The organism is Pseudomonas sp. B392_1p (assembly GCF_052245235.1).
Lineage (GTDB): Bacteria > Pseudomonadota > Gammaproteobacteria > Pseudomonadales > Pseudomonadaceae > Serpens > Serpens gallinarum.
In genome coordinates this window covers 166,638-222,292 of record NZ_JBQPXM010000006.1, presented here as the reverse complement: position 1 = coordinate 222,292, position 55,655 = coordinate 166,638, and the positions used below count along the sequence as shown (strand labels likewise).

General features: G+C 61.8%; 56 protein-coding genes. 45 read left to right on the top strand and 11 right to left on the bottom strand.

The features are described from left to right. Window positions 1-174: 174 nt before the first annotated feature. From secD to ACTV8E_RS11215, 3 genes are all read left to right on the top strand, one after another. Window positions 175-2,037, top strand: coding sequence for a protein translocase subunit SecD (gene secD, locus ACTV8E_RS11225; RefSeq protein WP_443199552.1), 1,863 nt, complete (start codon window positions 175-177; stop codon window positions 2,035-2,037). 12 nt (window positions 2,038-2,049) lie between these two features. Continuing rightward, window positions 2,050-2,961, top strand: coding sequence for a protein translocase subunit SecF (gene secF / locus ACTV8E_RS11220; RefSeq protein WP_443199582.1), 912 nt, complete (start codon window positions 2,050-2,052; stop codon window positions 2,959-2,961). 230 nt (window positions 2,962-3,191) lie between these two features. Next, the gene (locus ACTV8E_RS11215) at window positions 3,192-3,731 is read left to right on the top strand and encodes a glycine zipper 2TM domain-containing protein (protein ID WP_443199551.1); all 540 of its coding nucleotides are present in this window, start codon (window positions 3,192-3,194) and stop codon (window positions 3,729-3,731) included. Between the two features lie 90 nt (window positions 3,732-3,821). Here ACTV8E_RS11215 and suhB read toward each other — a convergent pair whose 3' ends face one another. Next, a complete protein-coding gene (gene suhB, locus ACTV8E_RS11210) occupies window positions 3,822-4,637 on the bottom strand; it encodes a type III secretion system regulator SuhB (protein ID WP_251835201.1) in 816 nt (271 codons plus the stop codon). Window positions 4,638-4,783: 146 nt separating this feature from the next. Between suhB and trmJ the strand changes: the two genes are divergently transcribed. The 20 genes from trmJ (at window position 4,784) to ACTV8E_RS11110 (ending at window position 22,551) form a co-directional block, all read left to right on the top strand. Further along, a complete protein-coding gene (gene trmJ, locus ACTV8E_RS11205) occupies window positions 4,784-5,557 on the top strand; it encodes a tRNA (cytosine(32)/uridine(32)-2'-O)-methyltransferase TrmJ (RefSeq protein ID WP_443199550.1) in 774 nt (257 codons plus the stop codon). Then, on the top strand, window positions 5,557-6,336 hold the full coding sequence (gene cysE, locus ACTV8E_RS11200; RefSeq protein ID WP_251835202.1) for a serine O-acetyltransferase: 780 nt from the start codon (window positions 5,557-5,559) through the stop codon (window positions 6,334-6,336). The genes trmJ and cysE overlap by 1 nt, the downstream gene beginning before the upstream one ends. Window positions 6,337-6,481: 145 nt before the next feature. Continuing rightward, entirely contained in the window at window positions 6,482-6,973 is a 492-nt protein-coding gene (gene iscR / locus ACTV8E_RS11195) for a Fe-S cluster assembly transcriptional regulator IscR (protein ID WP_251835203.1), read from the top strand. A 30-nt stretch (window positions 6,974-7,003) separates the two neighbouring features. Next, entirely contained in the window at window positions 7,004-8,218 is a 1,215-nt protein-coding gene (locus ACTV8E_RS11190; protein ID WP_251835204.1) for an IscS subfamily cysteine desulfurase, read from the top strand. Between the two features lie 45 nt (window positions 8,219-8,263). Next, window positions 8,264-8,650, top strand: coding sequence for a Fe-S cluster assembly scaffold IscU (gene iscU / locus ACTV8E_RS11185; protein WP_251835205.1), 387 nt, complete (start codon window positions 8,264-8,266; stop codon window positions 8,648-8,650). 10 nt (window positions 8,651-8,660) lie between these two features. After that, window positions 8,661-8,984 (top strand): iron-sulfur cluster assembly protein IscA, encoded by a 324-nt coding sequence (gene iscA, locus ACTV8E_RS11180; protein ID WP_251835206.1) that lies wholly within the window; start codon window positions 8,661-8,663, stop codon window positions 8,982-8,984. 8 nt (window positions 8,985-8,992) lie between these two features. Continuing rightward, the gene (gene hscB, locus ACTV8E_RS11175; RefSeq protein WP_251835207.1) at window positions 8,993-9,514 is read left to right on the top strand and encodes a co-chaperone HscB; all 522 of its coding nucleotides are present in this window, start codon (window positions 8,993-8,995) and stop codon (window positions 9,512-9,514) included. Window positions 9,515-9,553: 39 nt separating this feature from the next. After that, window positions 9,554-11,413, top strand: a complete 1,860-nt coding sequence (hscA, locus tag ACTV8E_RS11170; RefSeq protein ID WP_443199549.1) for a Fe-S protein assembly chaperone HscA — start codon at window positions 9,554-9,556, stop codon at window positions 11,411-11,413. A 5-nt stretch (window positions 11,414-11,418) separates the two neighbouring features. Beyond that, window positions 11,419-11,757, top strand: a complete 339-nt coding sequence (gene fdx / locus ACTV8E_RS11165; RefSeq protein ID WP_251835209.1) for an ISC system 2Fe-2S type ferredoxin — start codon at window positions 11,419-11,421, stop codon at window positions 11,755-11,757. A gap of 7 nt (window positions 11,758-11,764) precedes the next feature. Next, window positions 11,765-11,965: a Fe-S cluster assembly protein IscX gene (iscX, locus tag ACTV8E_RS11160; RefSeq protein ID WP_251835210.1), complete on the top strand. Its 201-nt coding sequence runs from the start codon at window positions 11,765-11,767 to the stop codon at window positions 11,963-11,965. A gap of 173 nt (window positions 11,966-12,138) precedes the next feature. After that, entirely contained in the window at window positions 12,139-12,570 is a 432-nt protein-coding gene (gene ndk / locus ACTV8E_RS11155; protein ID WP_251835211.1) for a nucleoside-diphosphate kinase, read from the top strand. 24 nt (window positions 12,571-12,594) lie between these two features. After that, the gene (gene rlmN, locus ACTV8E_RS11150; protein WP_443199548.1) at window positions 12,595-13,746 is read left to right on the top strand and encodes a 23S rRNA (adenine(2503)-C(2))-methyltransferase RlmN; all 1,152 of its coding nucleotides are present in this window, start codon (window positions 12,595-12,597) and stop codon (window positions 13,744-13,746) included. Window positions 13,747-13,758: 12 nt separating this feature from the next. Then, entirely contained in the window at window positions 13,759-14,517 is a 759-nt protein-coding gene (gene pilW / locus ACTV8E_RS11145) for a type IV pilus biogenesis/stability protein PilW (RefSeq protein ID WP_251835213.1), read from the top strand. Further along, window positions 14,517-15,398, top strand: coding sequence for a RodZ domain-containing protein (locus ACTV8E_RS11140; RefSeq protein ID WP_443199547.1), 882 nt, complete (start codon window positions 14,517-14,519; stop codon window positions 15,396-15,398). Before pilW ends, ACTV8E_RS11140 begins: the two co-directional genes overlap by 1 nt. A 12-nt stretch (window positions 15,399-15,410) precedes the next feature. Continuing rightward, window positions 15,411-16,520, top strand: a complete 1,110-nt coding sequence (gene ispG, locus ACTV8E_RS11135; RefSeq protein ID WP_251835215.1) for a flavodoxin-dependent (E)-4-hydroxy-3-methylbut-2-enyl-diphosphate synthase — start codon at window positions 15,411-15,413, stop codon at window positions 16,518-16,520. A gap of 14 nt (window positions 16,521-16,534) precedes the next feature. Next, the gene (gene hisS / locus ACTV8E_RS11130; RefSeq protein ID WP_443199546.1) at window positions 16,535-17,830 is read left to right on the top strand and encodes a histidine--tRNA ligase; all 1,296 of its coding nucleotides are present in this window, start codon (window positions 16,535-16,537) and stop codon (window positions 17,828-17,830) included. Window positions 17,831-17,854: 24 nt separating this feature from the next. Then, on the top strand, window positions 17,855-18,490 hold the full coding sequence (locus tag ACTV8E_RS11125; protein WP_443199581.1) for a YfgM family protein: 636 nt from the start codon (window positions 17,855-17,857) through the stop codon (window positions 18,488-18,490). Window positions 18,491-18,492: 2 nt separating this feature from the next. After that, entirely contained in the window at window positions 18,493-19,635 is a 1,143-nt protein-coding gene (gene bamB / locus ACTV8E_RS11120) for an outer membrane protein assembly factor BamB (protein WP_443199545.1), read from the top strand. A 129-nt stretch (window positions 19,636-19,764) separates the two neighbouring features. Then, a complete protein-coding gene (der, locus tag ACTV8E_RS11115; RefSeq protein WP_251835218.1) occupies window positions 19,765-21,234 on the top strand; it encodes a ribosome biogenesis GTPase Der in 1,470 nt (489 codons plus the stop codon). A 165-nt stretch (window positions 21,235-21,399) separates the two neighbouring features. Next, window positions 21,400-22,551, top strand: coding sequence for a pyridoxal phosphate-dependent aminotransferase (locus ACTV8E_RS11110; protein ID WP_443199544.1), 1,152 nt, complete (start codon window positions 21,400-21,402; stop codon window positions 22,549-22,551). A 7-nt stretch (window positions 22,552-22,558) separates the two neighbouring features. Here the strand turns inward: ACTV8E_RS11110 and ACTV8E_RS11105 are convergent, their stop codons facing one another. Then, window positions 22,559-23,191 (bottom strand): 2'-5' RNA ligase family protein, encoded by a 633-nt coding sequence (locus ACTV8E_RS11105; protein WP_443199543.1) that lies wholly within the window; start codon window positions 23,189-23,191, stop codon window positions 22,559-22,561. Window positions 23,192-23,354: 163 nt separating this feature from the next. Here ACTV8E_RS11105 and ACTV8E_RS11100 point away from each other — a divergent pair, with 163 nt between their 5' ends. The 3 genes from ACTV8E_RS11100 (at window position 23,355) to recJ (ending at window position 26,126) form a co-directional block, all read left to right on the top strand. Then, complete coding sequence (locus ACTV8E_RS11100) at window positions 23,355-23,636, top strand: DUF3509 domain-containing protein (protein WP_251835221.1); 282 nt, start codon at window positions 23,355-23,357, stop codon at window positions 23,634-23,636. A gap of 157 nt (window positions 23,637-23,793) precedes the next feature. After that, window positions 23,794-24,333 carry a YaeQ family protein gene (locus tag ACTV8E_RS11095; RefSeq protein ID WP_273537181.1) on the top strand — a complete coding sequence of 180 codons (540 nt, stop codon included), beginning with the start codon at window positions 23,794-23,796 and terminating at the stop codon, window positions 24,331-24,333. A gap of 62 nt (window positions 24,334-24,395) precedes the next feature. Next, on the top strand, window positions 24,396-26,126 hold the full coding sequence (recJ, locus tag ACTV8E_RS11090; RefSeq protein WP_443199542.1) for a single-stranded-DNA-specific exonuclease RecJ: 1,731 nt from the start codon (window positions 24,396-24,398) through the stop codon (window positions 26,124-26,126). A gap of 26 nt (window positions 26,127-26,152) precedes the next feature. On the opposite strand, the gene ACTV8E_RS11085 is transcribed toward recJ, so the two are convergent. Beyond that, window positions 26,153-26,629: an ester cyclase gene (locus ACTV8E_RS11085; protein ID WP_443199541.1), complete on the bottom strand. Its 477-nt coding sequence runs from the start codon at window positions 26,627-26,629 to the stop codon at window positions 26,153-26,155. A 315-nt stretch (window positions 26,630-26,944) separates the two neighbouring features. On the opposite strand from ACTV8E_RS11085, the gene ACTV8E_RS11080 reads away from it, so the two are divergent. Continuing rightward, complete coding sequence (locus tag ACTV8E_RS11080) at window positions 26,945-28,036, top strand: NADH:flavin oxidoreductase/NADH oxidase (RefSeq protein ID WP_443199540.1); 1,092 nt, start codon at window positions 26,945-26,947, stop codon at window positions 28,034-28,036. A gap of 45 nt (window positions 28,037-28,081) precedes the next feature. Here ACTV8E_RS11080 and ACTV8E_RS11075 read toward each other — a convergent pair whose 3' ends face one another. From ACTV8E_RS11075 to ydcS, 5 genes are all read right to left on the bottom strand, one after another. After that, a complete protein-coding gene (locus ACTV8E_RS11075) occupies window positions 28,082-29,506 on the bottom strand; it encodes a gamma-aminobutyraldehyde dehydrogenase (RefSeq protein ID WP_443199539.1) in 1,425 nt (474 codons plus the stop codon). Between the two features lie 72 nt (window positions 29,507-29,578). Then, entirely contained in the window at window positions 29,579-30,385 is an 807-nt protein-coding gene (locus ACTV8E_RS11070) for an ABC transporter permease (protein WP_443199538.1), read from the bottom strand. After that, a complete protein-coding gene (locus ACTV8E_RS11065) occupies window positions 30,375-31,325 on the bottom strand; it encodes an ABC transporter permease (protein ID WP_443199537.1) in 951 nt (316 codons plus the stop codon). The genes ACTV8E_RS11070 and ACTV8E_RS11065 overlap by 11 nt, the downstream gene beginning before the upstream one ends. Then, window positions 31,322-32,353: an ABC transporter ATP-binding protein gene (locus ACTV8E_RS11060; RefSeq protein WP_443199536.1), complete on the bottom strand. Its 1,032-nt coding sequence runs from the start codon at window positions 32,351-32,353 to the stop codon at window positions 31,322-31,324. Before ACTV8E_RS11060 ends, ACTV8E_RS11065 begins: the two co-directional genes overlap by 4 nt. 154 nt (window positions 32,354-32,507) lie before the next feature. Then, a complete protein-coding gene (ydcS, locus tag ACTV8E_RS11055) occupies window positions 32,508-33,659 on the bottom strand; it encodes a putative ABC transporter substrate-binding protein YdcS (protein WP_443199535.1) in 1,152 nt (383 codons plus the stop codon). A 236-nt stretch (window positions 33,660-33,895) separates the two neighbouring features. Between ydcS and ACTV8E_RS11050 the strand changes: the two genes are divergently transcribed. From ACTV8E_RS11050 to ACTV8E_RS11025, 6 genes are all read left to right on the top strand, one after another. Then, complete coding sequence (locus tag ACTV8E_RS11050; RefSeq protein WP_443199534.1) at window positions 33,896-34,621, top strand: tellurite resistance TerB family protein; 726 nt, start codon at window positions 33,896-33,898, stop codon at window positions 34,619-34,621. A gap of 168 nt (window positions 34,622-34,789) precedes the next feature. Then, a protein-coding gene (gene prfB / locus ACTV8E_RS11045) for a peptide chain release factor 2 (protein ID WP_443199533.1) occupies window positions 34,790-35,885 on the top strand; the annotation gives its coding sequence in 2 pieces (ribosomal slippage) (window positions 34,790-34,861 and window positions 34,863-35,885; 1,095 coding nt in all). Between the two features lie 128 nt (window positions 35,886-36,013). Beyond that, window positions 36,014-37,516, top strand: a complete 1,503-nt coding sequence (gene lysS / locus ACTV8E_RS11040) for a lysine--tRNA ligase (protein ID WP_443199532.1) — start codon at window positions 36,014-36,016, stop codon at window positions 37,514-37,516. A gap of 173 nt (window positions 37,517-37,689) precedes the next feature. Continuing rightward, window positions 37,690-38,241 (top strand): hypothetical protein, encoded by a 552-nt coding sequence (locus ACTV8E_RS11035; RefSeq protein ID WP_251835233.1) that lies wholly within the window; start codon window positions 37,690-37,692, stop codon window positions 38,239-38,241. A gap of 7 nt (window positions 38,242-38,248) precedes the next feature. Then, complete coding sequence (locus ACTV8E_RS11030; RefSeq protein ID WP_251835234.1) at window positions 38,249-39,544, top strand: flavohemoglobin expression-modulating QEGLA motif protein; 1,296 nt, start codon at window positions 38,249-38,251, stop codon at window positions 39,542-39,544. Window positions 39,545-39,633: 89 nt separating this feature from the next. After that, a complete protein-coding gene (locus ACTV8E_RS11025; protein WP_251835235.1) occupies window positions 39,634-39,957 on the top strand; it encodes a hypothetical protein in 324 nt (107 codons plus the stop codon). Between the two features lie 42 nt (window positions 39,958-39,999). Here the strand turns inward: ACTV8E_RS11025 and ACTV8E_RS11020 are convergent, their stop codons facing one another. Continuing rightward, the gene (locus ACTV8E_RS11020; protein WP_251835236.1) at window positions 40,000-40,338 is read right to left on the bottom strand and encodes a pilin assembly protein; all 339 of its coding nucleotides are present in this window, start codon (window positions 40,336-40,338) and stop codon (window positions 40,000-40,002) included. 105 nt (window positions 40,339-40,443) lie between these two features. On the opposite strand from ACTV8E_RS11020, the gene ppc reads away from it, so the two are divergent. The 10 genes from ppc to ACTV8E_RS10970 all read left to right on the top strand — a co-directional run bounded on the left by ppc (window position 40,444) and on the right by ACTV8E_RS10970 (window position 49,974). Further along, entirely contained in the window at window positions 40,444-43,080 is a 2,637-nt protein-coding gene (ppc, locus tag ACTV8E_RS11015; RefSeq protein ID WP_443199531.1) for a phosphoenolpyruvate carboxylase, read from the top strand. 163 nt (window positions 43,081-43,243) lie between these two features. Further along, the gene (gene adk, locus ACTV8E_RS11010) at window positions 43,244-43,891 is read left to right on the top strand and encodes an adenylate kinase (RefSeq protein WP_251835238.1); all 648 of its coding nucleotides are present in this window, start codon (window positions 43,244-43,246) and stop codon (window positions 43,889-43,891) included. A 139-nt stretch (window positions 43,892-44,030) separates the two neighbouring features. Further along, window positions 44,031-44,702 carry a tRNA (adenosine(37)-N6)-threonylcarbamoyltransferase complex dimerization subunit type 1 TsaB gene (tsaB, locus tag ACTV8E_RS11005; protein ID WP_443199530.1) on the top strand — a complete coding sequence of 224 codons (672 nt, stop codon included), beginning with the start codon at window positions 44,031-44,033 and terminating at the stop codon, window positions 44,700-44,702. 146 nt (window positions 44,703-44,848) lie between these two features. Beyond that, window positions 44,849-45,136, top strand: coding sequence for a hypothetical protein (locus tag ACTV8E_RS11000; protein WP_443199529.1), 288 nt, complete (start codon window positions 44,849-44,851; stop codon window positions 45,134-45,136). A 93-nt stretch (window positions 45,137-45,229) separates the two neighbouring features. Further along, window positions 45,230-46,090: a DUF72 domain-containing protein gene (locus tag ACTV8E_RS10995; protein WP_443199528.1), complete on the top strand. Its 861-nt coding sequence runs from the start codon at window positions 45,230-45,232 to the stop codon at window positions 46,088-46,090. Between the two features lie 68 nt (window positions 46,091-46,158). After that, a complete protein-coding gene (locus ACTV8E_RS10990) occupies window positions 46,159-46,989 on the top strand; it encodes an isocitrate lyase/PEP mutase family protein (protein ID WP_443199527.1) in 831 nt (276 codons plus the stop codon). Between the two features lie 3 nt (window positions 46,990-46,992). After that, complete coding sequence (locus tag ACTV8E_RS10985; protein ID WP_443199526.1) at window positions 46,993-47,679, top strand: extensin-like domain-containing protein; 687 nt, start codon at window positions 46,993-46,995, stop codon at window positions 47,677-47,679. Window positions 47,680-47,777: 98 nt separating this feature from the next. Further along, window positions 47,778-48,563: a class I SAM-dependent methyltransferase gene (locus ACTV8E_RS10980; protein ID WP_443199525.1), complete on the top strand. Its 786-nt coding sequence runs from the start codon at window positions 47,778-47,780 to the stop codon at window positions 48,561-48,563. Window positions 48,564-48,654: 91 nt separating this feature from the next. Continuing rightward, a complete protein-coding gene (locus ACTV8E_RS10975) occupies window positions 48,655-49,296 on the top strand; it encodes a hypothetical protein (RefSeq protein ID WP_443199524.1) in 642 nt (213 codons plus the stop codon). Window positions 49,297-49,347: 51 nt separating this feature from the next. Beyond that, window positions 49,348-49,974, top strand: a complete 627-nt coding sequence (locus tag ACTV8E_RS10970) for a helix-turn-helix transcriptional regulator (RefSeq protein ID WP_443199523.1) — start codon at window positions 49,348-49,350, stop codon at window positions 49,972-49,974. Window positions 49,975-50,023: 49 nt separating this feature from the next. Here ACTV8E_RS10970 and ACTV8E_RS10965 read toward each other — a convergent pair whose 3' ends face one another. Then, window positions 50,024-50,659 (bottom strand): TetR/AcrR family transcriptional regulator, encoded by a 636-nt coding sequence (locus ACTV8E_RS10965; protein WP_443199522.1) that lies wholly within the window; start codon window positions 50,657-50,659, stop codon window positions 50,024-50,026. Between the two features lie 91 nt (window positions 50,660-50,750). On the opposite strand from ACTV8E_RS10965, the gene ACTV8E_RS10960 reads away from it, so the two are divergent. Then, a complete protein-coding gene (locus ACTV8E_RS10960; protein WP_443199521.1) occupies window positions 50,751-51,854 on the top strand; it encodes an efflux RND transporter periplasmic adaptor subunit in 1,104 nt (367 codons plus the stop codon). 6 nt (window positions 51,855-51,860) lie between these two features. After that, entirely contained in the window at window positions 51,861-54,938 is a 3,078-nt protein-coding gene (locus ACTV8E_RS10955) for an efflux RND transporter permease subunit (protein ID WP_443199520.1), read from the top strand. Window positions 54,939-54,968: 30 nt separating this feature from the next. Here the strand turns inward: ACTV8E_RS10955 and ACTV8E_RS10950 are convergent, their stop codons facing one another. After that, a complete protein-coding gene (locus ACTV8E_RS10950) occupies window positions 54,969-55,529 on the bottom strand; it encodes a TetR/AcrR family transcriptional regulator (protein ID WP_443199519.1) in 561 nt (186 codons plus the stop codon). Between the last annotated feature and the right edge of the window lie 126 nt (window positions 55,530-55,655).

Sequence of the window (55,655 nt, the reverse complement as noted above, 5' to 3'; positions counted from 1 at the left end):
ATGCTGGACTCGAGTTGGCTGCGAAATGCTGCTTACAGCTTGTAAACTCCACTTCTCGGCTGATTCCGCCTGGCCCATCCTGGCGATGGCGAGTCGTGAGCTGATTATCTCGACGAGTTCTTCTTTTCTTACGGGGCGCTTTTCAGCGCCCCGCTTTTCTAAGCGGGCGGCGTCATGCTGAACAAATATCCCCTGTGGAAATACTTGCTGATTCTTGCGGTACTGGCCCTGGGGCTGGTGTATTCCGCTCCTAACCTGTATCCCGATGATCCGTCGATTCAGATTACCGGTGCCAGTACGGCACTGAGGATTGATGAGGCGGTTCTCGATAAAGCCAGCCGGGCTCTGACCGCGGCGGGCATTCCCGTCAAGGCGGCAGAGGTCAGTGAGCGTGGCGGCCTGTTGCGACTGACTGGGCTGGGCGATCAGCTGCCGGCCAAGGATGTGGTGCGCAAAGCCCTTGGTGATGAATATGTGGTCGCCCTGAATTTGGCGCCGACCACTCCGCCGTGGCTGCGCAGTCTGGGCGCTAGCCCAATGAAACTGGGACTGGACCTGTCTGGAGGTGTGCACTTTCTACTGGAAGTGGACATGGACAAGGCTGTGGATGCCCGGTTGAAAGTGTACGAAGGCGAAGTGAAAAGCCTGCTGCGCAAGGAGCGCATGCGCTACCGGTCGCTGGCCGGGGGCGAGAATGCCTTCCAGCTCGGCTTCTCCGATGCGGAGGCCCTGGCCAAGGCACAAAGCCTGATTCGCAAGAGTTTCACTGATTTCGAAATGACCACCAGCGTGCGCAATCAGCTGCAGGTGCTTAACCTGGCGTTGTCGCCGGCCAAGCTGGCGGAAATTCGCGAGTATTCGATCAAGCAGAACCTGACCACGGTGCGTAACCGCGTCAACGAGTTGGGTGTTGCCGAGCCGCTGGTGCAGCGTCAGGGTGCCAACCGTATTGTGGTTGAACTGCCAGGTGTGCAGGACACCGCAGAAGCGAAGCGTATCCTGGGGAAAACGGCCAGCCTCGAATTCCGTCTGGCGGCTGACCTGGAAACGCCGCGTTCCGCCACGGAGAACTTCGAGTTCCGCGAGGCGGGGCGTGCGCCTGTGGCGCTGGAGCGCAGCGTGATCATTACCGGCGATCAGGTAACTGACGCTTCGGCAAGCTACGATGAAAATGGTCGTCCGCAAGTCAACATCCGTCTCGACGGACATGGCGGCGAGCTGATGAATCGCGCTACCCGCAACAGCGTTGGACGCAGCATGGCGGTGATCTTCATCGAGCAGAAGCCGGTGACGCGCTACGTCAAGCAAACGGTCGACGGTGTTGAGCAGGAGGTTGCTGTTCAGTCGTTCAAGGAAGAGAAGCAAATCATTTCACTGGCCACTATCCAGTCGACCCTGGGCAGCCAGTTCCGCATTACCGGCCTGAATGGTCAGGGCGAATCGTCCGAGCTGGCATTGCTGCTGCGTGCCGGTGGCCTGGCAGCACCGATGTACTTTGCGGAAGAGCGCACCATCGGCCCAAGCCTGGGTGCGGAAAACATCACCAAGGGCATCGAGTCCACCTGGTGGGCGTTGGTCTTCGTCTCGTTGTTCGTCATCGCTATCTACAAGTTCTTCGGCGTTCTGGCGACCATCGCCTTGGCGTTCAACTTGGTGCTGTTGATGGGTCTGATGTCGGTGATCGGTGCCACGTTGACCCTGCCAGGCATCGCCGGCATTGTGCTGACCCTGGGTATGGCGGTAGACGCCAACGTACTGATCTACTCGCGTATTCGCGAAGAGCTGAAGAGTGGCCTATCAGTGCAGCGGGCCATACACGAAGGTTTTGACCGTGCCTACACGGCGATCATCGACAGTAACCTGACGACCCTGCTGGTAGGTGGCATCCTCTTCGCCTTGGGTACCGGGCCGATCAAGGGCTTCGCTGTCACCTTGTCGCTGGGCATTCTCACCTCGATGTTCACTGCGATCCTGTTTACCCGTGCTCAGGTCAACCTGATCTTCGGTGGTCGCAACGTCAAGAAACTGTGGATCTGAGGAATGGCCATGATCAAGAAAACCATACCGTTCATGGCGATCCGCAATATTGCGTTCGCCATTACCCTGGTATTGACCTTCATCGGTCTGGGCGCGCTGATTACCAAAGGTTTGAACTTTGGGCTCGATTTTACCGGCGGCACCCTGATCGAGTTGCAGTATGAAGAAGCAGCGGATCTGGAGCTGATCAAGCGTGAGCTGAGTCAGGCCGGTTATACCGATGCGGTGGTGCAAAGCTTCGGTGCTGTCACCGATGTGCTGGTGCGCATGGCCGGAGATGATCCGCAGCTGGGTGCGCAAGTAGCTGAGGCGCTGCGCAAGATCGATCCGGATGTCCGTTTCCAGGTCAAGCGCGTCGAGTTCGTCGGCCCGCAAGTGGGTGAGGAGTTGCGCGATCAGGGTGGCCTGGCGATGCTCCTGGCTCTGGGTGGCATCCTCCTGTACCTGGCTTTTCGCTTCCAGTGGAAGTTCGGTGTAGGTGCGATCGCTTCCCTGGCTCACGACACCATCCTGACTCTGGGTATCCTGGCGTTTTTCGAGATCCCCTTCGACCTCACTGTTCTGGCTGCGGTGCTGGCAATGATCGGTTACTCGCTGAACGACACCATTATCATTTATGACCGTATCCGCGAAAACTTCCGGGTGCTGCGAAAGGCCAGCCTGGTTGAGAACATTGATACCTCGGTAACCCAGACACTGCTGCGTACCATGGCAACCTCGTTCTCTACAGCTCTGGCGCTAATTGCGCTCTTGATGTTCGGTGGTGATGTGCTGGCCGGGTTTGCGTTGGCACTGCTGATCGGTGTGGTCGTGGGGACCTACTCCTCGGTCTACATCGGCGCTACGGTGCTGGTCTGGCTGAAGCTGACAACCGAAGATTTGATTCCGCCGGTGAGCGAAGAAGTGGTCGACGAATTACCCTAGGCTTTACTGTCCAGAAACGCCGCGCTAGCGGCGTTTTTTTTTGAGCCAAAAAATCTGGCACGCGACGTTAGGTCTGTCTCATGCTTCTCAAGAGCGCTATTAAAGATAAAGAGCGGCGTTCATCGGTTTTGCTCTTCAGAAACCCGTGATAGCGAACACAACATCAAATCGTCTGTCTCAGGCCAGGTATTTAGGGAGGTAGTCCCTGCCCAAGGTATTTTGGAGAGCAAATGAACAAGTCAATGGTAGTGGGCGCAGTGCTGGGTGCGGTGGTGGTCACCGCCGGTGGTGCCGTGGCAACGTACAACATGATGGGCGACAAGGGGCCACAATTTGCACGGGTTACGGATGTTACGCCAATCAAGGAAACCATTCGCACGCCGCGTCAGGTCTGTAAGGATGTGGCGATTACGCATCAGAAGCCGGTGCAGGATCAGCATCAGGTCGCCGGTACGGCGCTGGGGGCAGTGGTTGGCGGTCTGATAGGCAATCAGGTGGGGGGCGGCAGTGGCAAGAAGATCGCCACCGTGGCGGGTGCGGTTGGCGGTGGCTATGCCGGCAACAAGGTGCAAGAACGTATGCAGGCCAATGATACCTATACCACCACGGAAACCCGCTGCAATACCGTGACGGATACCAGTGAGAAGGTCGTCGGGTATACGGTCAAGTACGAGTTGGAAGGGCGGGTTGGCCAAGTGCGTATGGATCGTGATCCGGGTCAGCAGATTCCGGTGCGCGATGGCCAGTTGGTGCTGGCGGAACAGCAGTAAGCCTGGCTGAGCATGCCGCAAGTGCGACAGGCTCCAGACATGAAAAAAGCGCCCTGGGGCGCTTTTTTCATGTCTTTTGCGGTGGCCCGCTTATCGCTTCAGAGCGGTCGACAAGTGCGGTTGGATGGCGGTCAGTACCGCCTTGAAGCACTTGGTGTTCCCGGCAACGATATGGCCTTTCTCCAGAAAAGCGTGGCCGCCATTGAAGTCGCTGACTAGGCCGCCTGCTTCCTGGATTAGAAGGGCGCCCGCGGCCATGTCCCACTCGGACAAGCCGAATTCCCAAAAGGCGTCGTAACGGCCAGCTGCCACATAGGCCAGGTCGAGACTGGCCGAGCCTGCGCGGCGGATACCGGCGGTTTGGCCCACCAGGCTGCGGAACATGCCCAGGTAGCTGTCTAAATGGTCCAGCTGACTGTCGCGGAATGGGAAGCCGGTGCCCAGCAGGGCGCCTTCAAGGCTGCGGCGCGGGCTGACCCGCAGGCGACGACCGTTGAGCGCAGCGCCGCGGCCACGGCTGGCGGTAAACTCTTCTTGGCGAACCGGATCGAGGACAACGGCGTGTTCCAGGCGGCCCTTGTATTTGCAGGCGATGCTAACCGCAAAGTGGGGTACGCCGCGCAGAAAGTTGGTGGTCCCATCCAGAGGATCGATAACCCAGAGATAGTCGCTACCCTCGCCGCTGCCGGGAGTCAGGCCGCTTTCCTCGCCCATGAAGCCGTGATTTGGATAAGCCTTGCGCAGGGCATTGATGATGCATTGTTCTGCGGCAAGATCGACTTCGCTAACATAATCCTTGGCATCTTTCTCGTTTACCGAGATGGCATCCAGGCGTTCGATAGAGCGGAAAATCAGTTCACCGGCGCTGCGCGCAGCGCGCAGCGCGATATTCAGCATGGGCTGCATGGAGAGGGTCACCTGGGCTGGTAAAGAAAGCCGATTATTCTAGCAGAAAAGCAGTTTGGGTGTTGAAAACCTGCGTTCATCTTGCGTGCGTTCAGCAAGCTGCATCGTTTAAGATTCGTCCCCTTTGTATTCAGCGGGAGCAGGCAGTGCTAGAAAACATTCGCGTGGTGCTGGTCAATACCAGTCATCCAGGCAATATCGGTGGGGCTGCTCGCGCCATGAAGAATATGGGGCTGTCCCGTCTGGTGCTCGTCGATCCTGAAGAATTTCCCAGCGGTAAGGCCGTGGCGCGGGCCTCGGGGGCGACGGATATTCTCGACGGCGCTCAGGTCGTAGCCACGCTGGAAGAAGCACTGATCGGTTGTAGCCTGGTGCTCGGCACTAGTGCGCGAGACCGGCGGATTCCCTGGCCGCTGCTTGATCCGCGCGAAAGCGGTACGGTTTGTGTGGAGCAAATACAGCTGGGTGGCGAGGTCGCGCTGGTCTTTGGGCGTGAGTACGCCGGGCTGACCAATGATGAGCTGCAGCGCTGTCAGTTTCATGTGCATATTCCTTCCGATCCGGAGTTCAGCTCATTGAACCTGGCAGCTGCGGTGCAGGTGCTGACCTATGAGGTCCGTATGGCCTGGCTGGCGGCTCAGGGGCGTCCGAGCAAAGTGGAAAAGCTGGAAGTTACTGCCATGCATGACACTCAGCCGGTGACCGCGGATGAGATGGAGCTGTACTACCGGCACTTGGAAGAGACTTTGGTGCAGATCGGTTTTCTTGACCCCGCCAAGCCGCGCCACCTGATGGCTCGCTTGCGACGTCTGTACGGCCGTATCGCGGTCAGCAAGCTGGAAATGAATATTTTGCGCGGCATTTTGACCGAAACTCAAAAGACCGCGCGAGGCGAGCCACACAAGCGGAGAGATCAGTGATGTTCGCACGTATGCGAGAAGATATTCAAAGCGTATTTAGTCGCGACCCGGCAGCCCGTAATGCCTTCGAGATCGTCACCTGCTATCCGGGGCTGCATGCCATCTGGCTGCATCGAGTGGCCCATTGGTTGTGGGGGTATGACTGGAAGTGGTGCGCGCGCATGGTCTCCAATTTCAATCGCTGGTTGACCGGGATCGAGATACATCCTGGGGCCAAGGTCGGCCGGCGTTTTTTTATTGACCATGGCATGGGTATTGTTATCGGCGAGACGGCCGAGATTGGCGATGACGTAACGCTTTACCAGGGGGTGACCCTGGGAGGCACAAGTTGGAACAAGGGTAAGCGCCACCCAACATTGGAAGATGGTGTGGTGGTCGGTGCGGGTGCAAAGGTCCTGGGGCCGTTTACGGTTGGTGCCGGGGCCAAGATCGGCTCCAATGCGGTGGTGACCAAGCCGGTTCCGGCTGGTGCTACGGCGGTGGGCATTCCGGGTCGGGTGATCGTCAAGCCGAATGGTGAGCAAGAGGCCAAGCGCAAGGCAATGGCCGAGAAGTTCGGCTTCGATGCGTACGGTCTCGGTCAGGACATGCCCGATCCTGTGGCGCGCTCGATTGGCCAGCTGCTTGATCATTTACAAGTGGTTGATGCGCGCCTGGAAGGGATGTGCAAGGCATTGCAGGACCTGGGTAGCGACTACTGCGCGAAAGACATGCCAACACTGCGCGACGAGGATTTTGCCGCGGTCAAGGAGGCGGACGACGGTGAGGTTAGGTCTTAGGTTGGATGCCTGAGGGGTTGGCAGCCTGTTAACATGGCGACCGTTGCCGCAGGTAAACCCGAGTGTTTTGATTGGTCTTATAGTTGACTCAATTACTCGGATATTGGATACTTGCGCCAAACCAGTGATCCTGCGGTGCTTCGTCATGCGACTCACAACCAAAGGCCGTTATGCCGTCACAGCCATGCTTGATTTGGCTTTGCATGCCCAGCAAGGGCCGGTTTCGCTTGCGGATATTTCCGAGCGACAAGGCATCTCCCTGTCTTACCTGGAACAGCTGTTCGCCAAGCTGCGCCGCAACGAACTGGTAACCAGCGTGCGTGGCCCCGGCGGCGGCTACCACCTGGCTCGTGAAATGCGCGCCATTCAGGTTGCGCAGGTGATCGATGCGGTCAACGAGTCTGTAGATGCCACCCGTTGTCAGGGGGTGGGGGATTGCCATGATGGCGGTACCTGCCTGACGCACCACTTGTGGTGCGACCTGAGCGATCAGATCCATACCTTCCTCAGTGGCATAAGCCTGGCTGACTTGGTGAGCCGGCGCGAGGTGCAGGAAGTCGCCCGGCGCCAGGATAGGCTCCGCAGTCACGGCGGAACGCCGGAATTCGAAAAGATTAAAGCGTCCGCCATTCAATGACGATGCGCGCTGCCTGATAGGAGATACTCGATGAGATTGCCGATTTACCTCGATTATTCTGCCACGACCCCGGTGGATCCCCGTGTGGCGAAATTGATGTGCGACTGCCTGACCATGGAAGGCAACTTCGGTAACCCGGCTTCGCGCTCCCACGTCTTTGGCTGGAAATCCGAAGAAGCCGTGGAAAACGCTCGCCGTCAGGTCGCCGACCTGGTCAATGCCGATCCGCGCGAAATCGTCTGGACCTCCGGGGCCACCGAGTCGGACAACCTGGCCATCAAGGGTGTGGCGCACTTCTACGCCAGCAAGGGTAAGCACATCATTACCTCGAAGATCGAGCACAAGGCAGTGCTGGACAGCACGCGCCAATTGGAGCGCGAAGGTTTTGAGGTCACGTACCTTGAGCCAGGTGAAGATGGCATCGTAACCCCGGCCATGGTTGAGGCCGCCCTGCGTGAAGACACCATTCTGGTCTCGATCATGCACGTCAATAACGAAATCGGTACCGTCAACGACATCGCCGCCATTGGCGAGCTGACCCGTTCGCGTGGCGTGCTGTTCCACGTCGATGCCGCGCAATCCACCGGCAAGGTGGAGATCGACCTGGAAAAGATGAAGGTCGATCTGATGAGCTTCTCCGCCCACAAGACCTACGGCCCCAAAGGCATTGGTGCGCTGTACGTACGCCGTAAACCGCGCGTACGCCTGGAAGCGCAGATGCATGGCGGCGGTCACGAACGTGGCATGCGTTCCGGTACGCTGGCGACTCACCAGATCGTCGGCATGGGGGAGGCCTTCCGTATCGCCAAGGAAGACATGCAGCAAGACCGCGCCCACGTACTGGCGCTGCGCGAGCGTTTCATGCGGCAGGTCGAAGACATGGAAGAGCTTTATGTCAACGGCAGTATGACCCAGCGTGTGCCGCACAACCTGAACCTGAGCTTCAACTACGTCGAAGGCGAGTCGCTGATCATGGCCCTCAAGGACCTGGCGGTGTCGTCCGGTTCGGCCTGTACCTCGGCTTCCCTGGAGCCGTCCTACGTGCTGCGTGCCCTGGGCCGTAACGATGAGCTGGCGCATAGCTCGATTCGCTTTACCTTTGGCCGCTTCACCACCGAAGAAGATATCGATTACGCCGCACAGAAGGTTCGCGAAGCGGTGGTCAAGCTGCGTGAATTGTCGCCGCTGTGGGATATGTACAAAGAGGGCGTCGACCTCAGTAAGGTTGAATGGCAAGCGCACTAAGACGCTATCCCAGACGCCCGCCCGTGAACAGAGAGGAATTGCACCATGGCTTACAGTGAAAAGGTCATCGACCACTACGAAAACCCGCGCAACGTTGGCAAGTTTGATGCCGAAGATCCGAATATCGGCACCGGCATGGTCGGCGCTCCGGCCTGTGGTGACGTGATGCGCCTGCAGATCAAGGTCAACGACGCAGGCGTCATCGAAGACGCCAAGTTCAAGACCTACGGTTGCGGCTCGGCGATTGCCTCGAGCTCGCTGGCCACCGAGTGGATGAAGGGCAAAACCCTGGATGAAGCTGCTGCGCTGAAAAACACCATGATCGCTGAAGAGCTTGCCCTGCCGCCGGTGAAAATTCACTGCTCGGTACTCGCCGAGGACGCCATCAAGGCGGCCGTGCGCGACTACAAGCACAAGAAGGGTCTGCTCTGAGGAGGGCGTCATGGCAATCAGCATGACTGAAGCGGCTGCACAACACGTGCGCCGCTCCCTGGAAGGTCGCGGCAAGGGCGAAGGTGTTCGTCTGGGCGTGCGTACCACTGGCTGTTCCGGTCTGGCCTATGTGCTGGAGTTTGTCGACGAGCTGAAGCCTGAGGATCAAGTGTTCGAGAGCCATGGCGTCCGCGTCATCATTGACCCGAAGAGCCTGGTTTACCTCGATGGCACCGAGCTGGATTTCACCCGCGAAGGGCTCAACGAGGGCTTCAAGTTCAACAACCCCAACGTGCGTGGCGAGTGTGGCTGCGGCGAGAGCTTCAATATCTGAGGTTGTTCGTGGTCAAGCCTTGTCACTTCGCCCTGTTCGATCTGCAGCCGGACTTTCGCATTGATCTTTCGGCGCTGGCTGTGCGTTATCGCGAGCTGGCCCGAAGCATGCACCCCGATCGCTTCGCCAATGCGACTGCCGCGGAGCAGCGCCAGGCGCTGGAGCGCTCGGCAAGCCTCAATGAAGCCTATCAGGTACTCAGGAGCGCGCCGCAACGGGCGCGTTATCTCCTGGGTATCGGAGGTCATGAGCTGGCGCTGGAAGTGACGGTGCAAGACCCGGAGTTCCTCATGCAGCAGATTCAGTTGCGTGAGGAGTTGGAGGACTTGCAAGACAGCGCCGATCTGGGCGGTGTGGCGGCCTTCAAGAAACGCTTGAAAGCAGCCCAGGAACAGCTCGAAGACAGCTTTGCCAGCTGCTGGCGCGAGTCCGCCCAGCGCGAGCAGGCTGAGCGACTGGTGCGCCGCATGCAGTTTCTCGACAAGCTCACCCATGAGGTGCGTCAGCTCGAAGAGCGCCTCGACGATTAATTCCCGCGCTGTGGCGCGGCATCCGACACGCAGGCAAGCATGGTTTTACTGCAGATCGCCGAACCCGGACAAGCTCCCCAACCCCACCAGCGCCGTCTGGCCGTGGGTATCGACCTGGGTACCACCAACTCGCTGGTCGCTGCATTGCGCAGCGGCAGTGCCGTGCCGCTGCCCGACGCTGATGGGAAATTCCTGTTGCCGTCGGCCGTGCGCTACCACGCCGATCGCGTTGAGGTCGGTCATGGTGCCAAGGCGGCGGCTGCCAGCGATCCATTGAATACCGTGGTTTCGGTCAAGCGCTTCATGGGGCGTGGGCTGGCCGACATCAAGCAATTAGGTGAGCAGTTGCCCTACCGCTTCAGTGAGGGCGAGTCGCACATGCCCTTCATCGATACGGTGCAGGGGCCGAAAAGCCCGGTTGAAGTTTCCGCTGAGATTTTGCGCACCTTGCGCCAGCGTGCCGAACAAACCCTCGGTGGCGACTTGGTTGGCGCCGTGATCACGGTGCCGGCTTACTTCGATGATGCCCAGCGTCAGGCCACCAAGGATGCCGCGCGTCTGGCCGGGCTCAATGTGCTGCGCTTGCTCAACGAGCCGACTGCCGCCGCCGTGGCTTATGGTCTGGACAAGCAGGCCGAAGGGCTGATCGCGATCTACGACCTGGGCGGTGGTACGTTCGATATTTCCATCCTGCGGCTTTCCAAGGGCGTCTTCGAAGTGCTGGCTACCGGTGGTGATAGTGCGCTGGGTGGCGACGACTTCGACCATGCGATTGCCGGCTGGATCATCGAGCAGGCGGATCTGTCGACTAACCTCGATCCCGGCACCCAGCGGCGCTTGCTGCAGATCGCCTGTGCGGCCAAAGAGGCCTTGACCGAGCGTGACAGTGTCACTGTCGAGTACGCCGATTGGTCAGGCGAGCTGAGTCATAGCCAGTTTCATGCGCTGATCGATCCGCTGATCGCTCGCAGCCTGAAAGCCTGCCGGCGCGCTGTGCGTGATGCTGAGTTGGAGATCGAAGACGTGACCGCGGTGGTCATGGTTGGTGGTTCGACCCGTGTGCCGCGTGTGCGCGAAGTGGTGGGCGAGCTGTTCGGCCACCCCCCGTTGGCGGACATCGATCCGGACCAAGTCGTGGCCATTGGCGCGGCGATTCAGGCCGATACCCTGGCCGGCAATCGAAGTGGCGACGAGCTGCTGCTGTTGGATGTGATCCCCTTGTCGCTCGGCCTGGAAACCATGGGCGGGCTGATGGAGAAGGTCATTCCGCGCAATACCACCATTCCGGCAGCCCGCGCCCAGGACTTCACCACCTATAAAGATGGCCAGACGGCCATGGTGATTCAGGTGCTGCAGGGCGAGCGTGAGCTGGTCAAGGATTGTCGCTCACTGGCGCGCTTCGAGCTGCGCGGCATCCCGCCGATGGTGGCCGGTGCGGCAAAGATCCGCGTGACCTTCCAGGTGGATGCCGACGGTCTGCTCAGTGTTGCGGCGCGGGAGCTGAGTTCCGGTGTTGAGGCGAGTATCCAGGTCAAGCCGTCCTACGGGCTGACCGATGGAGAAATTGCGCGCATGCTGCAGGACTCCTTTCAACATGCGGGTGACGACAAGGTTGCCCGCGCCTTGGCCGAGCATCAGGTTGATGCGCAGCGCCTGCTCGAGGCTGTGGAGGCGGCTCTGCAGGCCGATGGCGAGCGTCTGCTGGACCCCGAGGAGCGTCAGGCCATTGATGCCGAGATGGATGCGCTACGTGCGCTGCAAGACAGCGATGATGGCGTGGCCATCGAGCAGCAGACCCAGCGCCTGACCCAGATTACCGACGCCTTTGCCGCTCGCCGGCTGGATGCCACCGTCAAGGCCGCACTGGCCGGACGGCAGCTCAACGATATCGAGGAATAAGCACTATGCCGCAGATCATTATTCTGCCCCATGCTGAGCAATGCCCGGAAGGCGCCGTTATCGAGGCGCAAGTTGGTGAGACCGTGCTGGATGCCGCTCTGCGTCACGGCATCGAAATCGAACATGCTTGCGAAAAGTCCTGCGCCTGCACCACCTGTCACGTCGTGATTCGTGAAGGATTCGACTCGCTGGAAGAGTCCGATGAGCTGGAAGACGACATGCTGGACAAAGCGTGGGGGCTTGAGCCTCAGTCGCGCCTGTCCTGCCAGGCTGTTGTGGCTGATAGGGATCTGGTCGTGGAAATTCCCAAGTACACCATTAACCAGGTATCTGAAGGGCATTGAGGCGATTATGAGTCTGAAGTGGGTAGATGTATTGGAAATTGCCATTCAGTTGGCTGAGAGCAAACCTGAAATCGATCCGCGTCAGGTCAACTTCGTCAACCTGCATCGTTGGGTAACCGAGCTGCCCGAGTTCAGCGACGACCCTCAGCGCGGCGGCGAAAAAGTGCTGGAAGCGATCCAGGCCGCCTGGATCGAAGAGCTGGAATAGCAGTCGCAGGTATAACGCTGCGCATCTCGATGTCGGGTTTGGTTCGCCAACCCGACATTGTGTTTTCAGGCCGTCGTCGATCATGTGCCGCTTATGGCTAGAGCCTGCGGTTGTGCGTATAATCCGCCGGTTCAATTTTCCGCATCAATCCATCCCGCCTCTTGGAGTTTCCCATGGCTGTTCAACGCACTTTCTCCATCATCAAGCCCGACGCCGTCGCCAAAAACGTCATCGGTGAAATCACTACTCGTTTTGAAAAGGCCGGTCTGCGCGTTGTCGCTTCCAAGATGGTTCAGCTGTCCGAGCGCGAAGCTGCCGGTTTCTACGCCGAGCACAGCGAGCGCGGCTTCTTCAAGGATCTGGTTGCTTTCATGACCTCCGGCCCGGTTATCGTTCAGGTTCTGGAAGGCGAAAACGCCGTCCTGAAAAACCGCGAACTGATGGGCGCCACTAACCCGAAGGAAGCGGCTGCCGGTACCATTCGCGCTGATTTCGCTGTCTCCATCGACGAAAACGCCGTTCACGGTTCCGACTCCGAAGAGTCCGCAGCGCGTGAAATCTCCTACTTCTTCGCCGCTACCGAGCTGTGCAACCGCATTCGCTGATCACGATAGCGAGAGGGTGAAGCCATGACCATTACCACTGCCGGCAAAGTCAACCTGCTGGGTCTGACCCAGCCGCAACTGGAACAGTTCTTCGAGTCGATTGGCGAGAAGCGCTTCCGTGCCGGTCAGGTGATGAAATGGATTCACCACTTTGGCGTCGATGATTTCGATGCCATGAGCAATCTCGGCAAGGCCTTGCGCGAAACGCTCAAGGCCCGCGCCGAGATTCGCGGTCCCGAAGTAGTCAGCCAGGACATTTCCAGCGACGGCACTCGCAAATGGGTGGTGCGCGTGGCGTCCGGCAGCTGTGTCGAGACTGTCTATATCCCCGCCAATGGGCGCGGCACCCTGTGTGTCTCTTCCCAGGCTGGCTGCGCGCTGGATTGCAGTTTCTGCTCCACCGGTAAGCAAGGATTCAACAGCGACCTGACCGCTGCCGAAATCATCGGCCAAGTCTGGGTCGCCAACAAGTCGTTCGGCACCGTGCCGGCGAAGATCGACCGTGCCATCACCAACGTGGTGATGATGGGCATGGGCGAGCCGCTCCTCAACTTCGACAACGTGGTCGCCTCCATGAACATCATGATGGACGACCTCGGTTACGGCATTTCCAAACGCAAGGTGACGCTGTCTACCTCTGGCGTGGCGCCGATGATCGACAAGCTCGGCGAAGTGACTGACGTAGCGCTGGCCCTGTCGCTGCATGCGCCCAACGATGAGTTGCGCAACCAGCTGGTGCCGATCAACAAGAAGTATCCACTGGCAGTCGTACTCAAGGCTTGCCAGAACTACATTGCCCGTCTGGGTGACAAGCGTTACCTGACGATCGAGTACACCCTGCTCAAGGATGTGAACGATCAGCCTGAGCATGCTGGGCAGATGATCGCATTGCTCAAGGATATTCCTTGCAAAATCAACCTGATCCCGTTTAATCCCTTCCCGTATTCCGGGTATGAGCGGCCGAGCAACAATGCCATCCGCCGCTTCCAGGACCAACTGCAGCAGGCTGGACACAATGTCACGGTGCGCACCACGCGCGGAGACGACATTGATGCGGCGTGCGGTCAGTTGGTCGGCAAAGTGCAGGATCGCACCCGGCGCAGCGAGCGATATATCGCCGTGCGCGAACTGAGCGTTGACGCCAGCGAGCAGCGCGGCACCACCAGTCGTCCCTGAGGGAGTGAGTGCATGTTCCCGCGCATTGCGCTGCTTGTTTTGTTTGCCGGGCTGTTGGCCGGATGTATGACCGGTGGCAGTCACAATCCGATGAGCACCAGCCAGGGGCGCGATGAAGCCCGCGATGCCTATATCCAGTTGGGCATCGGCTACCTGCAGCAAGGCGCCAGCGAGCGCGCCAAGGCGCCGTTGAGCAAGGCGTTGGAGCTGGACCCCAACAGTGCCGATGCCCATGCCGCACTGGCCCTGCTGTTTCAAACGCAGATGGAACCGCAGCTGGCCGACCAACATTACCGCAAGGCGCTGACCGGTCGGTCCGGCGATGCGCGGATCCTCAACAATTACGGGACCTTCCTGTTCGAGCGTGGCCACTATGCACAGGCCTATGAACGCTTTCGTCAGGCCAGCCAGGACACGCTGTATGGCGAGCGGTCGCGGGTGTTCGAAAACCTTGGCATGACGGCCCGTGCCATGGGCAAGCCGGCTCAGGCCGAAGAGCATTTTCAGCGTGCTTTGCGCCTGAATGCGAGGCAGCCGCGCGCCTTGCTCGAAATGGCCGTCATTTCGTACGAAAAACGCGAATACATACCAGCCCGCAATTATTACGAGCGTTTCACTACCTTGTCGGAGCAAAATGCCCGTAGCCTGTTGTTGGGCATCCGCCTGGCCAAAGTCTTCGCTGACCCAGACAAGGCGGCCAGCTATGGTCTTCAGCTCAAGCGCTTGTATCCTGCCTCGCAGGAATATCGGCTATTTCTGACGGAGCAATGATGAACACGTCGTATCCTGAATCCGAAGCGACTTCCCCGGGACATCCTGGCGAGGCTTTGCGTGCAGCCCGTGAAGGCCGTAACTGGCTGAAGTCGGATGTGGCCATGCAGCTTCACCTGAGCACGGATGCCCTGACCTATCTGGAGACTGGTCAATTCGACAAGCTGCCTGGCCTGACCTTTGCGCGTGGATATGTCCGCGCCTATGCCAAGCTGCTGGACTTGGACCAGAATCAGTTGGTGCATGATTTCGACGTGATAACGGGCTCCACTCCCGTGGCCAGCAATTTGCACAGCTTGGGCCGTATCGAAGAGCCCTCGCGCCTGTCGCGAACCATGCTGCGTGCCGGAGTGGTGGTGTTGCTGTTGATCATGATTGGTGCTGGTGCGCTGTGGTGGCAAGAGCGTTATGCCGCGACCCCGCAGGAACAAGCCGCCAGGCCGATTGAGCATGTGGAAGTGGAAAGCGCAGATGGCAGCACGCAGATTCATCCGCTGGATGAATTGGAAGATCAGGCCGTGGAAGCGGCCCAGGTGCCTATCGACCTGTTAGCGGGTGAGCCGGCTCCCTTGGCCTCGGTTGAGGCTGAGCCGATCGAGGAAGCGCCGGTAGAAGAAGCGCCCGTGGCCGTTGCCGATGATCAGGGCACGCTGGTGCTGCAATTTACCGAAGAATGCTGGACTCGCGTTGCCGATGCAGATGGCAAGGTGCTTGCGAGCGCACTCAAGCGTCCCGGCGAAACGCTGGAGGTCCGCGGCAAGGCGCCGCTGGAAGTTCGCCTGGGCTACGCGCGCGGCGTGCAAGTCAGTTACAACGGTGAGAACGTCAATGTGGTCCCCTTCATGCGTGGCCAAACCGCGACATTGAAGCTGGGCCAATAGAGCTGGACAATCATGCATAGCAAATCCCCCATCAAACGTCGCCTGTCCCGCAAAATCTGGGTGGGCGCGGTGCCGGTTGGCGGCGATGCGCCGATTGCGGTGCAGAGCATGACCAATAGCGACACCCATGATGTGCCGGCTACGGTGGCGCAGATCCAGCGCCTGGAAGCCGCGGGTGCCGACATCGTGCGCGTCTCGGTACCGGACATGGACGCCGCCGAGGCGTTTGGTCGCATCAAGCAGCAGGTCAAGGTGCCGCTGGTGGCCGATATTCATTTCGACTACCAGATTGCCCTGCGTGTGGCCGAACTGGGTGTCGATTGCCTGCGTATCAACCCGGGCAACATCGGTCGCGAAGACCGGGTGCGCGCCGTGGTCGAAGCCGCCCGTGATCGAGGCATCCCGATCCGCATTGGCGTCAATGCGGGCTCTCTGGAAAAGGATTTGCAGAAGAAATACGGCGAGCCGACGCCCGAAGCGTTGGTTGAATCCGCGCTGCGTCATGTCGAGCACCTGGATCGGCTGAATTTCCCCGACTTCAAGGTCAGTGTGAAGGCGTCCGATGTGTTCATGGCCGTTGAAGCCTACCGACTGCTGGCTCGCCAGATCGAGCAGCCGCTGCACCTGGGCATCACCGAAGCCGGTGGCTTGCGCTCGGGTACGGTGAAGTCCGCCGTCGGCCTGGGCATGCTGCTCGCTGAGGGCATTGGCGACACCATCCGGATCTCGCTGGCAGCCGATCCGGTGGAAGAGATCAAGGTCGGTTTCGATATTCTCAAGTCGCTACGCCTGCGCTCGCGGGGCATCAATTTCATTGCCTGTCCCAGTTGCTCACGGCAGAACTTCGACGTGGTCAAGACCATGAACGAGCTGGAACAGCGGGTCGAAGACCTGCTGGTGCCGATGGATGTGGCGGTGATCGGCTGTGTGGTCAACGGCCCCGGCGAAGCCAAGGAGGCGCATATCGGCCTGACCGGCGGCTCGCCCAACCTCGTCTATATCGACGGTAAACCCGCACACAAGATGGTTAATGACAATCTGGTGGATGAGCTTGAGCGCTTGATCCGCCGCAAAGCCGCCGAAAAGCTGGAAGCCGATGCTTCGCTGATCGTCCGCAGCTGATTTAAGGAACGAACTTGAGCAAGACCCTGCAAGCCATTCGTGGCATGAATGACATCCTGCCGGCACAAACACCGGTATGGCGCTATCTGGAGAGTACCTTTGCCGAGCTGCTGGACAGCTACGGCTACAGCGAGATCCGCTTGCCGATCGTTGAATACACCGAACTGTTCGCCCGCGGCATTGGCGAAGGGACTGATGTGGTCGACAAGGAAATGTACACCTTCCTGGACCGCAACGAAGAGTCCCTGACCCTGCGTCCCGAAGGCACCGCCGGTTGCGTGCGTGCCGTGCTGGAGCATGGTCTTTCGGGTGGCGGCCAGGTGCAGAAACTCTGGTATCTCGGCCCGATGTTCCGCTATGAAAAGCCGCAGAAAGGCCGTTATCGGCAGTTTCACCAGATTGGCGTGGAAGTGTTCAATCAGCCGGGTCCTGACATCGACGCCGAGCTGATCGTGCTCACGGCGCGGCTGTGGAAGAAACTCGGCATCGCCGACGCGGTGACCCTGCAACTCAACAGCCTGGGCTCCAGCGAGGCCCGTGCGGCCTACCGCGATGCGTTGGTGGTTTACCTGCAACAGCGCTTCGACCAGCTCGACGAAGACAGCCAGCGCCGCTTGACCACCAATCCGCTGCGTATCCTGGACAGCAAGAATGCCCAGACCCAGTCTCTGCTGGCTGATGCGCCGACCTTGCTCGAGTATCTCGATGAAGATTCGCGCAGCCACTTCGAGGGCCTCAAGTCGCGCCTGGATGTGCTGGGCATAGCTTACGAAATCAACCCGAAACTGGTGCGTGGCCTGGATTATTACGGCCGCACCGTGTTCGAGTGGGTCACTGACAAGCTGGGTTCCCAGGGCACCGTGTGTGCCGGTGGTCGCTACGACGGGCTGATCAGCCAGTTCGGTGGCAAGCCGACCCCGGGCGTGGGTTTTGCCATGGGTGTGGAGCGCCTGGTACTGCTGGTGGAAACGCTGCAGCAGATTCCTGCGGAACTGTCGCGTCCGGCACATGCCTATATCTGCGCCTTCGGCGAGCCGGCCGAGCTGGCCGCCCTGGCGTTGTCCGAGCAGCTGCGTGATACGCTTCCGGGCTTGCGCGTGCTGGTCAACGCCGGTGCCGGCAGCTTCAAGAGTCAATTCAAGAAAGCCGACAAGAGTGGCGCGCAATTTGCCCTTATCCTTGGTGAGGATGAGCTGGCCAAGCGCGTGGTGGGCTGCAAGCCGCTGCGTGATGACAGCGAACAACAAAGCATTGCCTGGGATGCGCTGGCCGGCCATCTGGCGGGTCTGGTGCAAGACCGCGGCCGATAACGAAAAAGGAGAAGTTGGGTGAGCATGACCGAAGACGAGCAGATTGCGCAGTTGAAGGACTGGTGGCAGCGCAACGGCAAACCCTTGTTGACCGGCGGCATTCTGGCTCTGGCCCTGGTGTTTGGCTGGCAGGCGTGGCAGAAGCATCAGGTCAATCAGGCCAATGGAGCATCCATGCTCTATCAGCAACTGCTGGATACCGTACTGAATCCGAACGCACCGGTGGATACCGCACGTGTCGCTGAGTTGGCGGCCCAGTTGAAAAATGATTTCGGCAGCACTCACTACGCCCAGTACGGCAGCCTGTTCGTGGCCAAGGTGGCCGTCGAAGCCGGCAAGCTGGACGATGCGGTGAATGAGTTGCGCCCTGTGCTGGATGATCCGGTCGATGCGGAAGTGGGCGAGCTGGCACGCCAGCGCCTGGCTCGAATCCTGGCGGCCCAAGGCAAGGCAGAGGAAGGCTTGGCCTTGCTGGATGGCAATGTCAGTGCAGCGTTCCAGGCAGGCCGTGAGGAAGTCAAAGGCGATCTGCTGGTCCAGCTGGGCCGTGCGGAGGATGCCCGTACCGCCTATAACAAGGCCAAGGCGGTGCTGCGTGACAATGCAGCGGCCGGCGAGCTGCAACTCAAGCTGGACGATCTCGCTGACGGAGGCGTCTGACTGTGAAAGCCTTGACCTACGCTGTGCTGCTGTCCGTGACCGTTCTGGTCGCCGGCTGTGGTAGCTCGAGCAAGAAGGAATTACCGCCGGCCGAGTTGCCGAAGTTCGAAGCGGAGATTCAGCTGCGCAAGGTATGGAGCCGCTCCATCGGCAGTGGTCAGGGCGACAACTACAGCATGCTGACGCCAGCAGTGGACGGTGAGCTGATTTTCGCTGCCGATGTCAAAGGTCGTGTGGTGGCCATGGATCGCACCACCGGCAAGGTGCAGTGGAAGAAGGACCTCAAAGTGCCGGTGTCCGGTGGCGTCGGTGCCGGCAATGGTCTGGTGCTGGTCGGCACGCTCAAGGGTGAGGTGATTGCCCTGGACAGCGGCAGTGGCGAGCGCAGATGGCGTGCGCAGGTGACCAGTGAGGTGCTTTCCGCACCGGCCACCAATGGCGATGTAGTCGTCGTACAAACTCAGGACGATCGGCTGATCGCCCTGGAGGCAAGCGACGGCACACAGCGCTGGATTTACGACAACACCCCGGCGGTGCTGACGTTGCGCGGTACCGGTGCCCCGCTGGTCACCAACCAGTTGGCCTTTGCAGGCCTGTCCACTGGCAAGGTGATTGCCGTGGATACCCGTCGAGGCATGCCGGTCTGGGAGCAGCGCATCGCGGTGCCGCAGGGCCGTTCCGAGCTGGAACGGGTGGTGGATATCGACGGCGGCTTGCTGCTGTCGGGCGGTAATCTGTACGTGGTGACCTATCAAGGCCGTGTCGCCGCTCTGGAGCAGAACAGTGGTCGTATCCTCTGGCAGCGCGAGGCGTCCAGTTACGTCGGTGTCGCCCAGGGCTTCGGCAGCGTTTATGTGAGCCAGGCCGATGGCACCGTGGAAGGTATCGACGAGCGTTCGACCTCGGCATTGTGGAGTAATGATGGCTTGGCGCGTCGTCAGCTGTCGGCGCCGGAAGTGTTTTCCAGCTACGTCGCAGTGGGCGATCTGGAAGGCTATCTGCACCTGATCAGCCAGGTGGATGGTCGCTTCGTGGCCCGCACCCGTATCGACAGCGACGGCCTGCGCGCCCGACCGCTGGTGGTGGGCGGCTGGCTGTATGCCTATGGCAACAGTGGAAAACTGGTGGGCTTGACCATCAAGTAAGCCGAGCGCCGGCCTGGATTCATCCGGGCTGTGCGGAACGGCCGTCTGCTTCGGCAGGCTTTTAAAATTGCTGGCCGCTGCCCTTGCAGCGGCCTTTGTGTTTTCTGAATTATCGCAGTGGAGAGCCGTATGGTTCCCGTAATCGCCTTGGTTGGCCGTCCCAATGTGGGCAAATCGACCCTGTTCAACCGCCTGACCAAAACCCGTAACGCCATCGTGGCTGAATTCGCAGGGCTGACCCGCGACCGCCAATATGGCGAGGCCAAATGGCAGGGTAAAACCTACCTCGTCATCGATACCGGGGGTATCTCCGGCGACGAGGAGGGCATTGATGCCAAGATGGCCGAGCAATCGCTGCAGGCCATCGAAGAAGCCGATGCCGTGCTGTTCATGGTCGACTCGCGCGCCGGCCTGACCGCTGCGGATCAGATGATCGCCGAGCATCTGCGCAAGCGAAACAAGCGCTGTTTTCTGGTTGCCAACAAGGTCGACACCGTCGATCCGGACCTGGCGCGCGCCGAGTTCAGCCCGCTGGGCCTGGGTGATGCGCTGCCAATCGCCGCCGCTCATGGGCGCGGGATCAGTCACATGCTGGATGCCGCGCTGGGGATCTTTGCCAGCGATGAAGCGGAGGCTGAAGACGAAGAGGCTGAAATCGTCGCCCCGGGCCAGGAAGCCAAGCGCATTCCGGGACCCAGCGAGAAAGACGGCATCAAGATCGCCATCATCGGCCGACCCAACGTGGGCAAGTCGACGCTGGTCAACCGCATGCTGGGCGAGGAGCGGGTCATCGTCTATGACCAGGCCGGCACCACCCGCGACAGCATCTACATTCCCTTCGAGCGCGGCGATGAGAAATACACGCTGATCGACACCGCCGGTGTGCGCCGGCGCGGCAAGATCTTCGAAGCGGTGGAAAAGTTCTCCGTGGTCAAGACCCTGCAGGCGATCCAGGACGCCAACGTGGTGATCTTCGTCATGGACGCGCGTGAAGGGGTGGTCGAACACGACCTTAATCTGCTTGGCTTCGTGCTGGAAACCGGCCGTGCGCTGGTCATCGCGCTGAACAAGTGGGATGGCATGGACCCCAAGGAACGCGATTATGTGAAGACCGAGCTGGAGCGCCGGTTGTTCTTCGTCGACTTCGCCGATATTCACTTCATCTCGGCATTGCACGGCACGGGGGTGGGCAATCTGTACAAGTCGGTGCAGGCCTCGTTCACCTCGGCGGTGACCCGCTGGCCGACCAATCGCCTGACGCAGATCCTGGAAGACGCCGTGCAAGAGCACCAACCGCCGATGGTCAACGGCCGGCGCATCAAGCTGCGCTACGCTCACCTGGGTGGCGCCAACCCGCCGCTGATCGTGATCCATGGCAACCAGGTCGACGCGGTGCCCAAGTCCTACTCTCGCTACCTGGAAAACACCTTCCGGCGGGTACTCAAATTGGTCGGCACGCCGATTCGCATCGAGTACAAGGGCGGTGAAAACCCCTACGAGAAAAACAAGAACACCCTCACCGACCGCCAGGTGAACAAGAAACGCCGGCTGATGAGCCACCACAAGAAAGCCGAGAAAAAGCGTCGCGACAAGAAGTAACCATTACTAGCGATGTACAGAGAGGGGTGAAGTCCTGCGATGGGCTTCACCTCTTTGCGTTCTAAGCTTCGGTCGATATTTCATAGCTGGTAGCGCTGCGCCGGGGAGGGCGGATCGGCTATCCTCGACGCTCGTTACCGTCTTCGGTTGTTGAAGTCCAAGGCCATGATCCAGAGTAAACTGCCCCACGTTGGCACCACCATCTTCACCACCATGTCGCAGCTCGCGGCGCAGACCGGCGCGCTCAACCTGTCCCAGGGTTTCCCTGACTTTGATGGCCCGCAAGCGCTGCGCGAAGCGGTGGGTCGACATGTCATGGCCGGACACAACCAGTACGCTCCTATGACCGGGTTGCCTGCCTTGCGTGAGCAGGTGGCCGCCAAGATCAGCCGTCTGTATGGCCGGCAGGTGAGTGCCGACACGGACATCACCATTACCCCCGGTGCCACCCAGGGTCTGTTCTGCGCCATCCAGGCGCTGGTGCGTGCAGGCGATGAAGTCATCGTCTTCGACCCCTGCTATGACAGTTACGAGCCGGCGGTGGAGTTGGCCGGCGGCCGCTGCGTCCACCTGCGCCTGAGCCCGCCGACGTTCAGCATCGACTGGCAGCGCCTGGCCGATGCCATCACCCCGCGCACGCGGATGATCGTGCTCAACACGCCGCACAACCCCAGTGGTGCTTTGCTCGAGCATGCCGATCTGGATCGGCTCGCCGCGTTGCTGCGCGGACGCGAGGATATTTACCTGCTCAGTGACGAGGTCTATGAGCATCTGGTCTACGACGGCCGCGAGCATGCTAGTGTGCTGCGCCATGACGAGCTGTACGCACGCGCACTGGTGGTGAGCTCATTCGGCAAGACCTACCACGTCACCGGCTGGAAAACCGGCTACGTGGTGGCGCCACCGACACTGAGTGCCGAACTGCGCAAGGTTCACCAGTACGTCAGTTTTACCGGCGTCACGCCCCTGCAATTTGCGCTGGCCGAGTTCATGGCCGCACACCCTGAGCATGTCACTGAGCTGCCGGCGTTCTATCAAGCCAAGCGTGACCTGTTCTGCGAGCTGCTGGCCGGCTCGCGCTTTGGTTTTACGCCGACGCCGGGCACGTATTTCCAGATTGCCGATTATTCGATGATCCGCCCGGATCTCAACGACATTGAGATGGCTCAATGGCTGACGCGTGAGCATGGCGTGGCGAGCATTCCGGTGTCGGTGTTCTACCAGAGTCCGCCAGCAGACCTGCGCCTGGTACGTTTTTGCTTCGCCAAGCGTGAGGATACCTTGCGCCAAGCAGCGGAAAGGCTCTGCGCGGTTTGACACTGCTTTAGCCCAGCGGAATGCGTCGCTGAGTGTCCAGGGGGCCAAATAAGTCGCGGCTCTCATAGGTGGCGTAGTGAAGCTCCTCAATGTTGAGCTGTGAATTAGCCGGTACTGGCAATTGTGCCAGGCGCTGACGCAGCTCATCGGCACCGATCCGCCGCTTGTACAAACCCAGCGTGATATGCGGCACATAGGCGGACTGCCGCACTTCTCGGCAGCTCTGCCCCAAGACTGTCCGCCAGCACTGTAGATGTCCCCCGTCATCGAAAACCGGCAGAAACGCGGCGCTGGCGAAGCTGTCCGGTGGGCCGATCTCCAAGGTGCAGGGCGGACTTTGCACCTGGCCGAGGCCTTCCATTTGCTGTCGCAGCTGCGCGGGCGTGAAGTCGTCGTCAGCCACGGCCTGAGTCTGCTCGAAGCCGCACACAAACAGGGTCAGGTGCGCCTGGCGACGGGTGGCATGCAGCAGATCGCTCAACTGCGTTTGCAGAGTGTGGATGTGCGAGAGTAGGGCCGGACAGTTGATTGGCACTATCCAGACGGCATAGCGCAGGCGGCCCTGATGCCATTCAGGGTAATCCCGAATATCAGTGACGAGGGTGGCGTCGGGCGCCTGGGTAGGATGGGACAACAGCATGAGGCTACGCTTAGCGTTGAAAGAGGTGTGAGTGTGACCTGATGCGCTGTTGGGCTCCAGAGTGGAAGTGCTGCATTGATGGCGCGTTCTCTGGATGGAGAACTTAACAACCTCTGCAGGGTCAAAAAATCGCAGTTTTTCAATGAGTTATGAGGAGTAACAAATGGACAGCACAGGACAGGCGTTAATCGCCGGATTGGCTCCCTACAATGTTTCCCTGGGACCACAGCGTCCCGATGGCGGGCGCGTGCTGATGTTGATGGACGATGCGGGCGAGCTGTTGATCCAGCGGGTCCTGAATACCCAGCAGCTCACCCAACCGGAATTATTGGCTGATGTGCTCGATGGCGTGCGTCGCGACTTGCTGGTCGCAGGCGGTTGCACGGCGCCGGAAGTGCTCGCCTCCCTGCGCCACAGCGACCGGGTCAAGCCTTACGCGGCGTGAGTCTGGTGCGTCATGTGCCCCCGGGCCGGAATCCGCCTACGTAATGATTCCGGCCACTGCGGGTGCGCACGGCAATTGACCGTGTCATCGCTTGGCGTCCTGCCCGGTGCGCTTTCGGAGTAGACTTGCCGGCTTTCTGATAGCCAAGAGCCCGCCCATGGCCCTGCAAGCCACTCCGTACAAGATCGAAATGAACCTGACCGACATGGACAGGAACGTCTACGAAAACCTGCGTTTCACCGTCGCCCGCCACCCCTCCGAAACTGAGGTGCGCATGAGCGCGCGGCTGATTGCCTATGCCTTGTGGTACAGCGAACAGCTGGCCTTCGGCCGCGGCCTGTCGGATGTCGACGAGCCGGCCCTTTGGGAAAAGAGCCTGGATGATCGCGTGCTGCACTGGATCGAAGTCGGCCAGCCGGATGCGGAACGCATGACCTGGTGCTCGCGACGCACCGAGCGCGTCAGCCTGGTCGCCTATGGCAATCTGCGTGTTTGGCAGGGCAAAGAGTTGGATGCCGTCAGCAACCTGAAGAACCTTAGCGTGGTAGCGGTGCAGCCGGAGGCCCTGGAAAACCTGGCTCGCGACCTGCCACGTTCGCTGAATTGGAGCGTGATGATCAGCGACGGTGAACTGTTCATCACCGACGAGCGCGGCCAGCATGAAATTCCCCTTGAGTGGCTGGTCGGCGAACGCTGATTTCCATCCGCTGGATGCCTGCGCACTGTCCACTCCATACCTGACGAATCCCTGAGTTATCCATGCGTATCGATCCCCGTCCGTTGCCCGACATCCTGCCCGATCTGGGCGAGCTGCCTCCTTTGCTGACCCGCCTGTATGCCGCCCGTGGCGTGCAATCGGCCGCCGAGCTGGACAAGGCACTGGCGCGGTTGATTCCGTATCAACAACTGGCCGGCATCGACGTGGCTGTCGCCTTGCTGGTGGAGGCATTGGAGCGGCGCCAGCGCATCCTCATCGTGGGCGACTTCGACGCCGACGGCGCCACCGCCAGCTGCGTCGGTGTGCTCGGCTTGCGCCTGCTCGGGGTCGCCCATGTCGATTACCTGGTGCCCAATCGTTTCGACTACGGCTATGGCCTGACGCCGGAAATCGTCGCGGTGGCCCTGCAACGCCAGCCCGATCTGCTGATCACCGTGGACAACGGCATTTCCAGCGTGGATGGCGTGGCAGCGGCCAAGGCGGCCGGCCTCAAGGTGCTGATCACCGACCACCACCTGCCTGGCGCGGAGTTGCCGGCGGCGGACGCCATCGTCAACCCCAACCAGCCGGGCTGCGGCTTCCCGAGCAAGGCGATGGCCGGGGTCGGGGTGATCTTCTATGTCTTGCTCGCCTTGCGGGCGCGCTTGCGCGAGCTGGGCTGGTTCGCCCGCACCGGGCGCTCCGAGCCACGTCTGGCCGAGCCGAACCTGGCTGAGCTGCTTGATCTGGTGGCGCTGGGCAGTGTCGCCGACGTGGTGCCGCTGGATGCCAACAATCGCATCTTGGTTCACCAGGGACTGGCGCGTATCCGCGCTGGCCGGGCGCGACCGGGCTTGAAGGCAATCCTTGAGGTGGCCGGCAAGCAGGCGGAGCGCATTACCTCGACGGATCTGGGCTTCATCATTGGCCCACGCCTGAATGCGGCCGGCCGGCTGGACGACATGAGCCTGGGCATCGAATGCCTGCTCTGCGAAGACGCAAACCTGGCCCGCGACATGGCGGTGCAACTCGATCAGCTCAACCAGGACCGCAAGGCCATCGAGCAGGGCATGCAGCGCGAAGCCCTGGCTCAGTTGAAGGACCTGCCGCTGGACGAGATGCCATTCGGCCTGTGCCTGTTCGAGCCGGAATGGCACCAGGGGGTCATCGGCATCCTCGCCTCGCGGATGAAGGAGCGTTATCACCGCCCGACGATTGCCTTTGCCGACGCCGGGGAAGGCATGCTCAAGGGCTCGGCCCGCTCGGTGCCGGGCTTTCATATCCGCGATGCGCTGGACGCTGTGGCCGCTCGGCATCCGGGCTTGATCAGCAAATTCGGCGGCCATGCGATGGCGGCCGGGCTCTCCCTGCCCGAGGAAAACTTCGGCGCGTTCGCCGCCGCGTTCGATGCCGAAGTGCGGCGCCAGTTGCATGAGGACGATCTGACCGGCCGACTATTGTCCGACGGCCAGCTCTCGGCCACTGAGTTTCACTTGGAACTGGCCCGCGCGCTGCGCCATGCTGGCCCTTGGGGGCAGCACTTTCCCGAGCCGTTGTTCCATGGCGTATTCCAGCTGGAGCAGCAGCGCCTGGTGGGTGAAAAACACCTGAAGATGGTGGTGCGCACGGAGTGCGGTTCGCTGAGCCTGGACGGCATCGCCTTCAACATCGACCGCGAGCAATGGCCCAACCCCACCGTGCGCTGGGTCGAGCTGGCCTACAAACTGGACGTCAACGAGTTCCGTGGGCGGGAAAGCGTGCAATTGCTGGTATCACATATCGCGCCGCGCTGATTCGCGCAGGTTTAGCCGCCAGGTCTCTACCAGCCCAGCTGTTTGTTGAAGCCCAGCGCATCGTAATAGTCGCCCTGGTAGGTGATCTGACCGTTCTCGATGCGGATGAAGCTGACGCCCTCGAAGGAAAGGGGCTTGCCGGTGGCAGGCGTGTCCGCGCTCCAGGGGCCGCTGTTGGTGCCGCTGAACCGCCACTGGAAGGCGATGCCATGGGGAGCCACGAGGGGCGCGCTGGTCATCTCCCATTTCAGATCGGGCACAGCCGTGATGAACACCGCAATCACGTTGTCGCGAGCGGCGGCTCGGCCATTCTGCGGCGTGCCGACCGTGGCGTCGAAATACACCGCATCCTCGGCTAGGTAGGCGGCGGCTTTCTGTGCGTCATGGGCGTTCCAGGCGGTCATGTAACCGTCAATCACGGCGCGCACGTCGTCGGCGGCCTGGGCCAGGCCGCTAAGCAGAAGCAGGGTGAGGAAAGTGATGCGGCTGAGGCAGATGTTCATGGGCAGGCTCCAGGCACGGTGGCGGATGCCGTGTCTCGCAGTTGGCTGCAGGCCGGCATGCGTAGAGTGTTGACCGGCCGAAATCACCCCGCCGGTGGGGCTGACCAGCGGTGTCGCGGCGACGCGGCGGGTTGCTCAATCTTGCCGCAGAGGGGACTATCCCCGGCATTGCTTCGCCCATGCTCGCACCCGCAGCATGGCGAAATTGCCCCACTCATGAACTGCTCAGGTATGCACCGGCAGTTCGGCCACTGACCCGAAGCGGTCTTTAATTGGAGGATGTCTGTCATCTTCCGCCAGCCGACGAGGCCCGCCATGTCACTACTTTTTCAGCCCCTCACCTTGCGCCAGTTGACCCTGCCCAATCGCATCGTCGTGTCGCCCATGTGCCAGTACTCCGCCGAGGTAGACGGCCTGGCCACCGATTGGCACTTGGTACATCTGGGCAGCCGCGCGGTGGGCGGTGCCGGGCTGGTGATTTTTGAAGCGACAGCGGTACGCCCGGAAGGGCGCATTTCCGCCCGTGATCTGGGCCTGTGGAACGATGAGCAGATCGAACCGCTGCGCCGCATCACCGCGTTTATCGAGTCCCAGGGTTCAGTAGCCGGCATTCAGCTGGCCCATGCCGGGCGCAAGGCCGGCACCTGGTGGCCCTGGAGCGGCAAGCATGGCAGCGTGCCGGTGGCCGAAGGCGGCTGGACACCAGTCGGGCCGTCGGCGATCGCCTTCGATCCCCAGTATATGGCGCCCACGGCGCTGGATGAAGCAGGTGTGGCCGAGATCATCCAGGCCTTCGTGCAAGGCGCTGAACGGGCGCTGGCCGCTGGATTCAAGGTCGTCGAGCTGCATGCCGCCCACGGCTACCTGTTGCACCAATTCCTGTCGCCACTTTCCAACCGCCGGCAGGACCAGTACGGCGGTTCGTTCGAGAATCGCATCCGCCTGTTGCTTGAAGTGACCCAGGCGGTGCGTCAGGTATGGCCCGACGAGTTGCCGGTGTTCGTGCGCCTGTCGGCCACCGACTGGGTGGAGGATGGCTGGAACCCGGACGAGACGGTGGAGCTGGCCTGTCGGCTGAAGGCCTTGGGCGTCGATCTGATCGACGTGTCCTCGGGCGGCACCTCGGCGAATGCGGAAATTCCCATCGGGCCCGGCTATCAGACCCAGTTCGCCGAACGGGTACGCCGCGAAGCCGGAATCGCCACGGGCGCGGTGGGCATGATCACCGAGGCGGCCCAGGCCGAGCATGTGCTGCGCACCGGCCAGGCCGACTTGATCCTGCTGGCCCGCGAGCTGCTGCGCGATCCCTACTGGCCGTTGCATGCCGCCGACTACCTGCGTGACAAGTCGGTGCCATGGCCGGGGCAGTACGTGCGGGCGGCGAGCCGGGATACGCCGATTCGCTAAAAAGGGCTGTTAATGCGGCGCGGGGCCGGCAGTATCGGCCCCGTATCAATGCTTGATCATGATGTGCCGCACCGCGGTGTAATCCTCCAGCCCGTACATCGACAGGTCCTTGCCGTAGCCGGACAGCTTCATGCCGCCGTGGGGCATTTCGCTGACCAAGGTGAAGTGGGTATTGATCCAGGTGCAGCCGTACTGCAGGCGGGCGGCCAGGCGATGGGCGCGACCGACGTCGCGGGTCCACACCGAGGAGGCCAGGCCGTAGTCGGAGTTGTTGGCGAAGGCGAGGGCCTGGGCTTCGTCATCGAACGGGGTGACCGAAACCACCGGCCCGAACACTTCGCGGCAGACGATCTCATCGTCCTGACGGGCGCCGGCCAGTACCGTGGGCAGGAAGAAGAAGCCGGCATCGCCCGGCGCCTTGCCGCCGGTGACCACCTCGATGTGCGGCAGGGCGCTGGCGCGCTCGACAAAACCGGCGACGCGCTGGCGCTGACTGTCGCTGATCAACGGGCCGAGTTCGGTGGCGGAATCGTCCTGCAGTCCATGTTTGAGTGTGCTCACCGCTGCGCCGAGCGCCGCGACGAATTTCTCGTAGATGCCTTTCTGGGCATAGATGCGGCAGGCCGCGGTGCAATCCTGGCCAGCATTGTAGAAGCCGAAGGTGCGAATGCCTTCCACGGCGGCGTCGAGGTCGGCGTCATCGAAAATGATCACCGGCGCCTTGCCGCCCAGCTCCATGTGCAGGCGTTTGATGCGCGGGGCGCTGGCAGCGATGAGGTGTGAGCCGGTGGCAATTGAGCCGGTCAGCGACAGCATGCGCACCTTGTCACGATTGACCAGGGTCTCGCCGACGCTGCTACCATGCCCGAAGACGATGTTCACCACCCCGGGCGGGAAAATCCCGGCCATCAGCTCGCCCAGGCGCAGCGCGGTCAGCGGCGTCTGCTCGGAAGGCTTGAGTACCACGCAATTGCCGGCGGCCAAGGCGGGAGCAAGTTTCCAGGCGGCCATCATCAGCGGGTAATTCCACGGCGCGATGGAGGCGACCACGCCAATCGGATCACGGCGGATCATCGAGGTGTGTCCGGCCAGGTACTCTCCAGCCGCCGAGCCGTGCAGGCAGCGACTGGCACCGGCGTAAAAACGGAACACATCGGCGATGGCCGGCAATTCGTCGTTGCGCGCGGCGGCGTAGGGCTTGCCGCAGTTTTGCGACTCCAGGCGGGCCAGTTCGTCGGCATGGGTGTCGATGGCATCGGCCAGGGCCAGCAGGCGGGCGGCGCGTTCCTGGGGTACGGTTTGCGACCAGCCGACAAACGAGGCCTCGGCGGCGTGCACGGCTGCATCGATCTGTTCGGCACTGGCTTCGGCAATCCGCACCAGTTCGGTGTTGCGGGCCGGGTCCAGCACCACCTGGGCCTCACCCTGGCCGGCGACCCGTTCGCCGTTGATCAACAGATGGGTTTGCATGTCGGATTCCTCGAGTTGTTGTGGGTGTCAGGGACAACGAAAGCTGGACGCTACTAGGTGATCAAATCGCGCTCATTTGCCGCTTCCCGCCACGCCCTCGCCGCCGCGGGTCAGGTAATACGCGGCGAGGATCGGCAGCATGGTCGCCACCATCACCAGCATCGCTACCACGTTGGTGATGGGCACATCGCGGGGGCGTGACAGCTGGTTGAGCAACCACAGCGGCAAGGTGCGTTCATGGCCGGCGGTGAAGGTGGTGACAATGATCTCGTCGAAAGACAGCGCGAAGGCCAGCATGCCGCCGGCCAGCAGCGCCGAGCCGAGGTTGGGCAGCACGATGTAGCGAAAGGTCTGCCAGCCATCGGCGCCCAGGTCCATGCTCGCTTCGATCAGGTTCCAGGAGGTGCGTCGCAGGCGGGCGATGACGTTGTTGTAGACGATCACCACGCAGAAGGTAGCGTGGCCGATGACGATAGTCAGGATGCTGGGCTCGATGCCCAGGGACTTGAACGCCGAGAGCAGGGCCAGGCCGGTGACGATGCCGGGCAGGGCGATAGGCAGCACCAAGAGCAACGACACGCTTTCCTTGCCGAAGAAGTCGCGCCGCCACAAGGCGGCCGCCGCCAGGGTGCCGAGCAGCAGGGCGACGAGGGTGGCAATCGCAGCCACTTGCAGCGACAGGGTGATGGCCTCCAGCACGTCGGGGCGCGCGAAGGTCAGGCTGAACCATTTCAGGGTGAAGCCCTGGGGCGGAAAGCTGAAGCCGGCGCTTTCGGTGTTGAAGGCATAGATGAAGATGATCAGGATCGGGAAGTGCAGGAACAGCAGCCCGCCCCAGGCTGCGAGCTTCAAGCCCATGGACGCTTTCTCAGAGTGCATCGAAGGCCCCCAGGCGTTTGACAATGGACAGGTAGAGGGCAATCAGCACGATGGGGACCAGGGTGAATGCCGCCGCCATCGGCATGTTGCCGATCGAACCCTGCTGGGCATAGACCATGTTGCCGATGAAAAACCCCGGCGGGCCGACCAGCAGCGGCACGATGAAGTCGCCCAGGGTCAGGCAGAAGGTAAAGATCGAGCCTGCAGCAATGCCCGGCAGTGCCAATGGCAGGATCACCAGGCGGAAGGTCTGCAGCGGCCGGGCGCCCAGGTCGGCAGAGGCCTGCAGCAGGGAAGGCGGAAGGCGCTCCAGAGCGGCCTGAATGGGCAGGATCATGAACGGCAGCCAGATATAGACGAACACCAGAAAGCGCCCCAGGTGTGAGGTGGACAGGGTGCTGCCGCCGATGCCCGGAATGCCGAGGATCACCTGCAGGGCCGGCGCCAGGCCGAGGCGCTCGACGAACCAGTGGGCCACGCCGCCTTGGGCGAGTAACAGCGTCCAGGCATAGGCCTTGACGATATAGCTGGCCCACATCGGCAGCATCACCGCGATATAGAAGAACGCCTTGATGCGCCCCGAGGTGTAGCGCGCCATGTAATAGGCGATAGGAAAGGCCAGCAGGGCGCTGGCCAGGGACACCGTCACGGCCATGGCCAGGGTTCGCTGGATGATGTCGAAGTTGGCCGGCTGGAACAGCGCCCGAAAATTGGCCAGTGTCAGCGCGGGCGTCACCGACATGGTGAAGTCGTCGAAGGTGTAAAAGCCCTGCCAGAGCAGGGCCAGCAGCGAGCCCAGATAGACGATGCCGAACCATAGCAGTGGGGGGATCAGCAGCAGCGACAGGTACAGCGTCGGTTTGCGGTACAGCAGGTCGGACAGCTGGCGCAGCAGGCCTGGGCGGCTGGCCGGTGCCACGGTGGCCGGGCTGGTTGTCATGACGGCACCTCGCGCAGCGGCACCATGGCGGCGCGGGCCCAGCGGGCGGTAACGCGCTGCCCCGGCTGGCAGGCAATGTCGCCTCGATCCCACTGGCTGTTGGCCTGGCTGACGGCGAAGCTTTGGCCGTTGTCCAGACGCAGCTCGTAGCGCGTGGCGGCGCCCAGGTACTGGATATCGTGGAGCTGCCCGGCGATTTCCGTCTCGCCAGGTGCCAAGGGTTCGCTGCCGGCCAGGCGGGTATGCTCCGGGCGGATCGAGAAGGGGCGTGGCGAGCCGGCCAACTGCTCGGCCAGCTCGCCACGCAGCACATTTGAGGTGCCGACGAACTCGGCCACGAACGGCGTCGCCGGGCGCAGGTACAGATTGCGCGGACTATCCAGCTGCTCGATGCGCCCTTGCCGAAACACCGCCACCCGGTCCGACATTGACAGCGCCTCGCCCTGGTCATGGGTGACGAACACAAAGGTGATGCCCAGCTGACGTTGCAGTTTCTTCAACTCGCCCTGCATCTGCTCGCGCAGCTTGAGATCCAGCGCGCCGAGCGGCTCGTCGAGCAACAATACCCGTGGGCGATTGATCAAGGCGCGGGCCAGCGCCACGCGCTGCCGCTGCCCGCCGGACAATTGCACCGGCTTGCGCGCGCCGTAGCCGCCGAGGGCGACCTGATCCAGCGCCTGTTCAGCGCGCTGGTGTCGCTCGGAGCGCGCGACGCCCTTGACCTTGAGGCCATAGGCAACATTGTCCAGCACGCTCATGTGCGGAAACAGCGCGTAGTCCTGGAATACCGTGTTGACGTCGCGCTGATAGGGCGCCAGGCCGGTGGCTTCCTGCCCTTGGATGCGAATGGAGCCGGAGCTGGGCTGTTCGAAACCGGCGATCAGGCGCAGGCAGGTGGTCTTGCCGGAACCGGAGGGACCCAGCAGGGTGAAGAACTCACCATCCTCAATGGCTACCGACACCTGATCCACCGCCTTGACCTCGCCGTACAGGCGCGAGACATCGGTAAGTTCCACGGCAAAGGTCATGTTCCTGCCCCAAAGCAGCTGCCTGCGGCAGGCTGCACGTCGTTCTGGTTGTTGTTCTGGTTAGCGTCGGCAGATGCATGCATGACGTCTTGCCCAGCGACCACTGCGAAATTCGGGGCGGACGAAGCGACGTCCACCACGCGAACAGCCTCGGTTACCGACCCCCCATGATCGCAATGTAGTCCTGGGTCCAGCGGCTGTAGGGCACGTACTTGCCGCCTTCAGCTTGCGGGGTTTTCCAAAAGGCGATTTTCTCGAAGTTGTCGAAACCGTTGGTTTTGCAGCCCTCGGCGCCGAGCAAGGCGTTGCCCTGGCAGGCCGCCGGTACCGCCGGCACCGAGCCGAACCAGGCGGCCAGATCACCTTGCACCTTGGGTTGCAGCGACCAGTCCATCCACTTGTAGGCGCACACCGGATGTTTGGCCTCGGCATGCAGCATGGTGGTGTCGGCCCAGCCAGTGGCACCTTCGACCGGCACCACCGAGGCAATCGGCTGCTTTTCAGCCTGCAGCGCGTTCACCTGATACGGCCAGGCGCTGGACGCAGCCACCCCCTCGTTCTTGAAATCGTTCATCTGCACGGTGACGTCGTGCCAGTAGCGGTGGATCAGCCCATGCTGCTGGCGCAGCAGCGTGAGCACGGCGGCGTATTGGGTTTCGTCGAGCAGGTAGGGGTCCTGGATGCCCAGTTCCGGCTGGGTGCTCTTCAGGTACAGCGCCGCATCCGCGATATAGATCGGCCCGTCATAGGCTTGCACACGGCCCTTGTTGGGTTTGCCATCCGGCAGGTTCTGCGGCTCGAACACCGTCGCCCAGCTGGTCGGCGCTTGCTTGAACACGTTGGTGTTGTACATCAGCACGTTCGGCCCCCACTGGTAAGGCGTGCCGTAGTGCTGGCCATCCACCGTGTGCCAGGGCGCTTCCTTGAGGCGGTCATCGACGGTGTTCCAGCTCGGGATCAGCGCGATGTTGATGGGTTGCACACGCTTGCCGGCGACCAGTCGCAACGAAGCGTCACCGGAGGCGGTGACTAGATCGTAGCCGCCCTTGGTCATCAGGCTGACCATCTCATCTGAAGTGCCTGCGGTTTTTACGTTGACCTTGCAGCCGCTGTCCTTCTCGAACTGGGTTACCCAGTCATAATTCGCATCGGTGTCGCCGCGCTCGACGTAGCCGGGCCAGGCAATGATGTCGAGCTGGCCTTCGGGCTGACCCAGCGTTTTGAGCGGTTCTGCGGCGTACAGGGTGCTGGCGGCCAGCAGCGCGGTGGCCAGCGTGCCGAGGAGTGCAGTGTGCGGTGCGGACATCTGAATTCCCTCTTGTTGTGCGCGATTTGCGGGGCAGTGAAATGCCGCTCGGCACATCCGTTGCCGAGGAGATGTGATCAGTCTAGTTGGTGTCTTGGCGGCGTCATGGCGAGTATGCAGCGCCCGTGAGTCGGTCCAGTGCGGCCTGCGGGCGCGACCGCCTGGCAGCGGCCCCAAGCGATGGGTTTTGTCAGCGCTATGGTTTCTGTCAGGACTGTGCTGCTGGGAGAGAAGCCATGAATACCGGGGCTTTACTGGAACAACTGCTGCGCTCACGGCTGGGCTCTGCGACCGGCGCTCCACAGGGTTCATCACCTTCGGGTGGGCTCGGTGACCTGTTGGGCGGCCTGCTGGGCGGCGGTTCCGCTGCCGACCCGACACAAGAACGGCAAGGAGGCCCAGGTGGTCTGGGTGATGTGCTCGGCGGCCTGCTGGGTGGCGGGGCGCTACAGACCGGGCAAGCAGGGCGGGACGGCTCGGGTGGCTTGAACCTCGGCAGCCTGGCCACGCTGGGTATGCTCGCCTACCAGGCCTACAGCGCCTGGCAGCGGCAGCAAGGCCAGGCTCCGCAACAGGAGCCGCAGACGGTCAACCGCCTGATGGGCGCGCCGGCCGAGGCGCACAGCACGGCGATCCTGCGGGCGATGATTGCTGCGGCCAAGGCTGATGGGCGCATGGATGCCGCCGAGCAGCAGCTGATCCAGGCGGAACTCGCCAAGCTGACCGATGACCCTGAGCTGCAAACCTGGTTGGAGCAGGAAGTGCGCAGTCCGCTCGATCCGGCCCGCGTCGCCGAATCCGCCAGCAGTCCGGAATTGGCTGCGGAAATGTACCTCGCCAGTTTGCTGCTGGTGGGCAGCGAACAGACCGGTGAGCGTCCTTATCTCGATGCGCTGGCCCAGCATCTGCGCCTCGATGCCGGGTTGCGCGAGCAACTGGAGGCGCAGGTACGGGCAGTTTGATCGGGTCGGCTCGAGGCACAAGACAGCAAGAAAGTCCGCCAGGCTTCCCTTTGGATTCATCCAGAGTTAGGGATTGCCATGCACTGACGGGCTGCGTGCTGTCAGCGTCGGTCGGCTGCGCTATAATCGCCGGCTTTTCGAACTGTCCGACTGCGAGTGCCGCCCGCCATGGAAATTAATCCGATCCTCAACAGCATCAAGGACCTGTCCGAACGTTCAACCACTATTCGGGGGTATCTTTGACTACGATCAGAAAGCTGATCGCCTGGTCGAAGTAAACCGCGAACTCGAAGACCCGAACGTCTGGAACAACCCTGAATACGCCCAGAACCTGGGCCGCGAGCGCGCCCAGCTGGCACAGATCGTCGAAACCCTCGACGAGATGAGCAGCGGCCTGGCCGATTCCCGCGACCTGCTGGACATGGCCGTCGAAGAGAATGACCAGGGCGCCGTCGACGACGTCGCCGCCGAGATCGAGCGTCTGCGCGAAATTCTCGAAAAACTGGAATTTCGCCGCATGTTCAGCGGCGAGATGGACGCCAACAACGCGTATCTGGACATCCAGGCCGGTTCCGGCGGCACCGAGGCCCAGGACTGGGCGAATATCCTGCTGCGCATGTACCTGCGCTGGGCCGACCATCGCGGTTTCGACGCCACCATCATGGAGCTGTCCGAAGGCGAAGTGGCGGGTATCAAGGGCGCCACCGTGCACATCAAGGGCGAGTACGCCTACGGCTGGCTGCGCACCGAGATTGGCGTGCACCGCCTGGTGCGCAAAAGCCCGTACGATTCCGGCAACCGCCGTCATACCTCGTTCACCGCCGTGTTCGTGTCGCCGGAAATCGATGACAACATTGAAATTGACATCAACCCGGCCGACCTGCGCACCGACACCTACCGTTCCTCGGGCGCGGGTGGCCAGCACGTGAACACCACCGACTCGGCGGTCCGTATCACTCACGTGCCGACCAACACCGTAGTCAGCTGCCAGAACGAGCGCTCCCAGCACGCCAACCGCGACACCGCAATGAAGATGCTGCGCGCCAAATTGTACGAACTGGAAATGCAGAAGCGCCGCGAGGCGTCCCAGGCGCTGGAAGACAACAAGTCGGATATCGGCTGGGGTCACCAGATCCGTTCCTACGTGCTCGACCAGTCGCGCATCAAGGACCTGCGTACCGGCGTCGAAGAGAGCAACTGCGATGCGGTGCTCGACGGCGATCTGGACCAATTCCTCGAAGCCAGCCTGAAACAGGGCCTGTAACAGGGTAGTAACATCCCGCCGGCGCGGCCCTGTCCCGCCGGCACCTTCGAATCGCAAACCTGGTGCGCCAGACGCACCTGTACATGGGCACGGAACCTACCGTGCCCCATCGGGAAAACACGACGACCATGAGCGAACAACCGCTGAACCAGCACGCCATCCAAGAGGAAGAGAACAGCCTGATCGCCCTGCGCAAGGAAAAACTTGCCGCTGAGCGTGCCAAGGGCAATGCCTTCCCCAACGACTTTCGCCGCGACAGCTACGCAGCCGACCTGCTGAAACAGTACGCGGACAAAAGCAAGGAAGACCTGGAGGCAGCGGCGATTCCGGTCAAGGTGGCCGGGCGCATCATGCTCAACCGTGGCGCTTTCATGGTGATTCAGGACATGAGCGGCCGCATCCAGGTGTATGTCGATCGCAAGACCCTGCCGGCCGAGACCCTGGCCGAGATCAAGACCTGGGACATGGGTGACATCATTGCCACCGAAGGCACCCTGCAGCGCTCCAACAAGGGCGACCTGTTTGTACACATGAGCAGCGTCCGTCTGCTGACCAAGTCGCTGCGCCCGCTGCCGGACAAGCACCATGGCCTGACCGACACCGAGCAGCGTTACCGTCAGCGCTACGTCGACCTGATGGTCAACGAGGAAACCCGCCACACCTTCCGCGTGCGTTCCCAGGTGATTGCCCACATCCGCAAGTTCCTCGCCGAGCGTGATTTCCTCGAAGTGGAAACCCCGATGCTGCAGGTCATCCCGGGCGGTGCGGCGGCCAAGCCGTTCGAGACCCACCACAACGCCCTGGACCTGCCGATGTTCCTGCGCATCGCGCCGGAGCTGTACCTCAAGCGCCTGGTGGTTGGCGGCTTCGAGCGCGTCTTCGAAATCAACCGCAACTTCCGTAACGAAGGTGTTTCGACCCGGCACAACCCCGAGTTCACCATGCTCGAGTTCTACCAGGCCTACGCCGACTACGAAGACAACATGGACCTCACCGAAGAGCTGTTCCGCGAATTGGCCCTGGCGGTGCTGGGTTCCACCGATGTGCCCTATGGCGACAAGGTGTTCCACTTCGGTGAACCCTTCGCGCGCTTGTCGGTGTTCGACTCGATCCTCAAGTACAACCCGGACATCACCGCGGCCGACCTGCAGGACCTCGACAGCGCCCGTGCCATCGCCAAGAAGGCCGGCGCCAAGGTGCTGGGCTTTGAAGGTCTGGGCAAACTGCAAGTGATGATCTTCGAAGAGCTGGTCGAGCATCAACTGGAACAGCCGACCTTCATCACCCAGTACCCGTTCGAAGTCTCGCCGCTGGCGCGCCGCAACGATGAGAACCCGAACGTCACCGATCGTTTCGAGTTGTTCATTGGCGGCCGCGAAATCGCCAACGCCTACTCTGAGCTTAACGACGCGGAAGACCAGGCCGAGCGTTTCCTGGCCCAGGTGGCTGACAAGGATGCCGGCGACGACGAAGCCATGCACTTCGATGCCGACTTCGTGCGCGCCCTGGAATATGGCATGCCGCCGACCGCTGGCGAAGGTATCGGCATCGACCGCCTGGTGATGCTGCTGACCAACTCGCCGTCGATCCGCGACGTCATCCTGTTCCCGCACATGCGCCCGGAGCAGTGATCGTTCGTTGAATAAAAAACCGCCCTTGGGCGGTTTTTTTGTGCCACGAGTTAGATCGGGCCGGGCCACATCGCGATCGCCCGCTCGGCTGCGTAGGGTTGCTCCCACTTGCTAAGCTTTCTGCACATCAAGTCGTTGATCCAGCCGAGCCGACCGTCAACAAGGAGCATGAAATGCAAGCCTGGCGAATTCTGCTGTTGGTGCCCTTTTTCTTGCTCGGTGGATGTCTGGTGTCCTTTCGTGAGCCGCTGCCGGCCAACGAGCCGGCGCCCATCCCATTGCTGGGCGAATGGACGCACAAGAACGAATGGGGCGAACGGATTTATATGCGGGTCAGTCGTGCCGGCAGCAACCTGTACAAGGCACTTGTCTACCAGGCCGATCCGGATGATCCCGAGGATGCGCAGGAATATGGCTTTACCGTGGCCCAGCATGGCCGGCGCTGGTATTTTTCCGCCGGCTTGCCAAAACGGCTGGGCAACAATTTCGCGATTGCGGGGTTCGAGCTCACCACCGACAACGAATTGGTGATCTACACCCTCGATGTTCAGCGTATCCTACAGGCGATAGATGACGGCACGCTGACCGGCAAGCGGGTGGACACTCCCGAAGGCGATGGTGCGCTAATCAGCAGTGACTTGCAGCAAGTGTTCGCCTATCTCGATGATCAGGCCAATACCGATACCTTTATCGAAGTGGCGCGCTTTCAGCGCGTCGGCCAGTGAGGGGCCGATGAATTTACGAGAAGAACTGGACGACTATCAACTGACGGTCCGGGCGCTGTCCGACCGGCTAGTAGAAGCACAGACGCCGATCCGCGTCCTCGATGCGGTGAAGTGGGATGACAGTATTCGACAGGGATTCTTCGACGCCCATTGCAAGCGCCTGCCGCAAGTCGACCAGGCCTATTACCAGAGCCGTCCGCTGGCCTTCGATGCCGAGGCCAAGAAGCGCGAGTTCCAGGATATCGAACGGGACATTACCCGCCAACTCGGCCAGTTCAATCCGGTCGGACAGATCATGCGGCGCATGTGTCGCGAATACCGCATGGTCATTCGCATGCTCGAAGCGCGTGGCACTGCAGATTTCGGGCTGATCTCTCAGGAACTCTACGGTGCGGCCACGGATGCCTTCCACGCTGGTGATCCGACCCTGGCCGACCTGGGCCTGATGCTTTCCGATTACCTGAACAACATCGCCGACCGTAGCGACCTGCAGGACGAGCCCCGGACGCTGACCGCCAACCAGGCGGTAGAGTTGTTGCAAAGCCGCCTGGATGGCGTGTTTGGCGAGGGGGAGGGAGTGGTCAGGGTATTCGAGTCCGATGGCATCTTGGCCGACGCGGCGGCCGGCGCCGATTACATCAAGATCCGCAGCGATGCGATGTTCAACGTTCGCGACATCAAGGCCCTGGAGGTCCATGAGGGACTGGTGCATGTGGGCACCACGCTCAATGGGTTGAGCCAGCCGATCTGTACGTTCCTGGCCAAGGGGCCGCCTTCTTCCACGGTGACGCAGGAAGGGCTGGCGATCCTTATGGAGGTGATTGCCTTCGCGTCCTACCCGACCCGCCTGCGCAAGCTGACCAACCGCACCCGCGCCATTCACCTGGCCGAGGAGGGCGCCGATTTCCTCGACATATTCCAGTTCTTCCACGATCAGGATTACAGTCAGGAAGAGAGCTACAGCAACGCCAGCCGGGTGTTTCGTGGCTCAACGCCCAGTGGTCTGCCCTTCACCAAGGACCTGTCGTACCTGAAGGGTTTCATCCTCATCTACAACTACATCCAGCTCGCCGTGCGCAAGGGCAAGCTGGAGCAGATTCCGCTGTTGTTCTGCGGTAAGACCACCTTGGAAGATATGCGCACACTGCGTCAGCTGGTGGATGAAGGCCTGGTGGCGCCGCCGCGCTATTTGCCCGAGCAGTTCCGCGACCTCAATGCATTGTCGGCGTGGATGTGCTTCTCCAACTTCCTCAATCACCTGAGCCTGGATCGCATCGAGGCTGATTACGCGAATATTCTTTAACGGGAACGGGCCAGCACGCTGATCAGGCTGCGTTTTTTTGCTTGCTGGCCGACAATGACCGGCAGAATCCTTCTGTAGTGGACTTTCGCATGACCGAACGCAATCTCATTCCCTATATCCTCACCTCCATCGGCACCGTCGTCGCCACTGTGGCGGTACTGACCTACTACGGCTATGTGCATGTCGCCAAACCCGAGGATGCGCTGCTGCTGGCTGACTTCACCATGCTCAAGACAGTGCCGGGTGAGGACTACAAACTGTCGCTCAAGCCGGCGCAGCAGGTGGCCCAATGCATCGACGGCGTGCTGGTGCTGTTCGACACCCAGCAAAAAGGCCTGACCGGCGTGCTGGTCGACAACCGCAAACAGGCGGTGCGCTGCATGGGGGAGGAAACCCCGCAACTGATCAAGTGAGCCATTGCAAGTGAGCCATTGACGGCCTGCTGGCCAGGCACTTCAATGGCTTTTCTGCTCGCTGCTCAGACGTCGCAGGTACTGGCGCGACAGGGCCAGAAAACGCGGCGTCGGGCCAATATCTTCATACAGCGGATCGCCCTGTTCATCGGTGGCCACCACCTGGCTGCCCTTGACATAGGGCAGGCTGGCTTCAAGTTCTTCCAGCGCGGCGGCAATCAGCTCGCCAAGCAACTCCTCAACGCTGCGCTTGGGGTACATCTCGGAGAGCGCAGTGAGTCGCGCCGCCGACTCCAGATCGAGATGTAGCTGATAGCTCTGGGCGGTCATCCGCCCCTTGGCATTTTGTTCCCAGTGCTGAACAAGCTCGCGGATTTTCATGCAGACCTCGGATCGACGTGTTCTTTAAAGCTAGCCCATACGGGCGTGTTGGCTAAACCGCAGGTGCGCTGCCACGCTGTAACGGGTGGAAGAAGGAGCCAACAGATGGCGACGATCGATGTACGGCTGCGCGAGGACGTACACCTGCTCGGCGAATTGCTCGGCGAGACCATTCGCGAACAGTATGGACCGGGCTTTCTGAACAAGATTGAGCGTATCCGCAAGGGTGCCAAAAGCGCGCGCAAAGGCTCCGAGGCGGGCGCCCGGCAATTGACGCAGAACCTCGATGCGCTGGCTGAAGACGAGCTGTTGCCGATGACCCGGGCGTTCAATCAGTTTCTCAACTTGGCCAATATCGCCGAACAATACCATCAGGTTCGTCGACGTTCGCCACACGAGGCGGTGCCCTTTGAAGATCGCGTGCTGGGCGATCTGTTCCGGCGTCTGAAGGCAGCGGGTATGCGCGCCGAAGACCTGGCCACTCACGTAGCGGGCCTGGAGATCGAGCTGGTGCTCACCGCCCATCCCACGGAAGTGACCCGCCGCACCCTGATCCAGAAATACGACGCCATTGCCATTGAGCTGGCCGTTGCCGATCACGACGACCTGAGCCCGGCCGAGCGCACGGCCAGCCGGGTGCGCTTGCGTCGTCTGGTTGCCGAGGCCTGGCACACCGAGGAAATTCGCCGCCAGCGACCCAGCCCGCTGGACGAGGCCAAGTCCGGTTTCGCTGTCATTGAGCATTCGCTGTGGCAGGCACTGCCGACCTTCATGCGTGGACTCGATCAGGCTCTGCTGGAGTGCTGCGGTCAGCGCTTGGCCTTGAGCGCTGCGCCGGTCCGCTTTGCGTCCTGGATGGGCGGTGACCGGGACGGCAACCCCAACGTCACCGCTGCGGTGAGCCGTGAAGTGTTGCTACTGGCGCGCTGGATGGCCGCCGATCTATTTTTGCGGGATATCGATCAACTGATCGATGACCTGTCCATGCAGCGTGCCAATAGCGCGTTGCGCGAGCGGGTGGGGGATTGCGCCGAGCCCTATCGAGCCGTGCTCAAGCCGCTGCGTGAGCGCTTGCGCACGACCCGCGCCTGGGCCGAGGCGGCGTTGGAAGCGCCGTTGGCAGCGAGCGCCGGCACCCTGACCAACACCGCCGAACTGCGCGAGCCGCTGGAGCTGTGTTATCGCTCCCTGCAGGACTGTGGTATGGGCGTGATCGCCGATGGCCCGTTACTGGATTGCCTGCGCCGCGTGGCGGTGTTCGGCTTGTTCCTCACCCGCCTGGATATCCGTCAGGAAGCCGGCCGGCATGCGGCGGCGCTGGATGAGATCACTGAATTTCTCGGCCTGGGTCATTATCGGGACTGGGGCGAAGAGCGCCGTCTGGCCTTTCTGCAGGACGAGTTGGTCAACCCGCGTCCGTTGTTGCCGCGCGGCCATGTGCTAAGTGCCGAGAACGCCGAAGTTCTCGCCACCTGTGCGCTGATTGCCGAGGCCCCGGCTGCGGCGGTGGGCTCCTATGTGATTTCCATGGCCGGTGCACCCTCGGATGTGCTGGCGGTGCAATTGCTGCTCAAGGAGGCGGGCGTGAGGCGCGCTATACGCGTGGTGCCGCTGTTCGAAACCCTGGCTGACCTGCAGCGCGCAGGGCAGGTCATCGACCGACTGCTGGCATTGCCGCTCTATCGCGCGAGCCTGGCCGGGGTGCAGGAAGTCATGATTGGGTATTCCGATTCGGCCAAGGACGCTGGTACCACGGCCGCCGCCTGGGCGCAGTACCAGGCGCAGGAAAACCTGGTGGCCGTGTGTCGACGACATGCTGTGGAGCTGCTGCTGTTTCACGGCCGCGGCGGCACCGTCGGGCGCGGCGGAGGGCCGGCCCATGCGGCGATTCTGTCGCAGCCGCCGGGGTCGGTGTCCGGCCGTTTGCGTACGACCGAGCAAGGCGAAATGATCCGCTTCAAATTCGGCTTGCCCGCCATCGCCGTGCAGAACCTCAATCTCTATCTGACGGCCGTGCTCGAAGCCACGGTAGAGCCGCCTCGCGAACCTGAAGAGGCTTGGCGCGCGCTGATGGACGAGATGGCCGCTGCAGGGCTGGCGGCCTATCGAGGGGTGGTGCGTGAGCATGCGCAGTTCGTCGAGTACTTTCGCCAGGCCACCCCGGAGCAGGAACTGGCGCGTCTGCCGCTGGGCAGTCGCCCGGCACGGCGTCAGGCGGGAGGCGTGGAGAGTCTGCGGGCGATTCCGTGGATCTTCGCCTGGACACAGACGCGGCTGATGCTGCCGGCTTGGCTGGGCTGGGAAGCCGCGCTCGCCGAGGCCCTGCAACGCGGCGATGGTGAGCGGCTGAAGACCATGCGTGAACACTGGCCGTTCTTCGGAACGCGCATCGACATGCTGGAAATGGTGCTGGCCAAGGCGGATGTGGAGATTGCCCGCCTGTACGATGAGCGTCTGGTGCAGGCGCCACTGCGCAAACTGGGCGATAAATTATGCGGCCTATTGTCGCAGGCGTGTGATTGCGTGCTCCAGGTGACCGGGCAATCGGTACTCTTCAGTCACAACCCGCAGACCTTGGCGGCGATCAATGTGCGCAACACCTATCTGGACCCGTTGCACCTCCTGCAAGTAGAGCTTTTGGCACGTTCACGAGCGTCGCCGGAGGGTGGCAGTCAGCAGGTCGAGCAGGCATTGCTGGTGAGTGTCGCGGGGATCGCCGCCGGGTTGCGAAATACCGGTTGAGCGGCTTTTTTTGTCATTTTGCTGTGGCTTGTGCGCCTCGAAAGCGCTGTGTATCTTGGTCAGCCTTTCGCTGTTGGGTGGGCGAACCGGTTGTTGTACGAAACTGGCCCGCTAAAAACCATACGACTTTTTTCTTGTTTACTTCATCTTGAGGAGCACAACGATGCGCGTGATTCTGCTGGGAGCGCCCGGTGCCGGCAAAGGTACCCAGGCCCGTTTTATCACCGAAAAATTCGGTATCCCGCAAATTTCCACCGGCGACATGCTGCGCGCAGCCGTCAAGGCTGGGAGTCCGCTGGGCCTGAAGGTGAAGGGCGTGATGGAAAGCGGTGGTCTGGTGTCCGATGACATCATCATCGATCTGATCAAGGAACGCATTACCCAGCCCGATTGCGCCAACGGTTTCCTGTTTGACGGTTTCCCGCGCACCATTCCTCAGGCCGAAGCCCTCAAGGACGCCGGCGTGACCATTGATAACGTGGTCGAAATCGCCGTTGATGACGAAGAGATCGTGTCCCGTGTCGCGGGCCGCCGCATGCACCCGGCATCCGGTCGTACCTACCACATTCAGTACAATCCGCCGAAAGTCGCCGGCAAGGACGACGAAACGGGCGAAGAGCTGATCCAGCGTGACGACGACAAGGAAGAAACCGTGCGTCATCGCCTGTCCATCTATCACTCGCAGACCAAGCCGCTGGTGGACTTTTACCAGAAGCTGTCGGCTGCTGAAGGCACGCCGAAGTACAGTGCCGTTCCCGGTGTTGGCTCCGTGGAAGAGATCACTGCCAAGGTGTTCGCAGCGCTAAGCTGATTGGCGTTACTGCACACAACGGCCCGCTTGCGGGCCGTTGGCGTTTCTGGAATCGACTTCAGCCGGCCGCTATCCGCCACACAGTCTCATCCGCCGGGCTTATAATGCCCGCCCTCCTGATTTGCCCGGAAACCTGCTCATGACCACCTTGCTGGCCCTGGATACCGCCACTGAAGCCTGTTCCGTTGCCTTGCTGCATGAGGGCCGCGTGTACAGCCATTACGAGGTGATCCCGCGCCTGCATGCCCAGCGCCTGCTGCCGATGATCCAGGACCTGCTGGCCGGGGCAGGCGTGGCGTTGTCTGCGGTCGAGGCCATCGCATTCGGCCGGGGGCCCGGGGCCTTTACGGGCGTGCGCATTGCGGTTGGCGTGGTGCAAGGGCTGGCCTTCGCCTTGCAGCGTCCCGTGTTGCCGATTTCCAATCTGGCGGTGCTGGCCCAGCGCGCCCACCGCGAACATGGCGCCGTGCAGGTCGCTGCCGCCATTGATGCGCGCATGGACGAAGTCTATTGGGGCTGCTATCGAATGGAGCAGGGCGAGATGTGCTTGGTCGGCAGCGAGGCGGTCCTGCCGCCGGAAAACGTCGCCTTGCCGCGCGATGCGCAGGGCGACTGGTTCGGCGCCGGCACCGGCTGGGGCTATGCAGACCGTCTGCCCGTGGTACCGATAGCGTCGGACGCGGGAATGCTACCGCACGCCGAAGACCTGTTGCGCCTGGCTGAATATGCCTGGCGGCGCGGCGAAGCCGTAGAGGCTGAGCACGCCCAGCCGGTATATCTGCGCGACAAGGTAGCCACGCCTAAAGTGTGATGGGGTTGGCCTGGTTGCGCTCTGGCCTCGCACATTTCCTGAACTCGTAATAGCCAAGCCGGTCGGATGATCCGGCAATGCGCTGTCGATCACGGCTGACGCATTGCTCGAGCATTTAGAGTGGCGGCCCTTGCGAGGTTCAACATATGCGTATCGATGCAATTCGGAGCTCGGCGCTCCCCAAGCGCCCCGGCCGACCTGGACGAGGGTGGCGTGCCTCCAACGCAGCTGAGGCGGTAGAAGATGCGGTGGTCGAAACCCGACGACCCGCTATCGAGGGCGATTACCAGGCGGCTTCCACCGCGCGTTCGGTCATTCGTCCGGCCGCTGCCCTGCAGACGCCCAGCACCCGCGTGCTGCACGCCTTGGAAAGCTATGCGCGCATTGCGGCCATGGTGGCCGAGCCGGGGGATTACCTGGATACCTACGCCTGACGCCCTGCACGTAGGCTGCTAGGCGGAGTAGAGCCACTGCGGTTGTCCACGGGCTACAATCCGCGTTTCCTCAGGTGTGTCAGGCTTTTCCACGTGTTGCCCTACTTTATCGGTTGTCCCTCCTGGAGCGAAGCAGGCTGGCGGGGTCAGCTTTACCCCGAGAACGCCCGCGCTGCTGATTTCCTTGGCCACTACTGCCAGGTCTTCAATGCCGTCGAAGGCAATACCACCTTCTACGCCCGTCCCGCCCCGGACACCGTGCAGCGCTGGGCCGAACGCATGCCGGCAGACTTTCGCTTCTGCGCCAAACTGCCCCGTGACATCAGCCACGAGGGCGATTTACGCAGCCAGTTCAGCGCCACGGACAGCTTCCTGAAGTTGCTGGCGCCGCTGGGTGAGCGAGCCTCACCGTTGTGGTTGCAGTTGCCGGCCGCGTTTGGCCCGGCGCGCCTGAGCGAACTGGCCGCCTGGCTGGATGAGTTCCAGCAGCGCCGAATTGCGGTCGAGGTCCGCAACTTGGCCTTTTTTGCCAAGGGCGAAGAGGAGCGCGCGCTGAATCGCCTGTTGCACGAGCGCGGCGTGGAACGTATCTGTCTCGACGCTCGCGCCCTGTTCAGTCACCGCTCCGATGATCCGGCAGTCTTGCATGCTCAGGCCAAGAAACCGCGCGTACCGGTGCGCCCGGCAGCCTTCAGTGACCAGCCCCAGGTGCGGTTTATTGGCGGGCCTGATCTGGCTGCCAATCAGCGCTTCCTGGCGCCCTGGGTGGACAAGGTGGCCGGCTGGATCGAGCAGGGGCGGGCGCCGTATGTGTTCCTGCATACGCCGGATAACCTCCTGGCACCGACCTTGGCCCGACAGTTTCACGCCGCCTTGACCCTACGCCTGCCGGGGCTCCCCGCGCTGGCGCAAAGCCAGCCCGAACCGGCCGAAGAGCAGCTCGGGTTGTTTTAACGTCGAGCGGCAATCGCGCTTCAAACAGGGCTGCTAAGGTGCAACGTGGACTGTGGAAGGAGCGAACGATGGCCACCCAAGCACAACGTGCTGAAACCTTTCGAGCCCTGGAACAGCGCAAACAGCTGCTGGTGCTGCCCAACCCGTGGGATGCCGGGTCGGCAAGAATTCTCGCTTCACTGGGTTTCGAGGCGCTGGCGTCCAGTAATGCCGGATTGGCCTTTTCCTTGGGGCGTTGCGATGGCGAAGGCCGCATCAGCCGTCAAGAGGCGCTCGCCAATGCGCGGGCCATTGTCGAAGCCACCGATTTGCCGGTCGCCGCCGATCTGGAAAACGGTTATGGCGACACGCCTGAAGATTGCGCCCTGACCATTGAACACGCTGCGCAGGTCGGCTTGATTGGTGCTTCGATCGAAGATGCCAGCGGCAATCCCCTGGCGCCGATCTACCCCTTTGAATTGGCTGTGGAGCGTATTCATGCGGCGGCACAGGCGGCGCGCAGCCTGGATTTCCCGTTCAGCCTGTGCGCGCGGGCAGAAAACTACTTGCATGGTCGTCCCGACCTCGACGATACCGTGCGCCGCTTACAGGCCTTCGCCGCAGCCGGTGCCGATGTGCTGTATGCCCCGGGGTTGACGCATCGACAGCAAATCATCGCAGTGGTCCAGGCAGTGGCGCCCAAGCCGGTGACCGTTATGGTGGGAATCGCGGGCTTGCAGCTGTCGCTGGTCGGCCTGGCGGAAGTGGGCGTGCGACGAGTATGTCTGGGGTCCAGTCTGGCGCGGGTTGCCTACGGCTCGTTTTATCAGGCGGCCGGCGAGCTGGCCCGACGCGGTAGCCTGCACATAACCCGGCAAGCCATCTCGCTTGAACGCCTGAATGATCTGTTGCGTTATTAGGGCATGCGCATCGGCCTGCTGCTGATCGTGCTGGTGCTGGTTGGCGTGCCGTGGGGTATCAACCGCGGCTGGCTTGACGTGCCACCGCGCTGGGACCCGTGGGCGCCGCTGGATGTGCACGCTCCGCGCAATCTGTTGACCGGCTTCAAGCTGTGGCGCCTGCAGAATGAGCCCCAGCTGTGCGAGGCAGCTCTGCAATCCAGCTCGCTGCGTTATACGCATCAGCCCGACAGCTCACCTGCTGCGCAATGCCCTCTGGAGAATGTGCTACGCATTACGGGTTCCGAGCTGGGTTTCAACCAGAGCTTTCTGGCCACCTGCAAGCTGGCAGTGGCGTTTGCGCTGTTCGAGCGCCATGGCCTGCAGCCAGCCGCTCAAGCCGTGTTTGGTCAGCCCGTGGTTCGTCTCGAACACTACGGCAGTTTCGCCTGCCGGAACATCGGCGGCAGCCAGCGGCGTAGCCAGCATGCGTTGGCCAATGCTCTGGATATGGCCGCCTTTCGCCTGCGGGATGGCCGACGCATCAGCGTGGTTAACGACTGGCAGGGTGCGACGAAGGAAGCGCTGTTTTTGCGCCGGGTGCATCAGGCGGCGTGTGAGCACTTCAAGGTCACTCTCGGCCCGGAGTACAACGCCGCCCATCGCGATCACTTTCATGTGGATATGGGCGGTTTTCGCATGTGCCGCTGAGGGGAAGCGATTACCCCCGCCGTGCTTCAGGCAGCGCAGTGGCTGCGCCTCTGGCACAATGCGCGCCGTTTTCCGGTCATCCGTTGTGAGTCCCTTCAATGTCCGTGTCTCTACCCACCATTCGCGTCGAACCCCTTGAGCCCCGCTTTGCCGAGGCGGCCCAGCGCTGGGCCGAACGGCTGGGTCTGACATTGGGCGGCGAGGCAGAATATGCCCTGCAACAGGGTGAGCAAGGTTTGCAACTGGCAGAGCTGGGGCCCAAGGCACCGGGGCCGGTGCGGGTGGACTTTGTCGAGGGCGCAGTGGCCCACCGGCGATTGTTTGGTGGCGGCAGCGGGCAGATGATTGCCAAGGCGGTCGGCGTGCAGAGCCGCGTGCGTCCACGGGTACTCGATGCCACCGCCGGGCTGGGGCGTGACGCCTTCGTGCTGGCCTCGCTGGGCTGTGAGTTGCAATTGATCGAGCGCCAGCCGCTGATCGCTGCGCTGCTTGAAGACGGCCTGCAACGGGCGTTGGGTGATCCGGACGTGGCCTCGATTGCGGCGCGCATGCAACTGCACCAAGGCAACGCCATTGAGCGGATGCAGAATTGGCAGGGTGAACCCCCGCAGGTGATTTACCTCGACCCGATGTTTCCGCACCGCGACAAGAGCGCGCTGGTGAAAAAGGAAATGCGCCTGTTCCGCCCCTTTGTCGGCGACGACCTGGACGCGCCGGCGCTGCTGGCCGCCGCGCTGGCGCTGGCCTCCCACCGCGTGGTGGTCAAACGCCCACGCAAGGCACCGATTATCGACGGCCCCAAGCCCGGCTACAGCCTGGAGGGCAAGTCCAGCCGCTATGACATCTACCCGCTGAAAACGCTGCAGCCTCAGCGCAGCGAGTGAGACGCTGGTCGCGCAATGGCTGCATTGCAATAACGGCATTTTTTTATGCTTAAATTGGTTTCATGGGGGCCATCCATACGAGGGTACCGTCATGAATACCAAGACTCTACTTTTGCTGCTGTGCGGATTGTTGCTTCAACCGGCTTGGAGTTATGCGGATACGGGGCAAGCTCATACCGCACCCGCAGTAGCCGATTCCGCAGCTCTTTCTACACGACTGGCGTTGCGTGATCTGTGGGTCGAGCACGTGTTCTGGGTGCGCAATTATGTGATTGCCAACCAGGCCGGCGAGGCGGCAGCAGCCAAGGTCGCAACTACTGAAGTCGTGGCCAATGCCACGGCTATCGCCAACAGCATCGCGCCGCTATACGGCCAGCCGGCCGCCGACCAGCTGCTCGACCTGTTGGCCGGGCATTGGGGGGCGGTCAAGCAGTACAGCGATGCCGTGGTTGCGAAGAATGAAGCTGGGAAGGATGCCGCAGTCGCTGAGCTGACCAGTAACGCCAAGGCCATCGCGGTGTTCCTGGCTTCGGCCAATCCGAATCTGCCAGAAAACACCCTGGTAGCCATGCTCAATGCCCATGGCGGGCACCATATCGCACAGATCGACCAATTGGCGAAAAACGACTACGCCGGCGAAGCCAGAACCTGGCAAGCCATGCGTGAACATATGTTGGTGCTGGGCGACACCTTGAATGCGGCATTGGTCAAGCAGTTCCCGGATAAGTTCTAACCGGTCGGGGAGGGCGTTGCGGCGCCTTCCCTCCACTCCGCGGGGTGATACATGTTCCAGGGGTTGGGGCGTACGCAGCAGGATCTGCTGAGCGCTCTACTGTATCAGCCGTCAGGCATGAGCATCGAGGCGTTGGCCCAGCAATTGGTGGTGACGCGGACCGCAGTGCGCCAGCATCTGGCTGCGCTGGAGCGCGACGGACTGATTCACCGTGGCGGCACCCGGCCGACCGGACGACGGCCCGAGCAGTTGTATGTGCTCAGCACGGCTGGCCAGGAGCTGTTTCCGCGGCAATATCGGCTATTGGCGAGCCTGCTGATAGGCGAGGTTGCCCAAGTTCTGGGGCGAGAGGGGCTGATTGCTGTATTGCGCAGCCTGGGTAAACGGCTCGCCAGCAATCTGGAGCAGCAGGCGGTCAGCGAGGAGCGAATCGTCGGCCATATGAACCAGGCCGGTTACGAGGCTGAGGTGTTCTTTCGCAGTGCGGGAGAGCCGGAAATCGTCGCGCACAACTGCGTGTTCCACCAATTGGCCAATGCCCATCCGGAAGTCTGCGAGCTTGATCTGGCATTGATTGGCACCTTGGGCCAGGCAGAGGTGGAGCATCTGGAGTGCATGCTGCGCGGCGGGCAGGTCTGCCGCTTCCGGTTGCGCAGCACCCCCGATGACGAGCCGTGACGGAATGTCAGCCGGTCTGAAGCCGCTACTACGCTGTTTTGCTTGCACCTCAGACGCTGTAGGCCCTGATAAATAACCCCACCACCTCGCGCACATGCCGCTCGGCTTCCTCGTTGCCCTGGCAAGTGGCGCAGCCGATCAGCTGGCGAAAATTGTGGCCGCCTTTGAGCAGCGAGCAAAAATGTTCGGCGGCGGCCTGTGGGTTGGGGATGCGCAGTGTGCCGGCCTGGTCGGCCTGATGCATGACGCGCTCCATCTTGTCGAGGATGCGCTGCGGCCCGGCGGCGTAAAAAAGCTGGACGAGCTGAGGGTTGGGCTTGGCCAGGGTAAACATCAAGCGATGCATGGCCAGGGATTCTTCGCTGCTGATTAGCGCGTGAAAGGCGCGGCCAATGGCCACAAGGTGGGCATCGATGGGTTCGGCAGTGCTCGGTTCGGTGAACAGCTGCGGTAGCTGCTCCTCGCACTTGGCTTCCACCGCCGCGCAAAACAGCGTGTCCTTGTCGGTGAAGTGGCTATAAACGGTGAGTTTGGAGACGCCGGCCTCACGGGCGATGGCGTCCATGCTGCTGCCCTCATAGCCGTGGCGCAGGAATAACGACTTGGCCGCTTCGAGGATGGCCTGGCGTTTTGCCGGGTCTTTAGGACGACCCGGGCCCTGATTGGGTAAAGCGTGCTCAGACATGCGTTCTCGTACTGGACGGTTGGGGTGACTGTTTTTACTATACCCGTCAGTACAATTATTCCAATACGCCTCTGCGCGAAAGGTCACCATCATGTTTCGTCATGTTCTGTCTCTCGCTCTGCCTGTCTCTTTAATCGTCCTGCTAGGCGCATGCGGCAATGGTCAAGAGGTGGAGGCGCCACCGCGTCCGGCAATGGTGGTGCAGCCGCAGCCGGCCGGCGCGTCGCTGGACACCTTTGCCGGCGAGGTTCGTGCGCGGCTGGAGCCGGAGCTGGCCTTTCGAATCGGTGGCAAAGTGGCCAAGCGCCTGGTGGATGTCGGCGAGCGGGTGAAGAAGGACCAGCCGCTGGCTGAGCTGGACCCGCAGGACGTGCGCTTGCAGCTTGAAGCGGTACGCGCCCAGGTGGCCGCCGCCGAGGCCAATCTGCAGCTGGCCAGCGCCGAGCGTGACCGGTATCGCACGCTGCTGGAGCGGCAACTGGTCAGTCGCTCGCATTTCGACAATGCCGAAAACAGCTACCGCTCCGCCGCGGCGCAACTCAAGCAGGTTCAGGCCCAGTACGACGTGGCACGCAACCAGGCAACCTATGCGGTGTTGCGCGCGTCGGAAGATGGCGTGATCGCCACACGGCGCATCGAGGTCGGTCAGGTCGTCGCAGCCGGACAGACGGTGTTTACCCTGGCTGCCGATGGCGAGCGGGAAGTGGTGATCAGCCTGCCGGAGCAGGCGCTGGACCGCTACCGCATCGGCCAGGACGTCACCGTACAGCTCTGGTCGCATCTGCAGCAGCGTTATCCGGGACGCATTCGCGAACTGTCACCGGCCGCCGATCCGCAGTCGCGCACCTTTGCCGCACGGGTCGCCTTTCAGGATGCCGACGTACCGGCCGATCTGGGCCAGAGCGCCCGGGTGTTCATTCGCAATGCTGAAGACGTGCCGCTGGCGGTGCCGCTGTCGGCGATCTCGGCCGAAGGCGGACAGCCTTTTGTGTGGGTGGTAGCTCCGAAGACGGCAACCCTGGAGCGTCGCCCGGTGCGCCTGGGTGCCTACGGCGAACGTCAGGTGCCGGTTCTTGAAGGCCTGCGGGAACATGAATGGGTGGTGGCTGCCGGCGTGCATGTGCTGCGCGAAGGACAGAAGGTGCGCCCAGTGGACCGCGACAACCGGCTTGTCGAGCTGGCGGCTGGGGAGTAGGTCCGGATGAAATTTAACTTGTCTGCCTGGGCGTTGCAGAATCGCTCCATCGTGCTCTATCTCATGCTCTTGCTGGGGGTGGTCGGTGCGCTGTCCTACACCCAGCTGGGCCAGAGCGAAGATCCGCCGTTCACCTTCAAGGCCATGGTCATCCAGACCCAGTGGCCGGGCGCCAGTGCCGAAGAAGTCTCGCGCCAGGTCACCGAGCGCATCGAGAAGAAGCTGATGGAAACCGGCGCCTACGAGCGCATCGTGTCCTTCTCGCGGCCGGGCGAATCCCAGGTGACCTTCCTGGCCCGCGACTCCATGCATTCGGATGAGATTCCCGAGCTGTTCTATCAGGTGCGCAAGAAGATTGGCGACATTCGCCACACCCTGCCACCGGGGGCGATCGGCCCCTTTTTCAATGACGAATTCGGCACCACCTTCGGCAATATCTATGCACTGACCGGCGACGGTTTCGATTACGCGGTGCTCAAGGATTACGCCGACCGCATCCAGTTGCAGCTGCAGCGTGTCAAGGATGTCGGCAAGGTCGAACTGCTCGGCTTGCAGGACGAGAAGATCTGGATCGAGCTGTCCAATACCAAACTGGCCACTCTTGGCCTGCCACTGGCTGCCGTGCAGCAGGCGCTGGAGGCGCAGAACGCCGTGGCGGCCGCCGGCTACTTCGAAACCCAGACCGACCGTATCCAGCTGCGCGTCAGCGGGCGCTTTGAAACCGTCGAGCAGATCCGCGCGTTCCCCATTCGCGTGGGCGATCGCACCTTCAACCTGGGCGATGTGGCCGAGGTGCGTCGTGGTTTCAGCGATCCGCCAGCGCCGCGCATGCGCTTCATGGGCGAGGATGCCATTGGCCTGGCGGTGTCGATGCGCGAGGGCGGCAATATCCTGGTGCTCGGCGAGGCGCTGGAAACCGAGTTCAGCCGCCTGCAGCAAAGCCTGCCCGCCGGGATGCAACTGAGCAAGGTGTCGGATCAGCCGGCGGCGGTGAAAACCGGCGTGGGCGAATTCATTCAGGTGCTGACCGAGGCGGTGATCATCGTCCTGCTGGTGAGCTTTTTCTCCCTGGGCCTGCGCACGGGCATGGTGGTGGCGCTGTCCATTCCGCTGGTACTGGCGATGACTTTTGCGGCCATGTACTACCTGGGCATCGGCCTGCACAAGATCTCCCTCGGCGCGCTGGTGCTGGCGCTGGGCCTGATGGTGGACGACGCGATCATCGCGGTGGAGATGATGGCCATCAAGATGGAACAGGGTTACGACCGCCTCAAGGCGGCCAGTTTCGCTTGGACCAGCACGGCCTTTCCGATGCTCACCGGCACGCTGATCACCGCGGCAGGCTTCCTGCCGATTGCCACCGCGCAGTCCAGCACCGGCGAGTACACCCGCTCGATCTTCGAGGTGGTGACCATTGCCCTGCTGGTGTCGTGGATCGCCGCAGTGGTGTTCGTGCCCTACCTGGGCAACCGCCTGCTGCCGGACCTGGCCAAGCAGCACGCCGCCAAGCATGGCGGCGCCGCCGCCCATGACCCCTATGCCACGGCATTCTACAAGCGCGTGCGCCGGCTGATCACCTGGTGCGTACGGCGCCGCAAGACCGTGCTCGTCCTGACCCTCGCAGCGTTTTTCGGCTCGGTGCTGCTGTTCCGCCTGGTGCCCCAGCAGTTCTTCCCACCTTCGGCGCGCCAGGAACTGATGGTGGATATCAAGCTTGCCGAGGGCGCTTCGCTGCGGGCTACCGAGCATGAAGTGCGCCGCCTGGAAGCCTTACTCGCCAAGCAACCCGGCCTGGAAAATTACACCGCGTATATCGGCAGCGGCTCGCCGCGCTTCTACCTGCCGCTGGATCAGCAACTGCCGGCCACCAGCTTCGCCCAGTTCGTCGTGCTGGCCAGCTCCATCGAGGATCGCGAAGCGCTGCGTAGCTGGCTGATCGATACCGTCAACGAAGAGTTTCCGACCTTGCGCACGCGTGTGTCGCGCCTGGAAAACGGTCCGCCGGTGGGCTATCCGCTGCAGTTTCGGGTCAGTGGCGAGCATATCGACGAGGTGCGCGACCTCGCCCGCGAAGTGGCCGGCGTAGTACGCCAGAACGCCCATGTGACCAATGTGCACCTGGACTGGGAAGAACCCAGCAAGGTGATCCGCCTGGAGCTGGACCAGGAGCGCGCTCGCGCTCTCGGGGTGAATACCGCGTCGCTGTCGCGCTTTTTGCAAAGTGCCCTGAGCGGCTCGCGGGTCAGCCAGTTCCGTGAGGACAACGAGCTGATCGAAATCCTGCTGCGCGGCACCCTGGAGGATCGCCAGAGCCTGACGTTGCTGCCAAGCCTGGCGGTGCCTACCGACAGCGGCAGGAGTGTGCCGCTGTCGCAGGTGGCGACTCTGGAGTACGGTTTCGAGGAAGGCATCATCTGGCACCGCGACCGTTTGCCGACGGTAACCGTGCGCGCCGACATCTACGGTGCCGAACAGCCGGCCACGCTGGTGCAGGAGATCCTGCCCCACCTGGCCGAGCTGCGCGCCAAGCTGCCGGATGGCTACCTCTTCGAGGTGGGCGGCACCGTGGAGGACTCCGCGCGTGGTCAGCGATCGGTGATGGCCGGCATGCCGCTGTTCGTGGTGGTGGTCATGAGCCTTTTGATGCTGCAACTGCGCAGTTTCTCGCGCTCGATCATGGTGTTTCTCACCGCGCCGCTGGGGTTGATCGGCGTGACGCTGTTCCTGCTGATCTTCCAGCAACCGTTTGGTTTCGTCGCCATGCTGGGCACCATCGCACTGTCGGGGATGATCATGCGCAACTCGGTGATCCTGGTGGATCAGATCGAGCAGGACATCGCCGCCGGCCATGAGCGCTGGACGGCAATCATCGACGCCACGGTGCGACGGTTCCGCCCCATCGTGCTCACCGCCATGGCGGCGGTGCTGGCCATGATCCCCTTGTCGCGCAGCGTGTTCTTCGGGCCGATGGCGGTGGCCATCATGGGCGGGCTGATCGTCGCCACGGCACTGACGCTGCTGTTCCTGCCGGCGCTGTATGCGGCCTGGTTTCGCGTTCGTGAGGACGAAACTGTGAGGAATTGAGCGCCTGGCCCGGGGACGATACCTGTCAACTCAGATACCGGCTCCCTTGAGTAGCACCTGCGCGGCATCCTTGGCGTCTCGCGCCTGTTCGCCAGGACCTTCGAGGTGGGCCATGCTGAGCGCGCCTTCGAGCAGATATTGCAGCTGGCGCGCAAGTTGCTGCGGCTGTGGGGCGGCAAGTCGTTCCAGCAGCTCGCGCAGATAGGCCTGCAGCTCCGCCTTGTTGGCTGACGAGCGCCGGTGAATGGAATGTTCGTTGTCGTGGTATTCCGCCGCGGCATTGACGAACAGGCAGCCGCAGTACTGCTCGCTTCCATGAATCATGGTGTGCAAACCATCGAACACAGCCAAGAGTGCCTCGCGCGGGGGCAGCTTGTTCGCGCGTTCGCGCAGCCGCTCGAACATGAGCTGGTGACGTCTTTCCAGCACTGCAAGGATCAGTTCTTCCTTGGATTTGAAATGCTTGTACAACGTCATCTTGGCCGCGCCGGATTCCGCCAGGATCCGGTCGATTCCCGTGGCGTGATAGCCCTCGCGATAGAAAAGCCGTTCTGCCGTTTCGATCAGCTGGTCGCGTTTGTTCGTTGCCATAACTACCTCCTCGGATCGGCCATTATGCGGAAGTGAGAGGACTGCTCCAACCAATCGTCTCTGTGGCCCATATTGCGCTTGAAGTGTACAGACAGGTCTGTCTATTATCCAGTCGTGCAAACAGAC

Bases quoted from the DNA above. Each gene is read 5' to 3' on its own strand.
- secD (WP_443199552.1), top strand. From the start codon at position 175: ATGCTGAACAAATATCCCCTGTGGAAATACTTGCTGATTCTTGCGGTA.
- ACTV8E_RS11215 (WP_443199551.1), top strand. From the start codon at position 3,192: ATGAACAAGTCAATGGTAGTGGGCGCAGTGCTGGGTGCGGTGGTGGTC.
- suhB (WP_251835201.1), bottom strand. From the start codon at position 4,637: ATGCAGCCCATGCTGAATATCGCGCTGCGCGCTGCGCGCAGCGCCGGT.
- cysE (WP_251835202.1), top strand. From the start codon at position 5,557: ATGTTCGCACGTATGCGAGAAGATATTCAAAGCGTATTTAGTCGCGAC.
- iscR (WP_251835203.1), top strand. From the start codon at position 6,482: ATGCGACTCACAACCAAAGGCCGTTATGCCGTCACAGCCATGCTTGAT.
- ACTV8E_RS11190 (WP_251835204.1), top strand. From the start codon at position 7,004: ATGAGATTGCCGATTTACCTCGATTATTCTGCCACGACCCCGGTGGAT.
- iscU (WP_251835205.1), top strand. From the start codon at position 8,264: ATGGCTTACAGTGAAAAGGTCATCGACCACTACGAAAACCCGCGCAAC.
- iscA (WP_251835206.1), top strand. From the start codon at position 8,661: ATGGCAATCAGCATGACTGAAGCGGCTGCACAACACGTGCGCCGCTCC.
- hscA (WP_443199549.1), top strand. From the start codon at position 9,554: ATGGTTTTACTGCAGATCGCCGAACCCGGACAAGCTCCCCAACCCCAC.
- fdx (WP_251835209.1), top strand. From the start codon at position 11,419: ATGCCGCAGATCATTATTCTGCCCCATGCTGAGCAATGCCCGGAAGGC.
- iscX (WP_251835210.1), top strand. From the start codon at position 11,765: ATGAGTCTGAAGTGGGTAGATGTATTGGAAATTGCCATTCAGTTGGCT.
- ndk (WP_251835211.1), top strand. From the start codon at position 12,139: ATGGCTGTTCAACGCACTTTCTCCATCATCAAGCCCGACGCCGTCGCC.
- rlmN (WP_443199548.1), top strand. From the start codon at position 12,595: ATGACCATTACCACTGCCGGCAAAGTCAACCTGCTGGGTCTGACCCAG.
- pilW (WP_251835213.1), top strand. From the start codon at position 13,759: ATGTTCCCGCGCATTGCGCTGCTTGTTTTGTTTGCCGGGCTGTTGGCC.
- ACTV8E_RS11140 (WP_443199547.1), top strand. From the start codon at position 14,517: ATGAACACGTCGTATCCTGAATCCGAAGCGACTTCCCCGGGACATCCT.
- ispG (WP_251835215.1), top strand. From the start codon at position 15,411: ATGCATAGCAAATCCCCCATCAAACGTCGCCTGTCCCGCAAAATCTGG.
- ACTV8E_RS11125 (WP_443199581.1), top strand. From the start codon at position 17,855: ATGACCGAAGACGAGCAGATTGCGCAGTTGAAGGACTGGTGGCAGCGC.
- der (WP_251835218.1), top strand. From the start codon at position 19,765: ATGGTTCCCGTAATCGCCTTGGTTGGCCGTCCCAATGTGGGCAAATCG.
- ACTV8E_RS11110 (WP_443199544.1), top strand. From the start codon at position 21,400: ATGATCCAGAGTAAACTGCCCCACGTTGGCACCACCATCTTCACCACC.
- ACTV8E_RS11105 (WP_443199543.1), bottom strand. From the start codon at position 23,191: ATGCTGTTGTCCCATCCTACCCAGGCGCCCGACGCCACCCTCGTCACT.
- ACTV8E_RS11100 (WP_251835221.1), top strand. From the start codon at position 23,355: ATGGACAGCACAGGACAGGCGTTAATCGCCGGATTGGCTCCCTACAAT.
- ACTV8E_RS11095 (WP_273537181.1), top strand. From the start codon at position 23,794: ATGGCCCTGCAAGCCACTCCGTACAAGATCGAAATGAACCTGACCGAC.
- recJ (WP_443199542.1), top strand. From the start codon at position 24,396: ATGCGTATCGATCCCCGTCCGTTGCCCGACATCCTGCCCGATCTGGGC.
- ACTV8E_RS11085 (WP_443199541.1), bottom strand. From the start codon at position 26,629: ATGAACATCTGCCTCAGCCGCATCACTTTCCTCACCCTGCTTCTGCTT.
- ACTV8E_RS11080 (WP_443199540.1), top strand. From the start codon at position 26,945: ATGTCACTACTTTTTCAGCCCCTCACCTTGCGCCAGTTGACCCTGCCC.
- ACTV8E_RS11075 (WP_443199539.1), bottom strand. From the start codon at position 29,506: ATGCAAACCCATCTGTTGATCAACGGCGAACGGGTCGCCGGCCAGGGT.
- ACTV8E_RS11070 (WP_443199538.1), bottom strand. From the start codon at position 30,385: ATGCACTCTGAGAAAGCGTCCATGGGCTTGAAGCTCGCAGCCTGGGGC.
- ACTV8E_RS11065 (WP_443199537.1), bottom strand. From the start codon at position 31,325: ATGACAACCAGCCCGGCCACCGTGGCACCGGCCAGCCGCCCAGGCCTG.
- ACTV8E_RS11060 (WP_443199536.1), bottom strand. From the start codon at position 32,353: ATGACCTTTGCCGTGGAACTTACCGATGTCTCGCGCCTGTACGGCGAG.
- ydcS (WP_443199535.1), bottom strand. From the start codon at position 33,659: ATGTCCGCACCGCACACTGCACTCCTCGGCACGCTGGCCACCGCGCTG.
- ACTV8E_RS11050 (WP_443199534.1), top strand. From the start codon at position 33,896: ATGAATACCGGGGCTTTACTGGAACAACTGCTGCGCTCACGGCTGGGC.
- lysS (WP_443199532.1), top strand. From the start codon at position 36,014: ATGAGCGAACAACCGCTGAACCAGCACGCCATCCAAGAGGAAGAGAAC.
- ACTV8E_RS11035 (WP_251835233.1), top strand. From the start codon at position 37,690: ATGCAAGCCTGGCGAATTCTGCTGTTGGTGCCCTTTTTCTTGCTCGGT.
- ACTV8E_RS11030 (WP_251835234.1), top strand. From the start codon at position 38,249: ATGAATTTACGAGAAGAACTGGACGACTATCAACTGACGGTCCGGGCG.
- ACTV8E_RS11025 (WP_251835235.1), top strand. From the start codon at position 39,634: ATGACCGAACGCAATCTCATTCCCTATATCCTCACCTCCATCGGCACC.
- ACTV8E_RS11020 (WP_251835236.1), bottom strand. From the start codon at position 40,338: ATGAAAATCCGCGAGCTTGTTCAGCACTGGGAACAAAATGCCAAGGGG.
- ppc (WP_443199531.1), top strand. From the start codon at position 40,444: ATGGCGACGATCGATGTACGGCTGCGCGAGGACGTACACCTGCTCGGC.
- adk (WP_251835238.1), top strand. From the start codon at position 43,244: ATGCGCGTGATTCTGCTGGGAGCGCCCGGTGCCGGCAAAGGTACCCAG.
- tsaB (WP_443199530.1), top strand. From the start codon at position 44,031: ATGACCACCTTGCTGGCCCTGGATACCGCCACTGAAGCCTGTTCCGTT.
- ACTV8E_RS11000 (WP_443199529.1), top strand. From the start codon at position 44,849: ATGCGTATCGATGCAATTCGGAGCTCGGCGCTCCCCAAGCGCCCCGGC.
- ACTV8E_RS10990 (WP_443199527.1), top strand. From the start codon at position 46,159: ATGGCCACCCAAGCACAACGTGCTGAAACCTTTCGAGCCCTGGAACAG.
- ACTV8E_RS10985 (WP_443199526.1), top strand. From the start codon at position 46,993: ATGCGCATCGGCCTGCTGCTGATCGTGCTGGTGCTGGTTGGCGTGCCG.
- ACTV8E_RS10980 (WP_443199525.1), top strand. From the start codon at position 47,778: ATGTCCGTGTCTCTACCCACCATTCGCGTCGAACCCCTTGAGCCCCGC.
- ACTV8E_RS10975 (WP_443199524.1), top strand. From the start codon at position 48,655: ATGAATACCAAGACTCTACTTTTGCTGCTGTGCGGATTGTTGCTTCAA.
- ACTV8E_RS10970 (WP_443199523.1), top strand. From the start codon at position 49,348: ATGTTCCAGGGGTTGGGGCGTACGCAGCAGGATCTGCTGAGCGCTCTA.
- ACTV8E_RS10965 (WP_443199522.1), bottom strand. From the start codon at position 50,659: ATGTCTGAGCACGCTTTACCCAATCAGGGCCCGGGTCGTCCTAAAGAC.
- ACTV8E_RS10960 (WP_443199521.1), top strand. From the start codon at position 50,751: ATGTTTCGTCATGTTCTGTCTCTCGCTCTGCCTGTCTCTTTAATCGTC.
- ACTV8E_RS10955 (WP_443199520.1), top strand. From the start codon at position 51,861: ATGAAATTTAACTTGTCTGCCTGGGCGTTGCAGAATCGCTCCATCGTG.
- ACTV8E_RS10950 (WP_443199519.1), bottom strand. From the start codon at position 55,529: ATGGCAACGAACAAACGCGACCAGCTGATCGAAACGGCAGAACGGCTT.